Annotated in this window: 56 protein-coding genes and 2 tRNA genes (2 of these 58 cut by a window edge); 29 read left to right on the plus strand and 29 right to left on the minus strand. The window is 64.1% G+C overall.

Translation table 11 applies throughout. From position 1 onward, the window contains the following. Nucleotides 1-1,114, minus strand: partial view of a glycerol kinase GlpK gene (gene glpK / locus U5919_RS00500; RefSeq protein WP_336021577.1) — the 5' portion only. The gene continues 422 nt to the left of window position 1, outside the view; the window shows 1,114 of its 1,536 coding nt (coding positions 1-1,114); its start codon is at nt 1,112-1,114; the stop codon falls past the left edge of the window. A 268-nt stretch (nt 1,115-1,382) separates the two neighbouring features. Here glpK and U5919_RS00505 point away from each other — a divergent pair, with 268 nt between their 5' ends. Further along, nucleotides 1,383-2,813, plus strand: coding sequence for an FAD-dependent oxidoreductase (locus U5919_RS00505; RefSeq protein WP_336021578.1), 1,431 nt, complete (start codon nt 1,383-1,385; stop codon nt 2,811-2,813). Nucleotides 2,814-3,199: 386 nt separating this feature from the next. Here U5919_RS00505 and U5919_RS00510 read toward each other — a convergent pair. The 3 genes from U5919_RS00510 to U5919_RS00520 form a co-directional block, all read right to left on the minus strand. Beyond that, a tRNA-Lys gene (locus U5919_RS00510) sits at nt 3,200-3,273 on the minus strand. 120 nt (nt 3,274-3,393) lie between these two features. After that, nucleotides 3,394-4,131 (minus strand): DUF7119 family protein, encoded by a 738-nt coding sequence (locus U5919_RS00515; RefSeq protein WP_336021579.1) that lies wholly within the window; start codon nt 4,129-4,131, stop codon nt 3,394-3,396. Between the two features lie 234 nt (nt 4,132-4,365). Continuing rightward, on the minus strand, nt 4,366-4,578 hold the full coding sequence (locus tag U5919_RS00520; protein ID WP_336021580.1) for a hypothetical protein: 213 nt from the start codon (nt 4,576-4,578) through the stop codon (nt 4,366-4,368). 343 nt (nt 4,579-4,921) lie between these two features. On the opposite strand from U5919_RS00520, the gene U5919_RS00525 reads away from it, so the two are divergent. From U5919_RS00525 to U5919_RS00540, 4 genes are all read left to right on the plus strand, one after another. Further along, nucleotides 4,922-5,233 carry a DUF8134 family protein gene (locus U5919_RS00525; protein WP_336021581.1) on the plus strand — a complete coding sequence of 104 codons (312 nt, stop codon included), beginning with the start codon at nt 4,922-4,924 and terminating at the stop codon, nt 5,231-5,233. A gap of 89 nt (nt 5,234-5,322) precedes the next feature. Beyond that, nucleotides 5,323-7,071, plus strand: a complete 1,749-nt coding sequence (locus U5919_RS00530; RefSeq protein WP_336021582.1) for a nitrite/sulfite reductase — start codon at nt 5,323-5,325, stop codon at nt 7,069-7,071. 77 nt (nt 7,072-7,148) lie between these two features. After that, nucleotides 7,149-7,457 carry a DUF6360 family protein gene (locus U5919_RS00535; RefSeq protein WP_336021583.1) on the plus strand — a complete coding sequence of 103 codons (309 nt, stop codon included), beginning with the start codon at nt 7,149-7,151 and terminating at the stop codon, nt 7,455-7,457. Between the two features lie 116 nt (nt 7,458-7,573). Continuing rightward, the gene (locus tag U5919_RS00540; RefSeq protein ID WP_336021584.1) at nt 7,574-8,167 is read left to right on the plus strand and encodes a winged helix-turn-helix transcriptional regulator; all 594 of its coding nucleotides are present in this window, start codon (nt 7,574-7,576) and stop codon (nt 8,165-8,167) included. A gap of 251 nt (nt 8,168-8,418) precedes the next feature. Here U5919_RS00540 and U5919_RS00545 read toward each other — a convergent pair. Continuing rightward, a tRNA-Gly gene (locus U5919_RS00545) sits at nt 8,419-8,489 on the minus strand. A 103-nt stretch (nt 8,490-8,592) separates the two neighbouring features. Further along, nucleotides 8,593-9,156: a response regulator gene (locus U5919_RS00550; protein WP_336021585.1), complete on the minus strand. Its 564-nt coding sequence runs from the start codon at nt 9,154-9,156 to the stop codon at nt 8,593-8,595. A 120-nt stretch (nt 9,157-9,276) separates the two neighbouring features. On the opposite strand from U5919_RS00550, the gene U5919_RS00555 reads away from it, so the two are divergent. Next, the gene (locus U5919_RS00555) at nt 9,277-10,131 is read left to right on the plus strand and encodes a DUF7504 family protein (RefSeq protein ID WP_336021586.1); all 855 of its coding nucleotides are present in this window, start codon (nt 9,277-9,279) and stop codon (nt 10,129-10,131) included. On the opposite strand, the gene U5919_RS00560 is transcribed toward U5919_RS00555, so the two are convergent. Further along, on the minus strand, nt 10,128-11,489 hold the full coding sequence (locus tag U5919_RS00560; RefSeq protein ID WP_336021587.1) for a hypothetical protein: 1,362 nt from the start codon (nt 11,487-11,489) through the stop codon (nt 10,128-10,130). The two genes, U5919_RS00555 and U5919_RS00560, sit on opposite strands and share 4 nt — an antisense overlap. A 131-nt stretch (nt 11,490-11,620) precedes the next feature. Between U5919_RS00560 and U5919_RS00565 the strand changes: the two genes are divergently transcribed. Then, entirely contained in the window at nt 11,621-12,643 is a 1,023-nt protein-coding gene (locus U5919_RS00565) for a DUF5305 family protein (RefSeq protein WP_336021588.1), read from the plus strand. A 131-nt stretch (nt 12,644-12,774) separates the two neighbouring features. On the opposite strand, the gene U5919_RS00570 is transcribed toward U5919_RS00565, so the two are convergent. The 3 genes from U5919_RS00570 to U5919_RS00580 all read right to left on the minus strand — a co-directional run bounded on the left by U5919_RS00570 (nt 12,775) and on the right by U5919_RS00580 (nt 15,085). Continuing rightward, nucleotides 12,775-13,347 (minus strand): DUF7344 domain-containing protein, encoded by a 573-nt coding sequence (locus tag U5919_RS00570; RefSeq protein WP_336021589.1) that lies wholly within the window; start codon nt 13,345-13,347, stop codon nt 12,775-12,777. Between the two features lie 88 nt (nt 13,348-13,435). Further along, nucleotides 13,436-14,107 (minus strand): hypothetical protein, encoded by a 672-nt coding sequence (locus tag U5919_RS00575; protein ID WP_336021590.1) that lies wholly within the window; start codon nt 14,105-14,107, stop codon nt 13,436-13,438. A 336-nt stretch (nt 14,108-14,443) separates the two neighbouring features. After that, a complete protein-coding gene (locus U5919_RS00580) occupies nt 14,444-15,085 on the minus strand; it encodes a hypothetical protein (RefSeq protein ID WP_336021591.1) in 642 nt (213 codons plus the stop codon). A 206-nt stretch (nt 15,086-15,291) separates the two neighbouring features. Here U5919_RS00580 and U5919_RS00585 point away from each other — a divergent pair, with 206 nt between their 5' ends. Then, entirely contained in the window at nt 15,292-16,455 is a 1,164-nt protein-coding gene (locus U5919_RS00585; protein ID WP_336021592.1) for a signal peptidase I, read from the plus strand. A 13-nt stretch (nt 16,456-16,468) separates the two neighbouring features. Here U5919_RS00585 and U5919_RS00590 read toward each other — a convergent pair whose 3' ends face one another. From U5919_RS00590 to U5919_RS00600, 3 genes are all read right to left on the minus strand, one after another. Then, nucleotides 16,469-17,899 carry a hypothetical protein gene (locus tag U5919_RS00590; RefSeq protein WP_336021593.1) on the minus strand — a complete coding sequence of 477 codons (1,431 nt, stop codon included), beginning with the start codon at nt 17,897-17,899 and terminating at the stop codon, nt 16,469-16,471. Nucleotides 17,900-17,977: 78 nt separating this feature from the next. After that, nucleotides 17,978-18,775, minus strand: coding sequence for a 3-methyl-2-oxobutanoate hydroxymethyltransferase (gene panB / locus U5919_RS00595; RefSeq protein WP_336021594.1), 798 nt, complete (start codon nt 18,773-18,775; stop codon nt 17,978-17,980). Continuing rightward, a complete protein-coding gene (locus tag U5919_RS00600; RefSeq protein ID WP_336021595.1) occupies nt 18,772-19,740 on the minus strand; it encodes a ketopantoate reductase family protein in 969 nt (322 codons plus the stop codon). Before U5919_RS00600 ends, panB begins: the two co-directional genes overlap by 4 nt. A gap of 154 nt (nt 19,741-19,894) precedes the next feature. Between U5919_RS00600 and U5919_RS00605 the strand changes: the two genes are divergently transcribed. The 3 genes from U5919_RS00605 to U5919_RS00615 all read left to right on the plus strand — a co-directional run bounded on the left by U5919_RS00605 (nt 19,895) and on the right by U5919_RS00615 (nt 22,143). Beyond that, the gene (locus U5919_RS00605; protein WP_336021596.1) at nt 19,895-20,728 is read left to right on the plus strand and encodes an NAD+ synthase; all 834 of its coding nucleotides are present in this window, start codon (nt 19,895-19,897) and stop codon (nt 20,726-20,728) included. Between the two features lie 60 nt (nt 20,729-20,788). Further along, complete coding sequence (locus U5919_RS00610; RefSeq protein ID WP_336021597.1) at nt 20,789-21,781, plus strand: hypothetical protein; 993 nt, start codon at nt 20,789-20,791, stop codon at nt 21,779-21,781. Nucleotides 21,782-21,894: 113 nt separating this feature from the next. After that, nucleotides 21,895-22,143, plus strand: coding sequence for a DUF7533 family protein (locus U5919_RS00615; protein ID WP_336021598.1), 249 nt, complete (start codon nt 21,895-21,897; stop codon nt 22,141-22,143). A gap of 26 nt (nt 22,144-22,169) precedes the next feature. On the opposite strand, the gene U5919_RS00620 is transcribed toward U5919_RS00615, so the two are convergent. The 5 genes from U5919_RS00620 to U5919_RS00640 form a co-directional block, all read right to left on the minus strand. Continuing rightward, on the minus strand, nt 22,170-23,411 hold the full coding sequence (locus tag U5919_RS00620; RefSeq protein WP_336021599.1) for a M24 family metallopeptidase: 1,242 nt from the start codon (nt 23,409-23,411) through the stop codon (nt 22,170-22,172). Between the two features lie 3 nt (nt 23,412-23,414). Beyond that, the gene (locus tag U5919_RS00625) at nt 23,415-25,271 is read right to left on the minus strand and encodes a UvrD-helicase domain-containing protein (RefSeq protein WP_336021600.1); all 1,857 of its coding nucleotides are present in this window, start codon (nt 25,269-25,271) and stop codon (nt 23,415-23,417) included. Between the two features lie 73 nt (nt 25,272-25,344). Continuing rightward, the gene (locus U5919_RS00630; RefSeq protein WP_197052345.1) at nt 25,345-25,527 is read right to left on the minus strand and encodes an HVO_0416 family zinc finger protein; all 183 of its coding nucleotides are present in this window, start codon (nt 25,525-25,527) and stop codon (nt 25,345-25,347) included. An 86-nt stretch (nt 25,528-25,613) separates the two neighbouring features. Next, nucleotides 25,614-27,164, minus strand: coding sequence for a carboxypeptidase M32 (locus tag U5919_RS00635; RefSeq protein ID WP_336021601.1), 1,551 nt, complete (start codon nt 27,162-27,164; stop codon nt 25,614-25,616). 411 nt (nt 27,165-27,575) lie between these two features. Then, nucleotides 27,576-28,754, minus strand: a complete 1,179-nt coding sequence (locus U5919_RS00640; RefSeq protein ID WP_336021602.1) for a M20 family metallopeptidase — start codon at nt 28,752-28,754, stop codon at nt 27,576-27,578. A 135-nt stretch (nt 28,755-28,889) separates the two neighbouring features. On the opposite strand from U5919_RS00640, the gene U5919_RS00645 reads away from it, so the two are divergent. After that, nucleotides 28,890-29,906: a zinc-dependent alcohol dehydrogenase family protein gene (locus U5919_RS00645; RefSeq protein WP_336021603.1), complete on the plus strand. Its 1,017-nt coding sequence runs from the start codon at nt 28,890-28,892 to the stop codon at nt 29,904-29,906. 61 nt (nt 29,907-29,967) lie between these two features. On the opposite strand, the gene pdxT is transcribed toward U5919_RS00645, so the two are convergent. After that, nucleotides 29,968-30,564, minus strand: coding sequence for a pyridoxal 5'-phosphate synthase glutaminase subunit PdxT (pdxT, locus tag U5919_RS00650; protein ID WP_336021604.1), 597 nt, complete (start codon nt 30,562-30,564; stop codon nt 29,968-29,970). A 101-nt stretch (nt 30,565-30,665) separates the two neighbouring features. Next, the gene (locus U5919_RS00655; protein ID WP_049985347.1) at nt 30,666-30,830 is read right to left on the minus strand and encodes a preprotein translocase subunit Sec61beta; all 165 of its coding nucleotides are present in this window, start codon (nt 30,828-30,830) and stop codon (nt 30,666-30,668) included. Between the two features lie 179 nt (nt 30,831-31,009). On the opposite strand from U5919_RS00655, the gene U5919_RS00660 reads away from it, so the two are divergent. From U5919_RS00660 to U5919_RS00670, 3 genes are all read left to right on the plus strand, one after another. Beyond that, nucleotides 31,010-33,658, plus strand: a complete 2,649-nt coding sequence (locus U5919_RS00660; protein ID WP_336021605.1) for a heavy metal translocating P-type ATPase — start codon at nt 31,010-31,012, stop codon at nt 33,656-33,658. A gap of 54 nt (nt 33,659-33,712) precedes the next feature. Further along, the gene (gene trxA / locus U5919_RS00665) at nt 33,713-33,991 is read left to right on the plus strand and encodes a thioredoxin (RefSeq protein WP_336021606.1); all 279 of its coding nucleotides are present in this window, start codon (nt 33,713-33,715) and stop codon (nt 33,989-33,991) included. A 115-nt stretch (nt 33,992-34,106) separates the two neighbouring features. Further along, nucleotides 34,107-34,256, plus strand: coding sequence for a 50S ribosomal protein L40e (locus U5919_RS00670; protein WP_336021607.1), 150 nt, complete (start codon nt 34,107-34,109; stop codon nt 34,254-34,256). Between the two features lie 17 nt (nt 34,257-34,273). Here the strand turns inward: U5919_RS00670 and U5919_RS00675 are convergent, their stop codons facing one another. Both U5919_RS00675 and U5919_RS00680 read right to left on the minus strand, forming a co-directional pair. After that, nucleotides 34,274-34,906: an MBL fold metallo-hydrolase gene (locus U5919_RS00675; protein ID WP_336021608.1), complete on the minus strand. Its 633-nt coding sequence runs from the start codon at nt 34,904-34,906 to the stop codon at nt 34,274-34,276. Between the two features lie 80 nt (nt 34,907-34,986). Beyond that, entirely contained in the window at nt 34,987-35,640 is a 654-nt protein-coding gene (locus U5919_RS00680) for a hypothetical protein (RefSeq protein ID WP_336021609.1), read from the minus strand. 436 nt (nt 35,641-36,076) lie between these two features. Here U5919_RS00680 and U5919_RS00685 point away from each other — a divergent pair, with 436 nt between their 5' ends. The 8 genes from U5919_RS00685 (at nt 36,077) to hsp14 (ending at nt 40,918) form a co-directional block, all read left to right on the plus strand. Further along, complete coding sequence (locus U5919_RS00685) at nt 36,077-36,493, plus strand: helix-turn-helix domain-containing protein (protein WP_336021610.1); 417 nt, start codon at nt 36,077-36,079, stop codon at nt 36,491-36,493. Then, nucleotides 36,493-36,864 carry a DUF7521 family protein gene (locus tag U5919_RS00690; protein ID WP_336021611.1) on the plus strand — a complete coding sequence of 124 codons (372 nt, stop codon included), beginning with the start codon at nt 36,493-36,495 and terminating at the stop codon, nt 36,862-36,864. Before U5919_RS00685 ends, U5919_RS00690 begins: the two co-directional genes overlap by 1 nt. Nucleotides 36,865-37,164: 300 nt before the next feature. After that, a complete protein-coding gene (locus U5919_RS00695) occupies nt 37,165-37,347 on the plus strand; it encodes a DUF5786 family protein (RefSeq protein ID WP_049986321.1) in 183 nt (60 codons plus the stop codon). 34 nt (nt 37,348-37,381) lie between these two features. Further along, a complete protein-coding gene (locus tag U5919_RS00700) occupies nt 37,382-37,996 on the plus strand; it encodes an endonuclease dU (protein WP_336021612.1) in 615 nt (204 codons plus the stop codon). A gap of 24 nt (nt 37,997-38,020) precedes the next feature. Continuing rightward, the gene (locus tag U5919_RS00705) at nt 38,021-38,656 is read left to right on the plus strand and encodes a uracil-DNA glycosylase (protein ID WP_425604185.1); all 636 of its coding nucleotides are present in this window, start codon (nt 38,021-38,023) and stop codon (nt 38,654-38,656) included. A gap of 113 nt (nt 38,657-38,769) precedes the next feature. Beyond that, complete coding sequence (gene hisH / locus U5919_RS00710) at nt 38,770-39,414, plus strand: imidazole glycerol phosphate synthase subunit HisH (protein ID WP_336021613.1); 645 nt, start codon at nt 38,770-38,772, stop codon at nt 39,412-39,414. 114 nt (nt 39,415-39,528) lie between these two features. After that, nucleotides 39,529-40,335, plus strand: coding sequence for a prephenate dehydratase (gene pheA / locus U5919_RS00715; protein WP_336021614.1), 807 nt, complete (start codon nt 39,529-39,531; stop codon nt 40,333-40,335). A gap of 145 nt (nt 40,336-40,480) precedes the next feature. Further along, a complete protein-coding gene (hsp14, locus tag U5919_RS00720) occupies nt 40,481-40,918 on the plus strand; it encodes an archaeal heat shock protein Hsp14 (RefSeq protein WP_336021615.1) in 438 nt (145 codons plus the stop codon). A gap of 120 nt (nt 40,919-41,038) precedes the next feature. Here hsp14 and U5919_RS00725 read toward each other — a convergent pair whose 3' ends face one another. Beyond that, complete coding sequence (locus tag U5919_RS00725) at nt 41,039-41,449, minus strand: UPF0146 family protein (RefSeq protein WP_336021616.1); 411 nt, start codon at nt 41,447-41,449, stop codon at nt 41,039-41,041. Between the two features lie 39 nt (nt 41,450-41,488). On the opposite strand from U5919_RS00725, the gene U5919_RS00730 reads away from it, so the two are divergent. Both U5919_RS00730 and U5919_RS00735 read left to right on the plus strand, forming a co-directional pair. Next, nucleotides 41,489-42,010 carry an archaemetzincin family Zn-dependent metalloprotease gene (locus U5919_RS00730; protein ID WP_336021617.1) on the plus strand — a complete coding sequence of 174 codons (522 nt, stop codon included), beginning with the start codon at nt 41,489-41,491 and terminating at the stop codon, nt 42,008-42,010. A 291-nt stretch (nt 42,011-42,301) separates the two neighbouring features. Continuing rightward, complete coding sequence (locus U5919_RS00735; RefSeq protein ID WP_336021618.1) at nt 42,302-43,675, plus strand: nickel pincer cofactor-dependent isomerase, group 22; 1,374 nt, start codon at nt 42,302-42,304, stop codon at nt 43,673-43,675. Nucleotides 43,676-43,773: 98 nt separating this feature from the next. On the opposite strand, the gene U5919_RS00740 is transcribed toward U5919_RS00735, so the two are convergent. From U5919_RS00740 to U5919_RS00755, 4 genes are all read right to left on the minus strand, one after another. Beyond that, the gene (locus U5919_RS00740; RefSeq protein WP_336021619.1) at nt 43,774-44,496 is read right to left on the minus strand and encodes a fumarylacetoacetate hydrolase family protein; all 723 of its coding nucleotides are present in this window, start codon (nt 44,494-44,496) and stop codon (nt 43,774-43,776) included. A gap of 609 nt (nt 44,497-45,105) precedes the next feature. Then, on the minus strand, nt 45,106-46,188 hold the full coding sequence (locus U5919_RS00745) for an amidohydrolase family protein (protein ID WP_336021620.1): 1,083 nt from the start codon (nt 46,186-46,188) through the stop codon (nt 45,106-45,108). Between the two features lie 195 nt (nt 46,189-46,383). Then, nucleotides 46,384-47,949 (minus strand): class I adenylate-forming enzyme family protein, encoded by a 1,566-nt coding sequence (locus U5919_RS00750; protein WP_336021621.1) that lies wholly within the window; start codon nt 47,947-47,949, stop codon nt 46,384-46,386. Between the two features lie 190 nt (nt 47,950-48,139). Further along, nucleotides 48,140-49,216: an amidohydrolase family protein gene (locus tag U5919_RS00755; RefSeq protein ID WP_336021622.1), complete on the minus strand. Its 1,077-nt coding sequence runs from the start codon at nt 49,214-49,216 to the stop codon at nt 48,140-48,142. A gap of 111 nt (nt 49,217-49,327) precedes the next feature. On the opposite strand from U5919_RS00755, the gene U5919_RS00760 reads away from it, so the two are divergent. The 3 genes from U5919_RS00760 (at nt 49,328) to U5919_RS00770 (ending at nt 52,488) form a co-directional block, all read left to right on the plus strand. Beyond that, nucleotides 49,328-50,461: an ABC transporter ATP-binding protein gene (locus U5919_RS00760; RefSeq protein ID WP_336021623.1), complete on the plus strand. Its 1,134-nt coding sequence runs from the start codon at nt 49,328-49,330 to the stop codon at nt 50,459-50,461. Nucleotides 50,462-50,668: 207 nt separating this feature from the next. Next, nucleotides 50,669-51,616 (plus strand): carbohydrate ABC transporter permease, encoded by a 948-nt coding sequence (locus U5919_RS00765; RefSeq protein ID WP_336021624.1) that lies wholly within the window; start codon nt 50,669-50,671, stop codon nt 51,614-51,616. Further along, on the plus strand, nt 51,613-52,488 hold the full coding sequence (locus tag U5919_RS00770) for a carbohydrate ABC transporter permease (RefSeq protein ID WP_336021625.1): 876 nt from the start codon (nt 51,613-51,615) through the stop codon (nt 52,486-52,488). The genes U5919_RS00765 and U5919_RS00770 overlap by 4 nt, the downstream gene beginning before the upstream one ends. Before the next feature lie 278 nt (nt 52,489-52,766). Here the strand turns inward: U5919_RS00770 and U5919_RS00775 are convergent, their stop codons facing one another. Continuing rightward, nucleotides 52,767-54,242: an ABC transporter substrate-binding protein gene (locus U5919_RS00775; RefSeq protein WP_336021626.1), complete on the minus strand. Its 1,476-nt coding sequence runs from the start codon at nt 54,240-54,242 to the stop codon at nt 52,767-52,769. Nucleotides 54,243-54,690: 448 nt separating this feature from the next. Here U5919_RS00775 and U5919_RS00780 point away from each other — a divergent pair, with 448 nt between their 5' ends. Continuing rightward, nucleotides 54,691-55,464: an IclR family transcriptional regulator gene (locus tag U5919_RS00780; RefSeq protein ID WP_336021627.1), complete on the plus strand. Its 774-nt coding sequence runs from the start codon at nt 54,691-54,693 to the stop codon at nt 55,462-55,464. Nucleotides 55,465-55,981: 517 nt separating this feature from the next. Here the strand turns inward: U5919_RS00780 and U5919_RS00785 are convergent. Continuing rightward, nucleotides 55,982-56,151, minus strand: partial view of a TRAP transporter permease gene (locus U5919_RS00785; RefSeq protein WP_336021628.1) — the final stretch only. It continues 1,867 nt past the right edge of the window; only the last 170 of its 2,037 coding nucleotides appear in the window; its start codon lies beyond the right edge, outside the window; its stop codon occupies nt 55,982-55,984.

Here is a 56,151-nt window from a genome sequence, read left to right on the forward strand (position 1 = left end):
GGGCGCGCTGGTCCCAGTGCGGCGCGCCGAGCCCGGTGAAGGCGGGCACGACGTAGACGCCGTCGGTCGAGTCGACCGAGCGCGCGAGCGCCTCGCTCTCGGCGGGGTTGTCGATCAGCGTCAGGTCCTCGAGCCACTCGATGGCCGCGCCGGTGATGAAGATCGAGCCCTCCAAGGCGTACTGGGCGGGCTCGCCGGAGCGCTGGAAGCCGACCGTCGTGAGCAGCCCGTTCTCGGATGTGACGGCGTCGCTGCCGGTGTTCATCAGCATAAACGAGCCCGTCCCGTAGGTGTTCTTCGCGTCGCCGGCGTCGAAGCAGGTCTGGCCGAACAGCGCCGCCTGCTGGTCGCCGAGCGCGCCCGCGACGGGGACGGACGCGCCGAGGAACCCCTCGGGATCGGTCGCGCCGTAGTGGTCGTCGTCGGAGGAGGGACGGACCTCCGGGAGCATCGCCGCGGGGACGTCGAACTCGTCGAGGAGTTCGTCGTCCCACGCCAACTCGTGGATGTCGAACAGCATCGTCCGCGAGGCGTTCGTGACGTCGGTGACGTGCTCGCCGGTCAGCTTGTAGATCAGCCACGAGTCGATCGTCCCGAAGCAGAGCTCGCCCGCTTCCGCGCGGTCGCGGACGTCCTCGGGACGCATCCGCTGGAGTTTGATGGGATCGGCGTTGTCGAGGAGCCACTCGACTTTCGTCGCCGAGAAGTACGCGTCGGGTTCGAGGCCGGTCCGCTCGCGGATCCACTCGTCTTTGCCCTCTCGCTCTAGCGCCTCGATCCGGTCGGTCGTCCGGCGGTCCTGCCAGACGATGGCGTCGTACACCGGCGTCCCCGACTCGCGGTCCCAGACGACGGTCGTCTCGCGCTGGTTGGTGATCCCGATCGCCGCCAACTGGGAGGCGTCGATGCCGGCCTCGTCGAGCGCGCGCTCGATGACGACGGTGGTGTTCTCCCAGATCTGCTCGGGGTCGTGTTCGACCCATCCCGGTTCGGGATACCGCTGTTCGTGCGTCTCGTAGGCGTTCGCGACGGGCTGGCCGCCGTGGTCGAAGACGATGAACCGCGTTCCGGTCGTTCCCTGATCGATCGCGCCGACGTACGTGCGTTCGTTCATACTCGTGTATCTGGTGTCTGTTGCGTTCTGTCGTCCGTTCGATTCGTTGTCCGCGCCGCCGGAAGTCGTCGGGGGCGGTGTTGACCCGGCGTCCTGATTCGCGAGTTGTCGATACACTTCTGGCGCGAGGGGTGCTAAAACCCGGCGTTGTCGCCGCGGACCACGGTGTCGATTCGAGGCCCCGATACCGGTCTGAGAATCCGCTTCGTTCGTTCGCGCGACGTCGTCCGGCGAAAGCTATCTACCGTCGGCGACGGCAGATAGTGGTATGTCCGATCCCTTCGTCGTTGTCGGCGGTGACGCCGCCGGACTCTCGGCGGCGAGCAAGTGCCTGCGTACCGATCCCGATCGCGAGGTCGTCGTCTTCGAGAAGGGCACGTGGGTCTCCTACGCCCACTGCGGGACGCCCTATTTCGTGAAAGGGGAGGTCGACCGGCTCTCGGATCTGTTGTCGCTCTCGCCCGCCGAGGCCGAGGAGCGCGGCATCGATCTCCGCCGCGGTCACGAGGTGCGTGCGGTCGACACCGACGCGCGGACGGTCACCGTCGAGGCCGACGACGCGACGTTCGAGCACCCCTACGGCAACCTGCTCGTCGCCACCGGCGCGCACGCCGTCTCCGACCCGATCGAGGGCGCGACGCTCGACGGCGTCTTCACCCTCCACGGGCTCGATCACGCCGCCGCGATCCGCGCGTATCTCACGCCCCCGGAGGACTTCGACGTCGACGACCTCGGCGGCGGCGACGCCCTCGACGAGGCGGTCGTCGAACGCTACGGGACGATGACGCCGCCGAAGACCGTCGCGGTCGTCGGCGCGGGCTACGTCGGTGTCGAGATGGTCGAGGCGTTCGAGGCGTGGGGGGTCGACGTTCACCTGTTTCAGCGCTCCGAGCGGCCGGTTCCGGGGTTCGGCGAGGCCGTCGGCGACGCGGTCACAGAGCACCTCCGCGAGTCGGGCGTCACGCTGCACTTCGGCGAGGAAGTACGCCGGCTCGACGGCGACGGCGGGCACGTCGATCGGGTCGTCTGTGAGAGCGGCTCCGAACTCGCGGTCGACGCCGCACTCGTCGGGATCGGCATCGAACCCAACACCGACCTGTTGGACGGCACGCCGGTCGAGATCGGCGAGTCGGGTGCCGTCGCCACCGACGCGCACGGCCGGACCTCGGTCGAGGGCGTCTACGCCGCGGGCGACGTCGCGGAGATGCCGCATATGGTCACTGGCGAGCCGACGTGGGACCCGCTGGGGCTCCCGGCGAACCGCGCCGGCCGGGCCATCGGCGCGACTGTCGGCGGCGACCCCACGCCCGTCGGTTCGGTCGCGGGCACGGCGATGGTGAAGGCGTTCGATCTCGAATGCGGCCGAACCGGGGTTCTAGACCACGAACGCGCCCGTGAGGCCGGCTTCGATCCCGTCTCCGAGACGATCACCGCCGGCTCTCGGTCGGGCTACTACCCCGGCGCGGCCGAGACGACCGTCACGCTCGTCGCCGATCGCGACACCGGGCGGCTCCTCGGCGGCAGCGTCGTCGGCACCGACCGCGCGGCGGTCCGTATCGACACGGTCGCGACGGCGCTCGGTGGCCAGATGACCGTGGGGGAACTCGAACGACAGGACCTCGGCTATGCCCCGCCGTTCAGCCCGGTTTGGGATCCCGTCCTCGTGGCCGCGAAGGTGCTGAACGGGTCGCTGTCGTAGCTGTTCGTGGCATCGGCTCCCGACCCAACCACGAGGCGCGTGCTGGCGGGGGCTCCGTCGCCCGCCGCACGCACGCGAGGGGCGACGAGCGAGCGTCGCGAGCGAGGAGTCGGCTGGGGAGGACGCGGCGGTGCGGCGCTGTCGGGTGGGATCGCAAGGGGCCGGGCGCTTGCAGGGGTCATCTCGGCCCTAGAATACTCCACGTTGAGTCGTTCAACGGCGACACAGCCGCGCGGCTCCTCACTTTGTTCGGAGACGGCTTACGAGTCGGACGCGATTTGAACGCACGGTCGGACGTGCTCGCTTCGCTGCGCCCGACCTCCCTGCGATTCAAACCCCGCCGGTTGCGATACTCGCCGCTCGCGAATGTGCTCGCGGCGAGAAGACGGGCCGGACGCGATTTGAACGCGCGACCGTCTGGTTAAAAGCCAGACGCTCTGCCGGACTGAGCTACCGGCCCGCACCGAGGGGTAACTGGTCGTCGGTGATAAGCGTTTACTCTCGGATCCCGCCGCGGTCGGTGGGTCGAGGAGACGCACCCGAGCGGGGGAAGACCGACACCCGAGGTGAGAACCGCGACTCACTCCGGCGCGGTCGATTCGTCGGCGAAGTACCGTTCGAGAGCGTCGGACATCATCTCGCCGGGATCGCGGTTTTCGATCGACGCGCGGCGTCTGAGTTCGCGGTAAGTGTCCAAAGGAAGCGACAGTTCGATCCGCCCGAGTTCGACCCCCCGAGCCCGGAGGGCGTCGGCGGCGCTCGTCTCACCGTCGACCTCGCTGGCGATTCGCCGGACCTGCCGGACCGTGAGGTCGGCGTCGACGACCGCCCACGCGAGGTCGAAGCGGTCGACGCCGGAGACGCGAGCGATGTGCTTTGCGGCCGTCGGCGCGATGTCGCCGCGGGCGACGTGCCGTCGGATCGCCTGCGGGAGGTCATGCACGCGCGCCCACTTGCGGACGAAGGAAACGCTCACGTCGCCGCCGGCTCGCTCGACCGCCTCTTTGTAGGAGCCGACGCCCCTGACGAGCGCTGCACAGGCGGCCGCACCGCGGAGCATATACACGTTGTCGGCGGCACCGGCGGTGTTCTCCGAGAACGCCCGAACCGTCTCGGCCGCTTCGGCGACGCTCTCGGGGTCGTCGGGGTCGAACCCGACGGCCTCCTTCGCGCGCTCGCCGGTGACTGCCGGATCCGCGCGGACGACCGGCTCTCCGACCGGCTCTTCGCGGTCCGCGGGAAGTCGCCGCCCGCGGCGTGGGGGGCGGCCGCCGTCCGGCTCGGGTCGCTCGGCGCGGTCACCGGCGTCATCAGTCATCGTCGAATCCACGTAGTGAGGCCGCAAGTAAAAGCCTCTCCCCCGGTCGAGTCGCGTGACTGACACGGACGGTGTGTGCCGCTTCCGGAGTTCGCTGGGTCACCGGCGAGGCTCCGGTACACAGTTATAGTAGCGTTTGCAACTGATTGCTCATCAGATCGAACGCAGTCGTACGATCGAGTGAGTAAAGACTTGCAAACGCTACTATACGTCCGACCGTACGGCGGGTCCCGATCACTCTTCGCGACTGTCTGAGAGGTGCTCCCAGATCTCGGTGCAGCCCGCCCCGTCTGCGAGGTCGTCGAGGTGGCTGTAGTCGTCAGCCTCCGCTTCGTCGGCAGTTTCGGCCGCTTCGTCCGCCGTTCGGGCTGCTTCCTCCTCGGGGTCGTGTTCCATTGTCAGCGTCATCGTTGCTCCGCTACCGTCTGCGTTCGTTCGCTCGTCCATTCGTCCTCGGTCCCTTTCGGTGACTCGTACAGTTCCGGAGCGGCATCCGCTGGGGCGTGCTGCCGCTGCTCGACAGTCCGTTCACTCGGTCGTAAACGGAGACACTGCCGGCGGTGGTCTGTCATCAGACCACCCTATGAACCCTTCCTGTATAAGGGCCGCTTCCGGAGTAAATCGGACCACTACTCCCGGATACCGGAAGTCGCTTCCGGATTCTGTGACACCGAGATTTCGTCGAAATCGGGGGACAGAGGCGTGATTGACACTCTGAGACTCGTCGCCGACATCGTCGCGGTTTGTGACCGCCGTCAATGATGAGGTGATCCAGCCCCTATTCCCTTGTGTGACGACACGACTTCGCATCCTCGACGACGGCGCGTGGCTCTCCGTCGACGACTCCCGTCGAGTGAGCGTAAGTGAGCTCTGGCGACTCGACGAGCCGGATTTCTGCGAATGCGACCTCGCGGATATGGTGGTTGAAAACTTCCTCGAAACGGGTGTCGACGGCCGGACCGTTCAGGTTCGAGTCTACGGCCAGTGCATCGTCTGCGGGACGAAGTCGACGACCGACTGGGTTCCCGTCGGCCGCGTCGTGAACGGCGAATTCGTCGATATCGACCGTGAGGGCGTACTCACGTCGACCGGCGACGAATAAGCGGCAATATTTTCTTATTAACGGGAGCAGCGGGAAGGGTTGACGACACGGCACCTTCTTTGAAGGTGGAGGTATTGTACCCGATAAGGATGCCAACGGACGTCGAAAACTGGAAGTCAGAGGTCTACGGTAACGAGATACGAGAACACCTGTTCAGGTTCGCCGAGGAGGGGTTCGAAACCATCCCGGACGACGAGCGCGACGCGTGGTTCGAGCGCTTCAAGTGGTGGGGGCTGTACCACCAGCGGAACGGCCAAGAGGGCTACTTTATGATGCGGATCGGGACGCCGAACGGGATGCTCGAACCCGGGCAACTGCGCGCCGTCGGCGAGATCGCCGACGAATACGCGAGAGGTCCGGGGACGAACCCGATCTTCGGCGACGCATACGCTGACTACTCCACCCGACAGGCGATCCAACTGCACTGGATCGAGCTCTCGGACGTGCCGGACATCTTCGAGAAGCTCGAATCAAACGGTCTGTCGACTCAGCAGGCGTGTGGCGACTCGTGGCGGAACATCGTCGGCAACCCCGTCGCCGGGAAGGACGCGCAGGAAGTCATCGACGCGTGGCCGGTCATCCGCGAACTCAACGAGACGTTCAAGGGCGACGAGGACCACTCGAACCTCCCGCGGAAGTGGAAGGTCTCGGTCACGGGATCGGCCGACGGCTCCGGGCAGGGCGACATCAACGACCTCGCCTTCGAGCCCGCATATAAGGAGATCGACGGCGAGGACGTCGTCGGCTTCAACGTCCGCGTCGGCGGCGGCCTCGCGCGCAACGAGCCGCGATTCGCCCGCGACATCGACGTGTGGGTTCCTCCGGAGAACGTCTCCGACGTCGCCGGCGGGATCTCCGCGCTCTTCCGCGAAAACGGTGACCGCGAGGACCGCTACAACGCCCGCATCAAGTTCCTCGTCGACGAGTGGGGCGCAGAGAAGTTCCGCGACACGCTGCAGGAGGAGTTCGTCGACTTCGAGCTCCACACCGCCGGTCGCGACGTCCGCGAGGAGTACACGTACAACACCGGCGGGGGCGAGCGCAACGACCTCGTCGGCGTCCACGAACAGAAAGACGGGAAGTACTTCGTCGGCCTGAACGTCCTCGTCGGCCGGATGGGCGTCGACGACGTCTACGAGCTGGCTGACCTCGCCGACGAGTACGGCTCCGGCGAGGTTCGGCTCTCCCAGCGCCAGAACGTCATCGTCACCGACATTCCGGAGTCCGACCTCGACGACTTCCTCGCCGAGGACCTGCTCGAACACTACTCGCCCGACCCGTCGCCGTTCATGCGCGGCTCGATCGCCTGTACCGGCACGGAGTTCTGTTCGCTCTCGATCGTCGAGACGAAGAACCGACAGGTGCGCTTCGCGCGCTGGCTGAAGGAGAACGTCGAGCTTCCGGAGGGCGTCGACGAGTTCCACATTCACCTGTCCGGCTGTACCGCGTCGTGCGCGCAGCCGCAGATCGCCGACGTGAGTCTGCGCGGAATGAAAACGAGAAAGGACGGCGAGGCGGTCGAGGCGCTCGACATCGGCCTCGGTGGCGGCCTCGGCGCGGAGCCGCAGTTCGCCCGCTGGGTCACCCAACGCGTCCCGGTCGACGAGGTGCCCGGCGCGATCTCGAACCTGATCGAGAACTTCGCCACAGAGCGCGAGGAGGGCGAGTCCTTCCGCGCGTTCATCGAGCGCTACGACGACGAGGAACTCGACGCGTTCGTCGAACCCGAGGAGACCGACTACGAGGACCCGATGATGCACAACACGAAGATGACGTGGTACCCCTACGCCGAGGACGACTCGATGGACGCCGCGCCGCCGACTCCTGCGGACGACTGAGCGGGACGTCGGCGGAGCGGCCGAGCCCGACCCGCGTAAGCGGTACCGACTTCCCGTTCCGCCTCTTCTCTCCGGATATGCCGAACCGACTGCTCAGGGTGAACGCCTACACGACGCTCGACCTCGTCGACGCCGCGGCACGCGGCCACGACTTCGAAGACGAGGCCGTCGCGGTGTTGAACGTCACCTCGCCCCGAGAGAACCCAGATCACGTGAAACTCCAGTTGGAACTCGATAACAGCCACCTCGAATCGGTGCCGCCGCACGCCGACGAAGTGACGCTCTCGGCGGCGGAGGCCCGAACGATCGCGTCGGCACTGGAATCGCACGCCGCTAAGGTCGAGGCCGCGAACGACTCCACCTCCGCCGGAGACGGGGACGACTAACACGTAGTCGGAGCGACGCGATTCACGCTTTGGTAATCACCACGTAGATCTGCATTCGCTTTCGAATCGAAACCGGCGGGGGCAACCGAAAAGGCGGTCGAGCCCGAACGACGCGTATGTCCACGCTCGACGAGACCGACATCCGGATCCTCGAACTGTTGGTGGAGGACGGCCGTCGCTCTTACAGCGACCTCGCCGACGCGGTCGACCTCTCGCCGCCGGCCGTCTCCGATCGCATCGAGCGACTCCGCGAATCCGGCGTCATCCGGCGTTTCACCGTCGACCTCGACCGCTCACAGCTGCGCGCGGGCGTGCCGGTGCTCGTGACGCTCGAACCGTCGATCGACTCGATCGAGGAACTCCGCGACGACGTCGTGAGCGCGGACGCCGTCGAGCACGTCTTCGTCACTGCCGAGGGCGATGTCGTCTTTCACGCTCGCCTCCGCGCGAACGCCGTGCGCGAGCACCTCGACCGACTCGTCGACCTCTCGCGCGTCGACGACTACGAGGTGACGATCGTCGGCGACGTCGAGTGGTCGCCCGCGGTCGGCGGCACGGAGTTCGCCCTATCGTGTGCGGAGTGCGGCAACACCGTCACCAGCGAGGGGCGGAGCGAGCGCATCGGCGGCGAGCGATACCACTTCTGCTGTCCGTCGTGTCTCGCCCGGTTCCGCGAGCGATACGAGCGGTTCGAGACCGACGTGGAGTGAGGCAGGCGACCGAACCCCGTACCCGTCACTGCGCGTGACCGCTGTGGGCGACTCGATCACCCCGTTGAGAAGAAAATGCGCCAGCCGGGAGTCCCGTGAGCCGTGCGAACGCGACGTCGGCTGGCAAACGACTGGAAGGAGTGCGCCAGCCGGGAATTGAACCACGGTCGCTCTGCTCGTTTCACTCGCGACGCTCCCTGATTCAATTCCCACGGTGACGCATTCGCTCGTCACCTGCGTTCCTCGCAGAATGCGCCAGCCGGGAATTGAACCCGGGCTAGTGGCTTGGGAAGCCACTGTCCTACCACTGGACCACTGGCGCGCAGACGACCGGACGCCGTCGTACACTCGAAACAGAGCCGCAGCCCGGACTTAAGGATGACGGAACATCGCACCGCGTCGCCGTCGTCGTGAACGGGTTCGGCTTACGCGTCCAGTCGGTAGAACAGCGCCTCGAAGTCCTCGCCGTCGAGTTCAGACAGGTGCGCCTCGGACTCTTTTCGAAGCGTCTCGATCTCCGACTCCAACCGTTGATACCGCTCGTCGGCTTCGAGTTCGAACTGCGGCTTTTTCGCCATTAGCGCCTCCCGCTTCGAGAGCTTCGCGAAGAACGTCTGCAGCGTGTCGGTGTACTCCGATCGTCGGAGGAGCCGATCGACGACGTTTTTGAGCCCCGTCTCACCGACGGGCTTCGTGAGGTACGCGTCGAATCCCAACTCCAGAATGTCGAAGTCGGGGTCGACGGCGGTGATCATCGCCACGCTGCACTCGGGGTCCCGCTCGCGGATCCGTTCGAGCACCTCGTCGCCTGACATCCCCGGCATCCGTCGATCCAAGAGCGCGACGTCGGCCGGCTGATCGAACCGTTCGAGCGCGGTCGCGCCGTTATGAGCCGTCTCGACGGCGTACTCGTCGTCCAACCACGACGCGTACAACTCCGCGAGGTCGGGCTCGTCGTCGACGATCAAGACGTGAGGCAGAGCGCTCATACTGTCGAGGTATTCGAGGATCCATTTATTCGTAGAAGTGATAAGTCTACTCCCTTTGACTCTCTGTGGCTCGAAGGCGCTCGTATCAAGATTTATTATGCGAGTCTAACAGTATCCCCTATGCAACACGACGAGGGCGAGTCGTCAGCGGAGGACGACGCGCCGTCCTCGTCACTCGGTGATCTCGCCGATCGACTCGGCGACTCCGCCGACGAGGAGTCCTCGGACTCTGAGAACTCGAAGTCGCTGTCGGAACTCACCGAATCGATCGAAAAGCGCGATAGCGCGCCGTCCACCGATTCGATCGACGACGGCGACTTGGGCCGGTGGGACTTCGTCGCCCGAGACGACGACGGCGACGCGGCCGCGCTCGACCCGAAAACCGAAGCCCTGCTCGAGTTCGCTGACGGGGCGTCAAATATCCTGCTCAGTGGCCCCGGTGAGTGTCCCGCAGAGCAAAACCTCTGTTCGCGCCTGATGGAGTCGGGCACGGACGCGCCCGCGAACCTCCTCGCTATCACCGTCTCCGAGACGCCGAGCCAGCGGCTGTCCGCCCTCGAAAATTACCTCGAAGGGCCGGTCGGAGAGACGGCCGTCGTCGACGTTCGCAACTACAACCGCGAGACGACCTACGAGGAGTACGACGGTCCCGTCGAGGTCCGCACCGTCTCGAACCCGCAAGATCTCCGGCGGATCGGCATCGTCACCAGTAAGATCCTCACCGAATGGGACGAGCTGTCGGGTCCGACGACGATGTGTCTCCACTCGCTGTCGGATTTGCTTGACTTCAACGAGGACCACCAGCGGGTGTTCCGGTTCCTCCACGTCCTTCGCGGGCGGGTCCAATCGGCCGGGGTGCGGGCGCACTACCACTTCGACCCCGAACGGCACGAGGGGCAGACCGTCCGAACGTTCCAGTCGCTCTTCGAGACGGTTCTCGCGTTCGACGAGGACGGCTCCGTCGCGCTCGATTAACTGCGCTCGTTGCGTTCGAGTTCCGAGAGGTCGCCGAACGGCGAGTCCGACTGTGAGGAACCGGCGTTCTCCCCGTCGTCACCGTCGCCGAGGTCCTCCGAGTCGAACTCGAACGGCGACGCGGATTCCCGTTCGTCGGTCGCGCCCCGGTCAGCCGCCGATTCTGCGCTCACACCGTGTCCGAACTGTTCGTCGTCTCCGGGGTCCGATCCGTCGGTGTCCGAGAGTGAATCTTCGACGGGGATCCCGCCTCCCTGCCCGCTTTGTCCCCCGGCGTTCGATCGCGGCGACTGGCGCTGACGCGAGACGCGCTCCGGCGGATCGTCCGGCGAGTCGGCTGGTGAGTGCGCCGGGACTTCGGCGGAACGGGGACTGTCCGGGGTGTTTCCATCGCGGGTCTCGCTGTCCGTCGTGACGATAGCATCGGACAGAAATAGCCATTTTTTCCGCTTTTCGACGCCCGATACTGAGTTCTCGCAGTGCGGACAGTACGGTCGCGAGAGCAAGTCGAGATCGATCGTGGCCTCGCACGATTCGCATATCCCCTCGTGAACGCCGAGCGCCGCGGCGTCGCGCTTGACCGACTGCAGCGCGTCGCGTTCCCACCGGAGGTTCGAGAGCGCCTCTCGAGAGCGATTCTCCGCGCTCGCGATGTCCGTTTCTAACTCGTCGGTCTGTGAGACGAGGTACTTGAGAATCGTTTCGAGATTCTCGAACTCGGCGTCGATCCACGATCTGAGCTGCTCCTGCTCGGACGCGAGTTCGGACTGCTCGGACGCGACCTGTTGGTGTTTCCGGTCGACGACCGATTCGAGCGAATCGACTCGCGTTCGCAGCGATTCGTACTGCTCAGTGAGGGATTCCCGCGTGGTCTCGGCAGTTGTCGTCACCTCGTCGAGTTCGGCTTCGATTTCCGCCAGCCGAGTCGCGACCGCCTCCGTCACGTCGCCGAGGGACTGACCGCGCTCGGTCTCCGCTTCGACCTCCGCTTGCAGGTCGTCGACGCGCTCTTTGAGCGACTCGAACTGCGATTCGAGGTCACCGTCAGGGCGCTCTTCCGTGCTGGTGTCCGCTCTCCGATCCTCGTGGCGGGCTTTCTTCTCGCGTCGTATCGCATCCGCGTCGAACTCGGCCGGTTTCTCCGCCCCGCTGACCGTCTCGTCCTCGAAGGGGTGGTTTCTGCCTCCGGAATCGTCGAGCAACTGGGTCAGCTCGTTGAGCGTCCAGTACGACGAGACCAAGCGCTCGAACAGTTCCTCCCGAGAGATGCCCTGACTCGCGGCGTGCTGGTCTAGCCACTCCTCGAAAGAGGTCGCCGTCGGAGTGCTATCTCCAGCGTCGGGGAAGTCGTCGGACATCTCAGTGGGTACAGCTACGTGACGTTTGATTGGCGAGGACAAAAGTTTTGTTGCAGTTGCGAGCATATGCGACGTGATGGTTGCCGCTTGGCGGTGTTTGACCACTGTTTGGTTTGGAGACTCTGCTACCGATGGCGTTTGAACACCGCGTGAAGCTGTTTATCAGCGAAAACCACCGCCTTATCGTCGCTGCGCTCGTTCTGGTGGGTGTCCTCTGTCTGGTCGGCGCGGGGTACGTCTTCAGCACGCCGACGACCCAGACGATCACCGAGGAGACCGATCGACAGACCTTCGAGACGCGCGCGGACCCCAGCGCGCTCGTCACCCGTCAGACGGCACTGTACGAACAGGGCGAGCGGTTGGACAACCGTTCGGTGTACTTTCTCTCCGCGTCGCCGTCGATGACCTTCGACGTCGAGACGACGGTCCCGGCCGACGTTCCGGTTCGGTTGAACCATCGACTCGAACTGGAGATCCGCGGGGTACGGGACGGTCAAGAGTTCTACCGCTCGACGGAGACGCTTCTGGAAGCGAACGAAACGGTCACTGACGGGCAGTTCACCGCCTCGGAGACAGTGAACGTCTCCGCGCTTCGCGGCGAGCTTCAGACGCTTCGAGCCTCGACGGAGGGTGTCGGCGAGTTCGAGATTCGGCTGTCGCAGACCGTGCAGTATGAAACCGAATCGTACGAAGGAACCTTGGTATCGACGGTCCCGTTCGTCATCGACGGCCGGTCGTACTACCTCGAGGAGACGGTCGAAGCCGAGCAGGTCGAGTCGATGTCGGTCCAACGACAGGTCACGGAGCCGCCGAACCCGCTCGAATACGGCGGATTCGCGCTCGTCGGCCTCCTCCTGCTCGGCGTCGCGGTGCTCGCGCGCGACCTCGACGACCGGATCGACACAGAGGAACTGCGCACCCGGATCGTCCACGACCGACACGACGAGTGGATCTCCCGCGGCGAGTTCCCGACGAACTCCCAGAAGCAGTACATCTCGATTCTGACGCTCGAAGACCTCGTCGACGTCGCGATCGACACCAACCGCCGGGTGATTCACGACCCGCAGATCGACGCTTACGCCGTGATCGACTCCTCGGAGATCTACTACTACGCGATCGAAGAGGTCGCCGCCGACGAGTGGCTGGACATCTGATAGGGATTATCGTAACTGTCCATAGATCCTCGCCACGTGGGGTGGCGAGACTTCTATGAGGATTTACGATAATCCCTATGACTGTCCGCTCTCCCCGCTCTCTCCCCCATTTCCGTATGCCGACCGTCTCGTCAGGGCGGCCGCTCGAAGCTCTCGAATCGGTAGCGGTGATTGGTCACGGCGTGGTACGCCGCGGAGCCGAGAAACGCCAGCACGATCAGCGTCGGATACACGAGAAGCGGGACCGTCTCAGTCGGCAGCACGTCCAGCCAGAGTCCGCCCATCACGACCGCCGAAATCACCGAGAGGCCGAGGTAGTACACACCCCACGGGATCGAGTTCTCGGGGACGATGTCGAGGTAGATGTCGAGCGCTTTGATCTGCTCTGTGAGTTCGACCTCGCCGCCCTCGTAGTCGACGACGCCCGCGCGGTCGAGCCGCGGGAGGTGCGTCTGCTGGAGCGACGTGTAGACGGTCTTGCGCTCGGCGGAGGTGAGTTCGGCGATCGATTTGTCCTGCTCCCACGCGGCCACCTGTTCGGCCAGATCCGAGAGCGCGACGGGGTCCTCGTGTTGCTTGCAGAAGTGCATCGCGTAGCGGCGGCGGTGGTTGCTCATCAGATCGAAGATCTCGTCGCGGTCTAACTCCCCGTCCGCGTCCGTCTCGTCTTCGAGCGAGCGTTCCTGACCGACCTGCGTCCCCATTCGTTGGTGAGGGGTAGACCGGACAGTACATAAAATTGAAGTGTTTGTCGGCGGCTGGCTACGCGGCGTTGAAGAGTTTGGATGTCGATTACGATGAGCTCTCGTCGCCGGACTCACTCGTCTCGGCGACGATCACGATATTCTCGATATCGCCGATGTTCGAGTCACCGGTTGTATCGAACAGGAAGCCGACTTCGACGCTGTCGCCATTTCCGAGGGTATCGCCATCTCCATCTGCTCCGAAGTCGTCGTCATCAGCGGTGAGGACGTTATTATCAGTGTCGTCGTCGAAATCACTGTCTAACGGATCTTCACCGTCTCCGTTGACGAGGTCGGATCCGTGACCCGTCACGTACACGCTGAGGACCTCTACGGTATCATCATCATCAGAATCCACGAGATTTCCACCATCATCCTCTGGTCGGAACGTGAGCTCCGTCACCTCAACGTCGTCATCGTCCGAATTATTGGTTATTCGAAGGATCCCGTCGAAGGCGGTGAGCGCCTCGTTGTTGACGTTATCTCCGAAATCGAATTCGATTTCTTCTCCCTCTGCCCCCGTTGTCGAATTGTTGCTAACCACGCTGTCCGCTACGGCACCTCCTCCCATTTCGAGCTGTAGGTCGGCACCGCTGTCGTCAGTCGTCGAGACGGTGAACGATCGCTCAGCAGACACAGTACTAAACGCGCCCGTTCCGAGAGCGGCACCGGTACCGGCGATGAGCGTTCCGAATCCAGCGAGTAGGTTGCGTCGTTTCATTGGTAGTGTGCGGTGTTCCGCGTCGAATCGACGGATGGCCCCTACCCCCTTTGTATTCGGGTGCTTGAATCGGACGACTGCGAGAGCCGGCTACTGAACGGTTACCTTGTAGTTGAGTTTCCTTTGACTTAATGACGGATTAATTGTTGATTAGTTAGTTGAGCTGGGGAATTTCGGAATCCGTCTCGACCCGAAACGAGGGGGGGGAGAGACAGCTATGCGTGTTCGACGTCAGTGAAGACTTGGCAAACGCTACTCTCGCTGTTGTCGAGAGGAAAGATGAGGGCGTCGGTGACGACGTCGTCGGTTGACGCGCGAAATCCCGTCAGCTGTCGACTACAGCGCGTTCGTGTCGGCGACGACCTGCAGCTCGCTGAGCAGATCGTCGTTGATGTCGCTGCCGGCGCTGTCGATGCCGGTGGTGTCGATTTCGATTTCCACGCGTGCCGAACTACCGGAGGTGATCTCGACGGCGTTGCCCTCGGAGACGATCGACGTGTCTCCGTCGAGGTCTCTGAACGTGAAGTCGATCGTGCCGGAGCTGCCGACGGTGTTTTCGATCGTTCCGCTGTTGATCGAGATGTTGTTGTCGTCCTCGTCGGCGTCGACGTAGAAGCCGACGTCCTCGGTGCCGTTGTTCGTCACGCTGAACAGCGGCGAGATGGTCGTCACGGCGTCGACGTTGAGACCGCTTGCGCTGCTCACATTGCCTTCCCCGCTTCCGTCGAGGAGAATTTCGAGCGCGCCGTCGGTGGGAATGTTCGCGTACCCCGGATCGCCGGCGTCTACGTCGCTTCCGTCGATGGTGACGGTGCCGTCGACTTGAAACGCGAGGAAGGCGTCGCTGTCACCCGTGACGCTGACGTCGACGGTTCGCTCCGCTGTGACGGTCGTGAATGCGCCTGTACCGATCGCCGCCCCGACGCCCGTGACGATCGTTCCGAGTCCGAGCAGGACGTTCCGTCTGTTGAGTGCCATTTGTAATGTCCTCCGAGCCGCTTCCGCGATTGTTCGTACCAGATACTATGGGTTACGTCCCCTTTGTATTGACGTGCTTGAAGCGCGCGTTTCAGTTCGCTGCGCGCCGAAAGCCCGACTTTCTCGGCCGATAAACGCGCCACTCGCTATCACGTCAGCTGCTGACACACGAGTCGATATTTGTATCCCCCTCCCCAACACCCGGCGTGGTCAGCGCCAGCGACGCGGTCCAGTGGGTGATCCTGATCGTGGTGCTCCTAGCGGCCGGCTCGCTCGTGTTCGGCCAGCTCTTGGGCCAACCGATCCTGCTCGCGTACGTCGAGACGGGCAGTATGTCGCCGACGATGGAACCCGGCGACGGCTTCGTCGCGATCCCCAGTGCGATCGCCGACCCGCCCGAGGAGGGTGACGTCGTCACGTTCGACGCGCAGGAGTTACAGGGCGGTGGGTTGACGACGCACCGCGTCGTCGGCCGAACCGACGCCGGATACGTCACGCAGGGGGACGCGAACCCGTTCTCCGATCAGGACGGCGAGGAACCCCCCGTACAACGATCGCAGATCGTCGCACACGCGCTGCAGGTGAACGGGGAAGTGGTCGTCATTCCGAACCTCGGAACGGGGGTGCTCGCGATTCAAAGCGTGCTGACCGGTGTGCTCAGCGCTACCGGCAGCCTGCCGGGGATTCGAGCGTTCACGAGCGGTGAGTTCTCCGCGCAGGCGCTCGTCTGGGCCGGCGGTGGCATCATCGTCGTGAGCTTCCTGTTGGACACGTTCGGCAGCAGTCGTGCGACCTCTCAGCGGAGTCGTCGCCGCGGCGACTACATCGAGAACGTCACGGTGGTACTCGTCGTCCTCGCGGTCGTTCTCGTTCCGGCGACGGCGAGTATGGCGCTGTCGTCGGGGACGACCACGTTCGACGTCGTCAGCTCGCAGTCTCCGACAGACGACCCGTTCGTCATCGCGACGGGCGACACCGACTCGATCAACTACAGCGTGTACAACGACGGCTACGTCCCGATGCTCACCGTCGTCGAACCGGGACATCACTCCATCGAGGTGAGCGAGCCCGTCCACTACGTCTCGCCTCGATCGAACACCTCGATGCAGCTATTCGTCACCGCCCCGCCCGAGACCGGCGCGTACGAGCGCTCCGTCTCCCAATCGCGCTATCTCCCGATCCTCCCACGGGGTCTCATCCTCTCGCTACACGGGGTCCACCCGTGGCTCGCGATCGCCGCTATCGACGGAATCCTCCTCGTCGGAACGCTGGCGCTCTCGGTTCTGACGATCGGATTCAGCCCGGTACGACTCCGGTCGACGGCGCGGAACATCTCGCTTCTCGACCGGCTCCGGCGTCGCTTCCGCTGACGAGCGCGTTCTCTCAGCCGCGCTGGACGCTCCCGCGGTCGGGAGTCCCGCTCACCGTGACGCCGCCGGGACTATACGTCAGGGTCGAATCGCGGTCCGCGATCACCGCGCCGCCGACCGAGAGCGTGGCCGACCCGCGGTTCAACTCGACGGTCGCTTGGCCGTTACTCGACGCGAGTCGAGCCGCGTCGAGATCGACGTCGCCCGACGCTTCCAACTCGATGGCGACGTTCGTCGAGAACGCGGCCCCGTCCGCACCGAGGCTGTCGGCGGATTCGACGACGATCTCTCCGTTCGACGACTCGATCGTACCGTCCGACACCCGAATCGCTCCCGACTCCGAGACGACGGTGATCGCCACGTTCGTCGAGATGTCGATGCCGGTCGCGTCGATGCTCCGGCCCGCGAGTTCGATCTCACCGTTCGACGAATCGATCGTCGCGTCGGGGAGGGTGAGCGGCCCCGACTCGCCGACGATCTCGATCGGCAGGTTGGACGTGAACGTCGCTCGCGGTGCGATCACCGAACCGCCTTCGACGACGATCTCACCGTTCTGTGACTCGACTCTCGACTCACCGAGCGTTACTGGGCCGCCGTCGGCGCTGACCGAGATCTCGCGGTTGGACGTGATCGTCGAGTCGTCGGCGGTGATCGTCCCGGCCTCCAGTCCGATCTCGCCGTTCTGCGTGTCGACCGTCGATCCGTGCAACGACAGTTCGCCGGCGGCCATCGCTATGGCCCGATTACTCGCCAGCGTCGTCTCGCCGACCGCGATCGACCGCGCCTCGATGTCGACCTCGCGGTTCCGGAAGTCGATCCGCTCGCCGCCCGACGCGATGACGAGATGGGCGCTGTCGTCGTCGAACTCGGCGAGCTCGTCCGTACTAACCGTGCGTTCACCGCCGTCGTACTCGCCGTTCTGGTTCGCGTCGACGTACGCGACCGCGCCACCCGGCGGGCCGCTCGGCCCGCCCGGACCGCCACCGGGGCAGTCGTAGTCGAAGCTCGTCGACAACGTCGCGTCGCTGACGGTCGTCGTTCCGGACCGCGCCTCGATGACGTTGATGGTGAGCGTCGCGGTCCCCGACCCACCTTCGGGGGGCGCGCACACGACGCGGATCGGGGCCGTTTCGCCGCGTTCTATCGTAACCGTCTCAGTCGGGTCTTCGACGGTCACGGGTTCCGCATCGACGCTCGCCTCGTACTCGACGGTCATCGGCGATCCGAGGTTGTTCACCAGCGCCGCGACGGCGACGCCGTTTCCGGGCTGTGTGACGCCCGTGTCGGTGGAATCGATCGCCACGAACGCCTCGCTGTCGTCTGCGATGGAGATGTCAACCGGACGGTCGCCCGCGATGGTGCTGAAGCTCGCGGTCGGCACGATAGCCAGCATCGCCCCGACGAGGACGAACGCCACCCCCACGTACAACAACGCCCTGTGCATCGGACTCCTGAGAGTTCCTACAGACCGAACTGTCTTGTGTACTTCGACTGTCGAGTAGTCGGCGGCTGCCGTCGTCGTTCAGAGCTCGAGTCCCTCGCTGTGACTGTGCTCCTCGCCGGGGAACTCGCCCGACTCGACGGCGTCGCGATAGCGTTCGATCGCCGTCCGCATCTCGCGTCGCACGTCGCCGAAGGCCTCGGCGAACGGGGGGATCCGATCGGACATCCCCACGGCGTCGTCGACGACGAGTACCTGCCCGTCGGTGTCGGGCCCCGCGCCGATCCCGATCACCGGGATGTCGAGCTCCTCGCCGGCGGCCGCGCCGACCTCTCTGGGCACGTGCTCGATCACCATCGAGAACGCGCCCGCCTCCTCGTGCGCTTTCGCGAGATCGAGCATTTCCGCCGCCCGCTCGGCGGTCGTCCCCTGTCGCGTGTAGCCGCCGACGCCGTGGACGTGCTGCGGGGTGAGCCCGACGTGCGCCATCACCGGAATGCCGAGGTCCGTCATCGCTTCGGTTAACTCGACGGTGTGCGGGCCGGATTCGATCTTCACCGCGTGGCCGCCGGCCTCCTTCAACAGCCGGCCGGCGTTTTCGAGCGTCTGCGCGCGGTCGACACCGTAACTGAGGAAGGGCAGGTCCGTGACGACGAGCGCGTCCTCGACGGCGCCGGCGACAGAGCGCGTCGCCCGCAGCATATCGTCCATCGTCACCGGGAGCGTCGAGTCGTGGCCGAAGACGGCGTTGCCGATGCTGTCGCCGACGAGCACCATCTCGATTCCCGCCTCGTCGGCCAACTCGGCGGTGGGCGCGTCGTAGGCCGTGAGCATCGTCAACGGGCGTTCGGACTCCTGTATGCTCGCAACGGTGGTCATACGCGCTCATCTCCTCCGGGGGCCTTCAATGGCTCCGTTACCGGCTCGGGATCGCCCAACCCGCGCGCTGCTTCCCACGCCCGGATCAACGTCCACAGGGTTCGGTTCGTCGGGACCGAGACGCCGCGAGCGTCGGCCTGCTCGACGACGTAGCCGTTGATGACGTCGACCTCGGTCCGTCGGCCGCGCGCGACGTCGCGGTACATCGACGAGTCGTTCTCGGCGGTCGCCGCCACGACGTTTGCGACGGCGGCGACCGCCTCGTCGTCGCTGAGATCGACGCCGACCGCCCGGGCAGTCCTTGCGACCTCGCGCGCGATCGGTTCGACGAGTTCGACGCCCGGTTCCGCGCCGAGCGCGCCGTTCGGAACGCGGGCCAGCGCCGTCACCGGGTTGATAGCGGCGTTCACCGCGAGCTTTCGCCAGAGTTGCTCGCGGATCCTCTCTCCCGTTTCGACGGTCGCCGGAACGTCGGCAGCCGCGAACGCCGCACCGACTTCCTCGGCGATCTTGTCGGCCTCGTTCGGTTCCCACGGCCCGATCGCGAGGTCGCCGCGGCCGTTCCACTCGACTTCGCCGGGCGCTCTGCGGGCCGCTCCGTAGCTCGTCGTGCCCGCGAGCACCGGACAGTCGAGGTGTCGCGCCAGCGTCTCCTCGTTGCCCATCCCGTTCTGCAGCGAGCACACCGCGCGGAACTCGCCGGTCGCGAGCTCCTCGGCGGCCGTCTCGGTGTCGAACGCCTTCACGGTCACGAGCGCGAGGTCGGCAGAGAGAGCGCTTCCCTCGGTCGTCGCCGCCGGATGCACGGTGAACGCGTCGGTGCCGGTGACGCGCAGTCCCGACTCGCGAACCGCGGTAACGTGCGGGTCCCGCCCGACGAGCGTCACGTCATGTTCGGACGACCGCGCGAGCAACGCGCCGAAGAGGCTCCCGAGACTGCCCGCGCCGAAGACGACGATGTCCATATCGACGCCAAGAGGGCGACCGAGAAAGCGGTTGTGTTGGACGCGCTGTCCGGGTGGGCCTTTCGGCCTCTCCGAGCGCCAAGAAAGTGTACGCACGTCCACCGATCCGGCGAAACGGGTGAGTATTAGTGCTCCGAGTCGGTACTCCTACCCGATGACTACGGAGCAACCGGTCCTCGAAGAGGACGCACCGCTCGATCTCCGGCTCTCGGAGGCGGAACTCGACGCGACGGTCGACCACCTTTCGTCGTTCCTCCGCGACCTCGTCGACGACGCCGGCGCAGCGGGTGCCGTGCTCGGCCTCTCCGGCGGAATCGACAGCACGACGGTCGCGTATCTCGCTGTCGAAGCGTTCGGCGCGGAGAACGTCCGCGGCCTCGTGATGCCGAGCGTCGCGAACGCCGAGGACAATATGAGCGACGCCGAGTGGGTCGCCCAAGAGCTCGAAATGCCGTACGACGTCGTCGAGATTCAGCCCATCGCGGAGAAATTCTTCGACACGTTCCCGGAGGCGGCGGACGACCGGATGGCCGCGGGCAACGTCTACGTCCGGATCCGCGGCGTCCTGAACTACTTCGTCGCCAACCACGAGGGGAAGGTCGTCCTCGGAACCGGCAACCGCTCGGAAGCGCTGACGGGGTATTTCACGAAGTACGGCGATCAGGCGGTCGACTGCAACCCGATCGGGAACCTCTACAAACAGCAGGTCCGACAGCTCGCCGCGCATCTGGGCGCGCCCGAGGAACTGGTGTCGAAGACGCCCTCCGCGGAGATGTGGGCCGGTCAGACCGACGAGGAGGAGATGGGTCTGGGCTACGACGCACTCGACGCGATCCTCGCGCTCCACGTCGACGGGCCGCTGTCGACGGCCGCGACCGTGCGACACCTCGACGTCACCGAGGCGCAGGTCGAACGCGTCGTCGACCTCTACGAGACGAGCGCTCACAAGCGGACGATGCCGCCCGCTCCGGAGCCGCTGCATCTGTAGCGGGACTACGATTGTCCGGGAAAACAAACGATTTTGACAGTTCGGAATGAGACGCGACTGATGCCCTCCATCCCGACCACGCGTCGACAGGTAGTAGCGACTGGTGGAGCGCTGCTGACAGCCACGCTCGGCGGCTGTTCGCAGACGCTCACGAGACGTTCAGAGACGGACTCTCGACAACTCTCCCTCTCGCTGTCCTCGCTCGACGGTCCGCTTCGCGAGCGATACGTCGTCGACCTCACGGAGACCCGCCCGTCGTGGGACGAAGCGGCATTCAACGCGACGCTGAACGGATCTACGTACACGACACAGCATCGTACGCCGTTCCTCGCTCGCGGCGACGACGGGCCGACCTACGCACGCCGGAACGGGACGTACTACCATCTCGACTCACACGTCGTCGGTGAGGAGACGGTCACGCATCCCATTCTCCGGTTGTACGAAGTCGGACGCCCTGAGGACCTCGAAACGGTTCGGGATCACGTTCCCCATTCGTCGCTCCCCGAGTCCGACCAACGAGCGGTGCAGGTCGCCCAGTTCGCCGCTCGGGCGAGGGGGAATGCCGGCGGTGTCCCGTGGGGGCTCGTCGAACGCGACGGCTACGTCTACCGGAACGACGACGCGGTGGCGGCGAGTGAACTCCTCGACGACTCCGGGCCGTCACACGTCGCGTTCCGAGACACTATCTACGAGGTCGCGATCGCGCGAGAGACGTTTCACGAAGCGATTTACGAGGCGGACGTCGACGCCGTCGCCGACTCCGACTCCGAGATCGAGTCGATCCTCCGAGCGGAACTGCTCGATGCGCGCGTGTCCCGCGAGAAACTTCCCGCCGAAGAGCGCGAGATCCTCCGCGAAGCGATGGGAGGGTCGTATCGCGAGTCGCACCCGTACTCGTCCGCGTTTGAATCACTGCTGGAGCAACTCGGCCACTGGGCGTACCTCGACGGGAACATCGAGAAAGACGCCGGCGTCGAGTCGGGCCTCCAGCGTCACTTTCTCTTATACGATGACCGCCACTTCACCTACACGCTCAGCTTCGTCACCGAATAGCCGATGCGCGCCCCCTTAAAGCGGTTACTGCGGAGTCCGGTGCTTCGATCCAACCGGGGGCGCTCACGTCGACCGCGATACTTTTGCCCGCCGGTCGCGGATTACAGGGTACAATGAGTCTCGGTATCTTCGGGACGATCCAACTCGCGGCGACGCTGATCTTCGCCGCGCCCGTCGCGATCTTCGGGCTCACCCGACTCGCTGAGGGCGACACCGTCATCGGCGGCGGCGCGGTCGTCATCGCTGTCGGGATGGTCGCGCTCCCGCACTACCTCACGACGCCGACGGATATCCCGATGAAGGTCGGCGAACGCGTCGTCGGCGCGGTCGTGAAAGAACCCGACGACGACGAGTCGGCGTAGTCTGGACGTCTCCCAAGCTGACGAACCTATTCTCGCGGCGAGAAGGATCGTGATCCGTCGTCGAGTCGCTCGTACCCGTCGTCGGTGACGACGACGAGTTCGCTCAGGCGGACGCTGCCCCGCTCGGAATCAGTCACCGACGGCGTCACCGCCAGTACGACGCCGGATTCGAGGGATGCTCCCGATCTTGAACGAGGGCGCTCGCGGCGAGAGAGGCCGACGCCGTGGACGGTCTCGACCACTTCCGCGTTCGAGTCGTTCCCGCTGCGCGGATCGAACCCGAACGCCGCAAGTTCGGCGGTGGCCTCGCGCCGCACGTCGTCGACGTCGGCCCCGGGTTCGACCTCTCCGAGCGCGGCGTCGATCGCGGCCTCGCTCGCGACGTACGCGCGGCGCTCCCAGCCGCCGTCGCTGTCGACGACGAGGGTTCGAGAGAGATGGCTGTGATAGCCGTGCGGCCCGCGCGGGGCGATGTCGATCACGACAGCCCCGTCTCTGTGGACGACGCCCCCGGCCGCTGCGTGCTCCGCTCCGACTGTAACAACCGTGTTTTCCGCACCGCTGACACCGCAGCGGGCGAGTTCGGCGTTGACCTCCCGGCGCAGGCGTTCAGTCGTGAGCGGCGCTCCCTCCCATAGCAACTCGCCGTTCCCGCCGTTCCCGTCACCGTCGTCGATGTTGCCGAACTCCGTCGTCGCGAGCACGCGTTCGCCGCGCCGGACGGCCCGTTCGGCGGCCCGCTGTACGGCCCGAATTGCGTCGACTTCCGCGCTCGTTTTCGTCGCCCTCGCGTCCGCGACTGCCGTTGTCGATCGCAACTCGTAACCCGCGCGCTCGAGGGACACCGCGGCGTCGTGCGGGATCGTGGGCGGCACGAGGATGACAGTAGACCGCGATTCGCGCTCCTCGCGCCGATCGGCGCGGCCCGACCCGGATTCGCCTTTGGCGAGGACCGCGGCGGCGCGCTCGCCGGGGTGGTCGGTGAGACGGTCGCTCCGGACCTCCCCGTCGAACTGACGCTCCGCGGCGGCGACTGACGCGGCGGGTGGACACAGCACGTCCGCGCCCGCGACCCGGACGTACGCGTACTGATCGCTCGGACTGTCTGGACCGTCAAATCCCGTCAGGTATCGGAGGTCGTCGTCGCACCCGCCGACGGCGACGAACCCAGTCGCGTCTCGCTCGTCGATGACGTCGTCGAGAAACGATCGATCGACAAGAGGCGACCCTACGGCCTCGCACTCGTTGGAGTCGCTTTCGTCGGTCACTGCCTACGCGTCCGGTTCTGGCGGCGGAACCTCACCCTCTTGCGCCTCGTCGAGGAGCGCCTCGATCGACTCGTCGCGAATCTCGTTGTGCAGCAGCACGCTCACCGGGAGCGTCGGCGCGCCGTTGACGAGGTTTTCGAGGATGACGAGCCGCTCTCGCGCCCGCGACATCCCGACGTAGAACACGCGGCGCTCGTTGTCGGTGAGGATGGGAACCGGGTCGGTCGTGGAGGTGAACTCGTCGACGCCGGGAACGTCTTCGTCCTCGACGGACGCGGCCATCTGCTCGACGACCTTCTCGGTCAGGTCGGTCGCGACGAAGACGTGGTCGGCCTCGCGGCCCTTCGCCGAGTGGATCGTTCCGATGCGGACGCGGTTGGGGTCCATCCCGCGGTACTCGCCGTCGACGTACGCCTCGACGGACTTCCGCTGGAACGACGTGACTTTCCGGAGCATATCGCCCGCGTCCTTCGCGTCGGGGGCGAACGGCGCGAATTCAGAGATCACGTCGGGGTCGACCGAGAGATCGGTCAGGTCGTCGACGCCCGCCTCCTCTTGGAGCTCGTCGATGCGGTCGAACAGCCCGTCGCGGTCGTTCGCGCCGAACGCCGAGTCCTGCAGCATATCCGCGAGGCGTCGCGCCTGTAGCCCGTCGATCGGTTCGTCCTTTTCGAGCCCCTCGACGGCACGGACGTACTGGGTCAGTCGGTCGGTCCACATCCGCTGGTCGGTCAGCGCCGAGAACGGCATCCCCAGCGGGAGGAACTCGTCGATGAACTGGAACAGCTGATAGCGCGCCCGGAACAGGATCATTATCGTCTCGTCGTCGTCGCCCTCCTCGATCGTGTAGCGGACGTTCCGCGCGAGGTCGAGCATCGACGGCGACTGAATTCCCTCGACGACGCCGCCCTCCTTCCGCGGGTGGAGGTCCTTCTCCTGCCGTTTGTCGATGTGACGGATCTCTTGGTTGACGACGTTGAGCACCCGCGAGGGGAGCCGATAGGAGTTCGGGAGGACGACGTCCTCGTCGCGCTCGGCGTCGAGCAGCAGATTGGGGTCCGCGCCCTGCCACGCGTAGACGACCTGGTCGTCGTCGCCGGCGATGAGGACGCGCCTCATATGCGGTTTCCACTCCTCGTAGACGCCGTACTGCAGCGTGGTGATGTCCTGGAACTCGTCGATGACGAGGTAGTCGACGTGGGGGACGAGCGAGCGCTGTTTCACGCGTTCGAGCATGTCCGCGAAGCCTACCAGTCCGTGTTCGCCCTTGTACGCGCGCCACGCCCGGATGACCTCCGGTACGTCGACCCGCTCGTCGTCGGAGGGCCACGTCGGCGTGTACTTGTTGCCCTCTTGGGCGTTCGGGTCGATCTCCGGCGGCAGTCGGACCTCTTCGACGTTCCACTGGAAAGGGACGTCGTACCAGTCGGCGACGTCGCGGCGCGTCCGCTGGAGCCACTGGCTCGTCGCGATGATCTTGTTCCCGATCGTCGTCGAGCGGGCGGTTCGGCGGCCCGCACCGCCGTACTCGTCTTCGAACTCGATACCGTAGCCCTCGCAGAAGTCCTTCTTGTCGCTCTCGCCGACGACGTCGTTACGTGAGAGATCGAGCAGTTCGTACGCCTTCGCGTGCATCGTCGCGACGTTGCCCTTCAGCGAGCGCGGCGAGACGTCGAGGCGCTCTGCGAGTCGCTCGCGGACCTCCGCGGCGGCCGCTCGCGTGTACGAGACCACGAGAATGTCGCGGATCGTGACGTCCTCTCGCTCTAAGAGTTCGTCGACCCGATCGAGTAACGCCGTCGTCTTCCCGCTTCCGGGGCCACCGAACAGTCGGGTGACCGTCGCGTCCGAGTCGCTCATTGGACACGTTCACGGGCTTGTGCGTGATAAACTACCTGTTTCGAAAGTCGGGAAAACGAGGGATTTCGTTAGGCTAGGCTCGCGGATCCCATCCGCAGACGCCGCAGTGCGCCGCACCGTCGTCGTGGAGCGCACCACACTCCGGACACTGCTTTTTGTTATACGACCGCTCCCAGTCTACTGTCTCGATGTCGTGACCGCGATCGTCGAGAAACTGGTCGAACAGCGCGTCGTCGGAGCTCGGTGCTGAGGCCATACACGCTATGGTATGTCTTACCATTACTTAGTCCTACTGCCGCACGCAGTGAAGTGGGAACCGACCGAGCCAGCTTTCGACGCCAGCTACGCCGAGTCGAGATCGTAGAGCGCGCCGTACTTCTCGGTCACGTAGTCGACGAACGCGTCGGCGGTGAAGTCCGACCCCGTCGCGCGCTCGACGAGTTCGTTCGTCTCGTAGCGCGCGCCGTGGCGGTGGACGTTCTCGGTGAGCCACTCGTGGAGCGCGTCGAACTCCCCGGCGGCGACCTCGTCGTCCAGCGCCCCCAACTCCGCCTCGGCGGCGGCGTACAACTGGGCGGCCATCGCCGAGCCGAGCGAGTACGTCGGGAAGTAGCCGAAGTTGCCGTGGCTCCAGTGGATGTCCTGCAGACACCCCTCCGAGTCGGTCTCGGGCCGGATCCCGAGGTACTCCTCGTACTTGTCGTTCCACGCCTCGGGGACGTCGTCGACGTCGAGTTCGCCGCGGATCAGCGCCCGCTCGATTTCGAAGCGGATCACGATGTGGAGGTGGTAGGTGAGTTCGTCGGCCTCGACGCGGATGAGGTTGTCCTCGTACACTTGATTGACGGCCTCGTAGGCCGACTCGGGAGTCACGTCCGCCGCCTTCGGGAAGTGCTCTTGTACCGTCGGCAGGAAACCCCGCCAGAACGCCAGCGAGCGCCCGATGTGGTTCTCCCAGAGCCGCGATTGGGACTCGTGGACCGAGAGGTCGCGGTCTTCTCCCAGCGGCGTCCCGTAGGCGTCGTCGGGGAGGCCGTGGGTGTAGGTCGCGTGGCCGAACTCGTGGACGGTCGAAGTCAGCGAGCCGAGCGGGTCCGAGTCGTCGAACCGCGTCGTCACCCGCGCGTCGAACGTCGTCCCCGTCGAGAACGGGTGCGACGCGGTGTCGAGTCGACCGCGCTCCCACGGGTAGCCGAGCGTCGTGAGGACGTCGCGGCAGAGGGCCTCCTGTTCTTCCTCTTCGTAGGTCCCCAGCGAGGTGAACGCGTCGGTCGCGAGGTCGACCTCGGACTCGCGGATCTCCTCGATCATCGGCACGAGCGCCTCGCGAATGGACGCCAGGATGGACTCGGCGCGTTCGAGCGAGAGACACGGCTCGAAGTCCTCGAAGAGCACCTCGTAGGGGTCGCGGTCGGGATCGATGTGCTCGGCGTACTCGCGTTTCAGCTCGACGTGTTTGCGCAGGTACGGCGCGAACGCCTCGAAGTCGTCCTCGGCTTTCGCCTCCTCCCACGCGGGGAGTGCCTCCGAGGCCGTCGTCGAGATCTCCTCGACCAACTCTGACGGAACCGCGACCGCGCGGTCGTATTCGCGGCGGATCTCGCGGACGACGGCCGCCTGCTCGTCGGTCAGCTCTCTCGATTCGAGGTCGTCGAGCGCGTCGCCCACGTCGTCGTCGGTGAGCAGTTCGTGCGCGAGCGACGACAGCGTCGAGAGCTGCTGGGAGCGCGCGGGCGTCCCGCCCTCGGGCATCATCACCTGCTGGTCCCACCGCAGGAGGCCGGTCGCGGTGCGGACGTTCGATATGCGACGGTACTCCTCGAGGAGCGTCTCGTAGGATTCTGGGGCGGTTTCACTCGCCGCTTCTCCCGCTTCGCTCGTTCCTGCTGTCATTACCCTATCGCAGAGCGCGGACGGGTATCAAGCCGACGGCTCTCATCTGGCTTTTTGCTCGGTAGTGACGTGGTCGCGATTGCTCTGTTGTCCTCGGAAGCCCCCGCGCTCTCGGCAGCTGTGGCTCGCTGTCACTGAAAATCGAAGACTTTCAAGATCACGAGAGCGCTCCGCGCTCTCGAACGATGCTCCTCGTCGCTCACTGTGTTCGCTCCTGCGGTGTCTGCTCACGGGCGCTCCGCGCCCGTTCGCACGGGCAGAGGCGGCAAAGCCGCCTCGCGGCTTACGTCGCCTCGTTGCCGAGAGCGCGGCCCCTTCCAGTCCCACCCACGTCGGTTTCTCGGTTCGCAATCGCCCGCCGAACGGGCCGTCGTTTCCGTGCGGGACGCGCGGTATCCGTCGCCCCGCGTCTCACTCCTCGGGCCAGCGCTCCGCGACGTCCTGATAGATCCGTCGACACCGCTCCAGCACGTCGATCGAGACGCTCTCGTGCGCCGTGTGGGCCTCGCCCGGTTCCGAGGCCCCGACGACGACGCAGGTGGTCCCGGCCGCCGAGAGCCACCCGGCGTCGGTCGCGTGCGGCTTCGTCACGTGCTCGGGCGTCGCCGACTGCGCCGCGTCGGCGGCGGCGAGGACGGCGTCGGCGAACCCCTCCTCCCGGCACGCCATCGGCGGGAGGTCCTGATCGACCGTCCACTCGACGCCGTCGACCTCCTCGACCCGCTCCAGCGGCGCGCGCTCGCCGGGGACCGTGCGCTCGTCGACCGTCGCGGTGCAGCGCTCGGGGATGACGTTCCACGCCGACCCGCCCTCGATCTCGGTGACGACGACGCTTCCTCGGACCTCCTCGCCGAGCACGGTCGCTTCCGGCGCGTCGAGGTCGCGGACGACGTCGACGGCGTCGCAGGCGCGGTAGACCGCGTTCTCACCCGCCTCGGGCTCGCTCGCGTGGGCGGCCGTCCCGCGCGCGGTGATCGTCGAGCCCCGTCGGCCCCGATGGGCGATCGCGACGTCCGTCTGGTCGTCGCCCGCGTAGTTCGTCGATCCCTCGCCGACGACCGCGTAGTCCGGCGCGAAGCCGTCGTCGATCGCGGCGCGCGCGCCCACACCACCCTGCTCCTCGCCGACGAACGACGCGAAGACGAGTTCGCCCGCGGGGTCGGCGTCGCGGAAGGCCAGCATCGCCGCCGCGAGCGATCCCTTCATATCGGCCGTGCCGCGGCCGTACAGCCGCCCGTCGCGCTTCTCGACGACGTACTCGGTGCCCGTCGCTTCGGAACCGTCGCCCCGCGACCCGTCGGCGTCGGCCACCTGCGACCCGTCGGGCGCGACGACGTCGTGGTGACCGACCAGCGCCAGCGACGCCGCGCCGTCGCCGCGGCCCGTAGCGGCGGTATCGTCGCGGTCGGTACCGACGCTCACGTCGCGACGGGCGATGACGTTCCCGTGGTCGTCTCGCGTCACCCTCGCGTCGGTCTCCTCGCGCAGCCACGCCTCGACGGCGTCGCCTGCGGCGGTCTCGTCCTCGTAGCTCGGGATCGAGACCAGCCGTCGGGTCAGCGTCTCGACCTCGGTCGCGTTCGCGCTCACACCCGGACTGTGTCCGGCATCGGTTGAAAAGCCTCGGGACCGCAGACCACCAGCCCACCTGCCGCACACCGACGAACCGGCGACGCCCGCTCCCACCCGAGAAGCAAAGTGTCGGCAGGGAGACCGAACGAGCCAATGAGGGCCTACGAAGTCCGAGAGACCGATCCCGACTACGAGGGCGTCGTCCGAGCGGAGCGCGACCGCCCCACCCCCGCGGCCGACGAGGCGTGCGTCCGGATTCGGGCGTGTTCGCTGAACTACCGCGACCTCGCTATCGCGAGCTCCGAGCTGGTGTATCCCGGCGTCGACCTCCCGGTGGTTCCCCTGTCGGACGGGGCCGGCGAGATCGTCGAAGTCGGCGACGACGTCACTGCCGTCGGGGAAGGCGACCGCGTCGCGACGCCGTTCGCGCCCGACTGGCTCGACGGGGAGAGCACGCCGGCGAAGGTCGCGCGCTCGACCGGCGGTAACCTCGACGGCGCGCTGACGGAGTACGCCGCGTTCCCCGCCGAGAGCCTCACGACGCTCCCCGAGCACCTCTCCTACGAACAGGGCGCGACGCTCCCCTGCGCCGGACTGACCGCGTGGCGCGCGCTCGCCGAGGACGGCGATCTCGGCGCGGGCGAGTCGGTGCTCGCGCTCGGGACCGGCGGCGTCTCGACGTTCGCGCTCCAGTTCGCGAAGCTGCACGGCTCGACGGCGGTCGTCACCTCCTCCAGCGACGAGAAACTCGATCGGGCGCGCGAACTCGGGGCCGACGAGACGATCAACTACGAGGAGACGCCCGAGTGGGGCTCCGTCGTCGGCGAGGAGTTGGGCGGCGTCGACCACGTCGTCGAGGTCGGCGGCCCGAACACGCTCGAACAGTCGCTGCAGGCGGCCGCCCACGGCGGCCACGTGCACCTCATCGGCGTCCTCGCCGGCTCTGCGGGCGAGGTCAACCCCTCGCTCATTCTGGGAAAGGCGCTCGACGTCGAGGGCGTCATCGGCGTCGGGAGCGCGGCGATGGCCGACCGGATGACGAAGGCGATCGAAGCGACCGGGATGGAACCCGTCGTCGACCGCGTCTTCGACTTCGACGAGGCGCGCGAGGCGTACCGGTACGCGGAGGCGGGCCGCCACCGAGGCAACGTCGTTGTCAGCGTCGACTGAGACAGCCTTCTCTCAGCATCGACTGAGAGAAACGGAGGTCTTCGGCGTCGACTGCGACGGTTCAGGCCTCGACCGCCAGCTCTTCGAAGAACGCGAGGTCGTGAATCCGGCTGTCGTTCGTCAGCTCGGGGTGGAACGCGGTGCCGACGACCGGGCCGTCGCGGACGGCGACCGGGCGACCGTCCCATTCGGCGAGGACTTCGACGCCCTCGTCGACCTCGTCGATAGCGGGCGCGCGGATGAACACCGCGGGGAACGGCTCGTCGAGGCCGACGACCTCGAGCGGGGCCTCGAAACTGTCGACCTGCCGCCCGAACGCGTTGCGGTCGACGCTCACGTCCAACAGATCGAGGGTGTCGACGCGGTCGTCCTTGGCGTCCCGCGAGGCGACGATCAGTCCCGCGCACGTTGCGAGAGCCGGCTTCCCGGCGGCGACGTGCTCGCGGATCTCCTCGTCGATGCCCTCGCGGGCCAGCAGTCGCGAGATGGCGGTCGACTCGCCGCCGGGGAGCAACAGGACGTCGCACTCGGGGACGCTCCCGGACTGTCTGATCTCGACGACGTCGACGTCCTCGCCGTGTGCTTCGGCCGCTCGTCGGATCGCCGTCGCGTGCTCTGTGACGTCGCCTTGGACGGCGACGACGCCCGCTCGTAACATATCAGTGGGTCGGTGACGAGTCGACAAAAAGCGTCCGTTGTTCGCGGGCGCGGATCGCGGGCCGTCGCGGTGCGTCCGATTCTGCGGACCGTTCGCCCTATTCAGATCGCGACGGCGTTGAGGACGAGCACGCCCACGCCGAAGAGGAGGCCGAACGCGAAGACGGTCTTCGGATCGATGCGAATGGCGTTTCGGTCCTCAGCGTCGAAATAGCGGACGAGTCCCGCACTCGACATCAACCCGCCGCTGTTCTGACCACTGCTCATACCCGTGACTCGTCGCTGACTCGCCTAAACGTTTCGGATCGGTTGCTTCGATGTAGACGGACGAATCGAAACACCGGTATAGATTAATACTGAGTGAGTATATTTTTAATAATTCTAGGCAAACAACCCCCAAAATATAGCAGCCAGTTTAATATAATCAGGTGAACTAGCGTTCGGTAATGACTCCGTCCGAACGGGATTCACGCGGGTCTTCAGGTGATTCCCGCGCGTCCGAGCACGGCGACGTCGCGCAGTTTTCCGTGCCCGATATGGACTGTCCGTCCTGCGCGGGGAAAGTCGAGCGCAGCGTCCGGAAACTCGACGGTATCGACGACGTCGACCCCCGAGTGACGACCGGCACGCTGACCGTCTCCTACGAGAGCGACAGCGCGACCGCTGACGATATCGCCGACCGCGTCGAGAAGGCCGGATACAGCGTCGAAAACGCCGGTGAAACCACTGCGAAGTTCACGGTCCCCGAGATGGACTGCCCGTCCTGTGCCGGCAAGGTCGAGAGCGCGCTCGACGGGCTCGGCGGCGTCTCGACGGTTGACCCGCGACCGACGACCGGCACGGTCGCCGTCACGTACGATCCGAACGCCGTCTCCGAGGCCGAGATCGTCGACGCGATCGAGCGCGCGGGCTACGCGGTGACGGACAGCACCGCCGGGAGCGACGGGGGCGACCACGTCGACAGCGACGACGCGGGAGACGCCCGCGACTCCATCTGGACGAGTCCGCGGGCGATCAAGACGTGGATCAGCGGCGGGTTCGCCGCGCTCGGTCTCCTCTTCGAGTTCCTCCTGACCGGCCAGAACGGCCAGATCGCGAGTGTGCTCGGAAGCGATCTTCTCGTCGCCGACGTCCTGTTCCTGCTCGCGGTCGCCTCCGGTGGGCAGGAGATCCTCAGAAACGGCTACTACTCCGCGCGGAACCGGAACCTCGACATCGACTTCCTGATGTCGACGGCGATCGTCGGCGCGCTCCTCGCGAGTCTGGCCTTCGGGGAAGCCCTCTACTTCGAGGCCGCCACGCTCGCGTTCCTCTTCAGCGTCGCCGAACTCCTCGAGCGATACTCGATGGACCGCGCGCGCAACTCGCTTCGGGAGCTGATGGATCTCTCGCCGAACGAGGCGACCGTCAAACGGGACGGACGCGAGGGGACGGTCCCGGTCGAGGAGGTGGCGATCGGCGACGTTGTCGTCGTCCGCCCGGGCGAGAAGATCCCGATGGACGGGGAAGTCGTCGACGGCGCGAGTGCGGTGAATCAGGCCCCGATCACCGGCGAGAGCGTCCCCGTCGACAAGGTCGACGGCGACGAGGTGTACGCGGGCACTATCAACGAAGAGGGGTACCTCGAGGTGCGGGTCACCTCGGCGGCGGGCGACGACACGCTCTCGCGTATCGTCGAGATGGTCGAGGACGCGCAGGCGAACAAGACCGAGCGCGAGCAGTTCGTCGAGCGGTTCTCCGAATACTACACTCCGGTCGTCGTCGCCTTCGCCGTGCTCGTCACCCTCGGCAGTCCGTTTGTCCTCGGGACGACGTGGCCCACGGCGATCGTCTACGGGCTGACGCTGCTCGTGCTCGCCTGTCCCTGCGCGTTCGTCATCTCGACTCCGGTATCCGTCGTCTCGGGCATCACGAGCGCCGCGAAGAACGGCGTGCTCATCAAGGGCGGCAACCACTTGGAGGCGATGGGCGCGGTCGACGTCGTCGCCTTCGACAAGACCGGGACGCTGACGAAGGGCGAACTCACCGTCACCGACGTCATCCCGCTGCACGGAAACAGCGAGGCCGACGTGCTCCGGTGCGCTCGCGGGTTGGAAGCGCGCAGCGAACACCCCATCGGTGAGGCCATCGTCGCGGAGGCCGAGGAGGCGGGCGTCGACCCCCGCGAGATCGACGACTTCGAGAGCATCACCGGCAAGGGGGTCCGCGCGGACCTCGGCGGGACGACCCACTACGCCGGCAAGCCGGGGCTGTTCGAGGAACTCGGCTTCGACCTCTCGCACGTCCACGCGACGACCGACGGCGGCGTCGTCACCCGAACCGCGCAGACGCTGTGCGAGCGCCACAACTGTCTGGACCTCCTCGAAAACACGGTTCCCGATCTCCAGTCGCAGGGCAAGACCGTCATCCTCGTCGGCACGGAGGACGAACTCGAAGGCGTCATCGGCGTCGCCGACGCGGTCCGCCCAGAGGCGGCGGAGACGATACGCCGCCTGAAGGAACTCGGCGTGGCGCGGACGGTGATGCTCACGGGCGACAACGAGCGGACCGCCCGCGCCATCGCCGAGCGGGTCGGCGTCGACGACTACCGCGCCGAGTTGCTTCCCGACGAGAAGGTCGCCGTGATCGACGACCTCGTCGAGGAGTACGAGGACGGGGCCCACGAGGAGCGGTCGTGGGGTCGCCGGACGGGCTCCGGCGGCGTCGCGATGGTCGGCGACGGTATCAACGACGCGCCGGCGCTCGCGACGGCCACCGTCGGCGTCGCGATGGGCGCGGCGGGGACGGATACGGCCCTCGAAACGGCCGACATCGCGCTGATGGGCGACGATCTGTCGAAGCTCCCGTACCTCTACGAACTCGCGGGCGACGCGAACGGCGTGATCCGACAGAACATCTGGGCGAGCCTCGGGGTCAAGGCCGGCCTCGCGCTCGCCGTCCCGTTCGGCTACGTCCCCATCTGGCTGGCCGTGCTCGCCGGCGACGCGGGGATGACCGTCGGCGTGACCGCGAACGCGATGCGGCTCTCGCAGGTCGCGCCCGCGGATCTCGGCTCCGGTTCCGATGCCGCTTCAGGGTCGGAGGCGGGTCGCTAATCCCCGCGGTGGAAACGCTTATGCGACGCCCCGCGCTACGTCGCTACGCACACGATGACCGTTCGAGTACTCGATTTCTACGCCGATTGGTGCGGCCCGTGCAAGAAGCAGGACCCGATTCTGGAGGAGCTCGAAGCCGAATACGGCGACATCGAGTTCGAGAAGATCGACGTCGACGAGGAACAGGACGTCGCGAATCAGTATCAGGTCCGTTCGCTCCCGACGATCGTGATCGAGCGCGACGGAGAGATCGTCGACCGATTCGTCGGGTTCACCCAGCGCGAGGACATCGAGTCGGCGCTCGAAGGCGCTGCACAGCCGGCCGGCGCGTAGTCGGTTTTCTCTTGCGTGGGGTCGGCCCACGCGATCGCGGCTCCCGTCGACGACGCGTTCGTCCGGAGTCGACCGTCTCGCAAGCGTTATACTTCCGCGTCCGGAAGCCACCCGTATGGCTAAGAACGAAGCTGCGGTCGACCGGATTCTGGACAAGCAGATCTGTATGCGCTGCAACGCCCGTAACCCGAAGCGCGCGGCCGCCTGTCGCAAGTGCGGCTACAAGAAGCTTCGACCCAAGTCGAAGGAACGCCGCGCGGCATAGGCTGAGAACCGCTCTCCTCACTCGTCGGGGTATTTCGGCTCGCGGCGCTCGGCCCGTTCGAGCGCCCGCTCGATCACGTCTCGTACGGATTCTCTCTCTCCCTCGGGATCGGCACGATACACGTCGCCGTGTCCGGCGTACAACGCTTCTACCGTGTCCGAGAGCCGATCGAGCAGCGTCTCTAGGCTCTCGATGAGTCGTTCGCGGGACTGGCCGGGCAGGTCGGTGCGGCCGAAGCTCCCGTCGTCGAACGCGCCGTCGTTGTAGACGACGACATCGCCGCTGAAGACGCGTTTCTCGCCGACGAACGCGACGTGATCGTCGGCGTGGCCGGGCGTGTAGACGATCTCGTAGGCCTCTCCGCAGAGGTCGACCTCTTGGCCGTCTTCGAGACTAGCGGTCCGACGCGGGTGATCGTCGTAGGCGTAGAGGTCGGCGTCGAAGCGATCGAGCACCGCGTCGAGTTCGCCCACGTGATCACGATGTTGGTGAGTGAGATAGACCGCGGAAAGGTCGTCGACGCGCTCGGCGATCACGTCCTCGACGCCCTGCATCGTCCCCGCGTCGACGAGAACCGGATCTGGTCCGTCGAGCAGGTACGCGTTGCAGGTGAACTCCGTCGTGCCCTCGGTAACGGTGTGGATCTCCATATTCGGATGTTCTCCGCCCGGTGACGAAAAAGTCTCGGCTATTCACGCATCGGTCGTCCGCTGAATTGTGCTTTCTCGACTTACTGGGTGAAATCTGGATGGTGTCGGAGGCGCTCCGGAAGTTCTCCTCGGGCTGAACTGTCGGCTGCGATCGCTTCTCGACGTTCCTGCCACTGTTCGTGGCGAACCATAATCCACACCGGAATCGCGTCTAGGTCTAACAGCTTCGCAATCGCCAATCTGTTCCGTCCGTCGAAAAAGAGGAGGTCTCCATCCCGACCGATACAGACTGCGATCTCATCGAAGACGGAGCACGAAATCGCCCTCGGTTGTTCGCTCTCAGCGTATCCGTCGGGTTTCAGACGTGCTAGTTGGTCACGCGTGAGGTACCCGTGGACTCGAATCGATTCGTAGAGTTCGTCGACCCGCTCACAACGTTTCTCGAACGCCGCTTTGCTCGTGCAACCCCACATAACGACGCCCTCTTCGATGAATTCGACAACGCGATCGAAGAAGTCCGTTTCGGACCAAGCGACTCCGTGGTCGAAATGCGCCTCAAACGCCCGATAAATCTCTGTTTCCTCGAAGCGCATCACACACCGGTCCCAATCTCCGCCGTGAACTGTGCCCGCGTACTTGAACTTCGAGTCGGGAAACTCCGTGGCTTCGTAGGTCTGAGAGGGATACCCGTTCTGTTCGACGAGGAACTCGATCCGGTCGGGATCGACGCTCACGACCTCGAACGGTGATACGTCGGTATAGCGGGCGTACCGCAGGGAGTCTTTGAAACAGACGAGACTCGCATAGGTGCGGCGATACGCCTGCCATCCTTTGAGAACAGGGGTGCGGAGCGACGGATACTGATCAACGACATTCCGTCCAACTGAACGGATGAACGCTTCGGTCTGTGATATGTAGTGTTTCATTTTACGATTGGATCGCGTGGCGGGTTGCGAGGACAGTGCGTGTCGACCGGAGCTGGTGGGAACTATCCCTATCGATGCAACGCCTTCGATGGGTTTGAACAGCGTCCTCAGTTACAATTGCTGAAACTGCGATCGTTTGGGGTCGTTTCACCGACTGCCCGTTCGGTCTGGATACTCCGTCTTACCGAACCGAGAGCAGAGAACGTGCCGTATAACAATGGTGTTGATGTCGGTACAGGCGCGTATGACGGGCCCCGACTGGGAGACTGGAAATCTCCTCGACGTTCTCGGAGATCCACTCTGTCGGCAGACCCTTGTGATCGCCTACGACTCGCAGATCTCGGCGACGACACTGGCCAATCGGTTGGACGTGTCTCCGCCGACCGTGTACCGACGTGTCAACAGCCTCGTCGAACACGAACTGATTCACGAGCATCGCCGAATCGACGCCGACGGTAACCACTACCGACTGTTCGAAGCTTCACTGGATCACCTTGAAGTCACCCTGACGAAGGATGGGTACGAAGTCAGTATCCGTCATCGGAAAGACCTCGCTGATCGGTTCGACGAGTTCTGGACCGCGTTCGCATCCTCGGGGCCTCGGAGTCGCACCGAACGATCGACGGAGCCTGATTCGGGGACCGACCCCTCGTCATCATAATGAACATGTCTTGGACAAATCTCTTCGTCCTCGCAAACATCCTCCAGTTTGCGTTCGGGGTTTCGATCACGGGTATCAGCTACTGGGCGTATCGTTCGAACGGCAGGAAGGCCTCATTTCGAAATTCGACCGTGGGATTTCTGCTCATCACGGTCGGTGGAGTTCTCGCACCCATCTACGAACTCGGGATCAAATCCGACTACACGATCACTGCTGTAGAACTGCTCAAACTACAGATCATCGAAGGAACGGTGATCGGAATCGGACTCGCGTTTCTTCTCATTTCCGTATACAGTCACAGCGCTGGGACCGATCACTATCGATCTGTTCAACTCGACGTCTCTGACGGTGGACGAGAGTACGAGCGCTGACAGTCGGCTGTTGCATCAGACGGCGAGCTTTTATATCCTATCGAGCGGCCAGCCTCCCCGTGATCTGACCACAGTCCGGCGTCGGGCAGCGGTTGTTCGGCACGTCGACGCGGGGACGCTGACGACGCTACGCGGAAGTCGTCGCAAGCGGGTGCCGACTGTTCGCCCCACTCATTGCCTCGAGCGACTGCGATGGATCTGCCCTCTCCGACACGTGAGGGATCTATCCCCTGCTGTGTCCGATATATCCGGCAAATCCTGCGTGTGTTTTTTGTCGGTCTATCCCCTAACACACGTTGTATGGGATTTGGGAGCTACGACGAGTCCGAACAGGAGAACCAGGACTACGACACCGATCTCGACGACGGCGACGGGGTCGCAACCTCCCAAGCGGAGCATCGGGGGGACGTCGAATTCGAGATTGGGGCCTCGAACGACGAACTCCTCGATCGGCTCAAAGACATCAAAGACGAGGAGGAGTGACGACCGCGGCGACGTCCGGAGGCGTGATCCACCGGTGAAGCCCGGGACGCGGGCGCTCGGAATCGCCGAATCGACCGACGAGCGGAGCGGCCGCTGTGTTCTCTGCGGTGCCGTCGTCCGCGCCGACCGCGTCGTCGACGGCGTCGCCTTCGCGACGGCGACCGTCGGCGGCCTCGACGCCACCGACGCCGTCCGAACGCTGTTCGATCGCTTGGGACGGGAAGACGTGCAGTACCTCCTGATCTCCGGCGTCGCCCCCGCGTGGTTCAACCTCCTCGACCTCGATCGGATCGCCGAAGCGACGGAGCGGCCGGTCCTTTCGGTCTCCTTCGAGGAGAGTCCGGGACTCGAGCCTGCGCTCCGTGAGCAGTTCGACGGCGACGCGCTCGATGCCCGACTCGCGGTCTACGAACGGCTGCCGCCGCGTCGGCGACTCCGCGTGAACGACGAGACGGTGTTCGTCCGGAGCCTCGGCGTCGGGGACGCGTCCGAGGAGACCGCCCGCGTTGTTCGCGCCTACACGCCCGCTGGTGGCCGTCCCGAGCCACTCCGCGTCGCGCGCCTCGCTGCGCGCGCCGCTCGGCAGTGGCGTTCAGGGGGACTCGATAGCGACGTCTCCGCCTCGAACGACGCGGACCGTCACGGGTAAGTCGCTTCCGCGCACCCATCCGGTATGACTGACGAGGAGACCGACGCGATCGCGAACGACGCCGGCGGCGCGATGGAGGGTCTCGACGTCCGTTCCTGCCAGCGCTGTCCCGAACTCGTGGAGTCGCGCTCGCGGATCGTCAACGGCGTCGGTCCCGCCGAGGCCGACCTCGTCTTCCTCGGCGAGGCACCCGGCGCGAACGAGGACGAGCAGGGCGAGCCGTTCGTGGGTCGATCGGGGAGCATCCTCGACGACGCGCTCCGGGATGCGGGACTCGCCCGTGCCGACGTCCGGATCACGAACTGCGTCCGCTGCCGGCCGCCGGAAAACCGCGATCCGACGCGTGAGGAACTCGCGAACTGCAAGGGCTATCTCGAACGCGAGTTCGCACTCGTCGATCCGGAACTCGTCGTGACGCTCGGAAAGGTCCCCTCCGAGCACCTGCTGGACCGTTCGGTCGCCGTCACGAAGGAGGCCGGCGACGTCGTCGACGTCCGCCTCGGCGAGCGTTCCTACCGTGCCGTGGTCTCGGTTCACCCCGCGGCGACGCTGTACGACGGCAGCCAGCGGGAGACGTTCTTCGAGACCATCGCGCACGCCGCCGACCTCGCGGGTGTCGGCGAGAGCGACGGCGGACAGGCGAACCTCGGGGATTTCTGAGAGACAGGCAGCTTCGGCCGTCGTCGGATCGTCACACGAGCGCTCGATTCTCCGTGCTGTGCTCCTTTGGGAGTGTCGGAAACGATTTTACCCGCCACCGCGAAGCGACAGCTATGAGCGTTCAGACGGTAGCGGATGTCGTCCTCGTGGACTACGGCCTCGGCAATCTCCGCAGCGCCCAGCGGGGACTCGAACGCGCCGGCGCGTCGGTCTCGGTGACCGACAACCCGGCCGACTTCGAGGCGGCGGACGGGATCGTCCTCCCCGGTGTCGGCGCGTTCAGCGAGGGAATGGAGAACGCCGGACCGTTCCGCGAACCGCTTTCGGCGGCCGCAGAGCGGGGCCAGCCGATCTTCGGGATCTGCCTCGGAATGCAGATGCTGCTCACGACGAGCGAGGAGGCCGACCACGCCGGACAGGGACAGGTCGAGGGACTCGACTTCGTCCCCGGGACGAACCTCAGGTTCGCTCAGGGGCAGAAAGTTCCCCATATGGGTTGGAACGAACTGAACGTCGAGCGCGATCACCCGATCGTCGAGGGAGTTGATGGGGAGTACGCCTACTTCGTCCACTCGTACTACGCCGACCCCGACGACCCCGACGCGGTGGTCGCGACCACCGACTACGAGGTGACGTTCCCGGCGGTGATCGCCAACGAAGCGGGCAACGTCTTCGGGACACAGTTCCACCCCGAGAAGTCCGGTGAAACCGGTCTGCGGATCCTCCGGAATTTTGTCGAGTACTGCGCTGACCGGTAACGTCGCGCTGAGCGCCCGCGCCGCTGACGACCGTTTTCCGTCGACGCCTCCACCCGGTTTCTCACTGTCGACATCCCCGACGGGCTTTTAGGATCCCGTAGAGTAGACCGGCCTATGCAGGTAGTCACGTTGGGTCCCGAAGGAACGTACTCCCACCGCGCCGCCCGCGCCGTCGACGAGGACGTCGTGTTCCGCGAGTCGGTCTCGGGAATCGTCGACGCGGTCGACAGCGGGGCGTACGAGCGCGGCGTCGTCCCCATCGAAAACAGCATCGAGGGGAGCGTCACGGAGACGCTTGACGCCATCGCGAACGCCGACATCGCCGTCATCCAAGAGATCGTCACGCCGATCCGACACGCGCTCCTCGCGCAGTCGGCGAACTTCGATACGGTCGCCTCCCACTCCCAAGCGCTCGCACAGTGTCGCTCCTACCTCGAACGCGAGTATCCCGACGCCGAGTTAGAGCCCGTCACGAGCACCGCACGCGGCGTCGAGTACGCCCGTGAGGACCCGACGGTCGCCGGAATCGGTCATCCGGACAACGCCGGCGACGACCTCACGGTCATCGCCGAAGACATCCAAGACCGCTCCTCGAACGCGACGCGCTTTCTGGTCATCGCACCCGCCGAGGAGCGCGCCGACGGCGGCGGCAAGTCGACGATCGTCGTCTACCCGAACGCGAACTACCCCGGACTCCTGCTCGAACTGCTCGAAGCGTTCGCCGAGCGCGACATCAACCTCTCGCGGATCGAATCGCGGCCGAGCGGTAACCGCCTCGGCGATTACCTCTTCCACATCGACTTCGATGCGGGCTTCTACGAAGACCGCGCCCAAGAGGCGCTCGAAGACATCGAGGAGATCGCCGAGAACGGCTGGGTGAAGCGGCTCGGATCCTACGACAAACGGCACGTGCTCTACTGAACGCTATCCGCTGTTTGAATTGAACGCTACGCGCTGTCTCGATTGCTGATATTCTCACTCTGAACGACGTATCCGTGCGATCTGCAATCACAGCTCCTATCTGCTTTATTATCTCACGGGACGTATCTTTCCGTCGGTGAATTCAATGATGAGACGTACCCCCAGTTTCGACGACTTCGAGTTTGACGACCTCTTCGGTCGGATGTCCCGACAGTTCGAGGAGATGAGCCGACAGTTCGAGGGCGGCCGATTCGGCCGCGAGACGGCGATCGACCTCCGCGAAGATTCGGAATCGTTCGTGGCGGTCGTCGACCTCCCGGGCTTCGAGAAGCGCGATATCGACCTCTCGGTGACGGACGATATGCTGACGATCGAGGCCTCCCGGTCTGAATCCGCCGACGAGGAGAGCGAACACTACGTCCACCGCGAGCGCCGGTCCGACTCGGTCCACCGCTCGATCCGCCTCCCGGCGGCCGTCCGCGCCGACGACGCGTCGGCGACGTACAACAACGGCGTTCTCTCCGTGACGCTGCCGAAGCTACACGTCGAGGACGAGGCGTCCCACCACATCGACGTCGAGTGACCGAGGTCTTCCGTTGTACTCGGTTTCTGTCTGTCTGCTAATTCGATCTCTGGCTCTTTGTTAATTCGCGCTCTACACTCTCTCTTCTGCACTTCACTTCCACTCCCGCTCTCTGGCACTTCACTTACGTTCGCGAGCGACGTACAGCGTCTCGCCTTCTGGGAGCGATTCCGTCGAACAGGGCACGGCGGGCGAGTCGTAGCCGAGCGTGGTAAACAGGAAGTCGGCGTCGACGGCGGTCGCGACCGCCAGCGCCGGGCGGTGGAGCTCCGGCGGGAGGTTCAGTCCGTACACGAGCTCCGCGTGGTAGTGTGCCCCGGGGTCTTCACGCGCCGCGGCGTCGACGACGTCGTCGCGGACGAACGATACTGCGGGCGGGACGTCGAACTCGGTCACGTCGACGGCGGTGACCGACACACCCCGTTCGGCGAGGCCGACCGCGACCTCCGGGCGGCGGCCGATCCCGATTTCGACCGCCGCTCCGTACGTCGAAAACCGGGAGACTACGGCGGTATCACGCGGCGTATTCACGGCGGGGTATTTATTAATCCGCCGCGCTTAAGCCCTTCTATGCTCGTCGACATCGTGCCGATCGGGGACCTCTCCGCGCGAGTCAAGCGCGAGGCGTCGGCCGCGCTCAGAGGGGTCTACGACTGCGACGTCACGGTCCAAGAGGAACAGTCGATCCCCGACGGCGCGTTCGACCGCAGCCGGAATCAGTACCGTGCCGAGCAGTTCATCGAACTCGCTAGTCGGGTCGGCACGGGGGAGAAAAACATCGGAATTACCTCCCAAGACCTCTACTACCGGCGGCGGAACTACGTATTCGGCCTCGCCTACCTGAACGGCAACGGCTCCGTGATTTCGACGCATCGACTCCAGACCTCCTCGGACGGCGGCATTACGACGAAGCCCCAATCGGAGGTGTTCGCCGACCGCGTGCGCAAGGAGGTCGTCCACGAAATCGGCCACACCCTCGGTCTCGAACACTGCGACAACAGCAAGTGCGTGATGTCTTTCTCTCCGACGGTCCGCGAAGTCGACGTCAAAGAGGAGAACCTCTGCGGGACGTGTAGCCAACTGTTGTACTGAGTCACTGACTACTCACTCGAACTGGTATTATTCACTAACTATCTCTGATTAAACTATCTATAGCTTGCCGAAACCTATTATCACGGTACTATTGCGTACTCTACGATGCTTCCCGATTTCAAATTCGTTTAATATATTCTAAAACACTATTATGTTTATTTTAGATTTTTATATTGCTACGATGGTAGCGTGCGTGTTCGTTTTGCGGTCTGCGCCCACTGATTGACCGGTTGACACCTCGTGGGAACCGGAGTGTGGCACGTTTATTATCGAACGAGAACAGGGACCCGTATGGACCAAACCGATGTCGTCAGTGCGCTTTCCGTTCGGGAGGAGACGATCCTCGAGGCGTGCGGCGACCCGCCGCTCCCCGAGATGGGCGTGATCGAGCAGGTGTGGGAGACGGACTCGATTTCCGACGACGACGTTCGAAAGCGGGCGGCCGAAGCCGCCGCGGCGCTGCCGCTCGATTCAGTGCCGAAGGGCGGCGAAATAGCGCTCGGCGTCGGCAGCCGAGGTATTGCGAACCTCCCGACGATCGTCGCCGGCGTCGTCGACGCCGTCTCCGAGGCCGGCTACGAGCCGTTCGTCTTCCCCGCGATGGGAAGTCACGGCGGCGCGACCGGCGAGGGCCAACGCGAGATGCTCGAAGAACTCGGCGTGACCGAGGAGGCGATCGGCTGTGAGATCCGCTCCAGTATGGAGGTCGTCGAGGTCGGCCGGACGCCCGAGCGCGACGTCCCCGTCGTCGCCGACGCCAACGCGGCCGCGGCCGACGGGATCGTCCCGATCAACCGAATCAAGCCGCACACCGATTTCGACGGCGTCGTCGAGAGCGGCCTCTCGAAGATGCTCGTCATCGGGATGGGCAAGCAGCGTGGCGCGAAGATCGCCCACGACTGGGCGGTCGATTGGTCGCTTCGGGAGATGATCCCCGAGATAACGGAACAACTGCTCGCGGAGCTCCCGGTCGTCGGCGGCGTCGCCATCGTCGAGGACCAGCACGACGACACGTCGATCCTCGAGGGCGTCCCGCCGAGCGGCTTTCTGGATCGCGAGGCCGAACTGCTCGAAACGGCCTACGAGATAATGCCCAAGATCCCCTTCGAGGAGGTCGACGTCGTCGTCTTCGACCGACAGGGCAAGGACATCAGCGGGCAGGGAATGGACACGAACGTCATCGGACGGCGACCGTTCGCGATCAACGAACCGGAGCCCGAGCGCCCGCGGATCAAGCGGATCTACGTGCGCGGGCTCACCGAGACGACCCACGGCAACGCGATGGGCGTCGGCTCCGCGGACGTGATCCACGAGGACATCGTCGCCGAACTCGACGCGCCGACGACGCTGATCAACGCGCTCACTGCGAGCACGATCCGCGGCGTCCGCCTCCCGCCGGTCGTCGAGACCGACCGGGCCGGGCTGGTCGCCGCGCTCTCGACGATCGGCGTGGTCGACACCGACACCGTCCGCGTCCTGCGCGCCTCCGACACGATGCGCCTCCATCGGCTCGTCGCGTCGAAAGCCCTCGTCGAGGAGGCCCGCTCCCGCGACGATTTGCGGGTCGTCACAGAGCCCTCGCCGATCGAGTTCGAAGACGGCGCGTTCGTCGACGCGTCGGCGTACGGCGACGCGCACGATAGTCGGAACACGGCGCACGAATAGGCGGACGTCGGGTTGCGCCATCGAGCGGCAGCGACGAGTCGCGAGCGGAGGTGGGTCGCAGCCGTCGGCGACTTCTCGAATTCCTTTTCGCCGCCGGATTACACCGTCTCGCCGATGACGGCGTTTCGAAGAGTGCCGACGCCCTCGTAGGTGATCTCGATCTCGTCGCCCGGTTCGATCGTTCCCGGATTAGCCGGGCTGCCGAAGGCGATCACGTCGCCCGGACGGAACGTGAACCGCCGTGAGAGGTACGAAACCACCTCGTAGGGATCGAACAGCATCAACTCGGTGTTGGCGTCTTGACGCACCTCGCCGTTGATCTCGGTTCGGATGTCGAGGTCGTAGGGCGTGACGTCCGTCTCGATCCACGGGCCGAGCGGTCCGGAGGTGTCGAAGGCCTTCCGCGCGGTTCGGCCCTGCTGGTCGAGCGCGTCGACGTCGTTCAGGACCGTGTATCCGCGGATGACATCCGGGACATCCTCGGGAGCGACGTCGCGACACCGCTCGTCGACGACGGCCGCGAGTTCTCCGGCGTACGTCAGCTCCTCGGTCCACGAGGGGTACCGAATCGGCTGTTCGGGGCCGACGAGCGAGGATTGGGGCTTGATGAAGAAATCCGGTTCCTCGGGGCGGTCGTAGTCCATCTGATCGAGCGTTTCCGCGTAGTTGCGGCCGACGCAGTACAGCGCCGAGGGCGTACACGGGTACGTGAGCGCTCCGTCGCGACCGACGGTGTACGTTCCGTCGTCGGCGACGACGGTGCCGTCCTCGTACCGCCCACTGACGGGGCCTTCTGGAGTCTGGATTCGCGCGATTCGCATACGCGGAGTGCGCGTCCGATTTGTAAAACGGCAGCGAAACCCGACCCGACGTGAGCCGAACGCCCGAGTGCGTACAACCCCCTCGATCGTGGCGCTAGCTCCCTATCGCGAGTGACGCTACCTATTCAGATATTTACTTAGACGGGTATATGATAGGAAACTTGAGAAGATATCGGAATCGGCTACTTACTCTGACACATTATTCGTCGATAAACCGCCGCTATATGCCGATTCAACCGAATTCTTTCGTCGCGACCCGCGGGAGCTTTTCATCGGTAATTCGATATTCTATCAAACGTTTAAATTTCGACAACTCCTGATTTATAGATACTATTCGTCGAGGTCGCTCGGAGTCAGGTCGGAATCGGCGTGCCGGACGACAGCGACCACTTTCTCGCCGTACCCCTCGTCTCCAACTAGTCACCGCCGAGTGCGCTACGCCGGGGTAAGCGTTGAGCCGCTCTTCGACTGGGGCAAGATACACGCTCTTTCCCCCGACGCCGCCGGCGAATGCTTCGCTGTGCGGGTCGTTCTCCGCGGCGATGCTCAGAAGTTCCCGAACGACGGTAGTTCGGTACTCGAAGACCTGTACGTAAAGCGAGAGTAGGCTCAGACGTCCACGTAGTGTTGGAACATCCGGTCGTCTTCGACCTCGATGTCGAAGAGGCGAACGGCGTTGCCGCCGAGGATTAAGTTCAGTTCCTCCTGCGGGAGATCTCGCTCCATCGCGAACTTCTCCAACTGGCGCAGGCTCGGCCCCCAGTAGTCGGACTGATGCGCCGGGAGCCCGCGGTCTGAGATCTGCTCCCAGTAGTACGGCGGGTCCTCGTTCGGCTGGCTGTGCTCGACCATAGACGCGCCCCAGTCGGTGCCCCAGAGCAGTTGGTCGATGCCGATGTTGGGGTCGTTCAGCGGCTTCTTCATCAGGTCGGCCCAGTAGAGACCGATTTCGAGGTAGACGTCGTCGAAGGAGGCCGCGACTTGGCAGCACTTGTCCACGTACTCTTCTCGCCAGCCGGCCTGCATTCCGCCGTGATCGAAGATGATCGGCACTTCGGGGTACTCGGCTTTCATCTGGCTCGCGAGCGTCGGGTCGCTCCAGTCGGGGAACAGATTGAACAGTCCGTGCGCGCCGCCGTATCCCGACACGTAGCCGGTGTGCCAGCGAACGGGGACGCCGTGGTCGGCGGCGACGTCAAAGACGTGGCGCATGTCCTTCTTCCGCTGCTTCCACTCGACCGGTTCCGTTCGGGTGGGATCGCCGCGGATGCCCTCGCCGGTCATGCGGAAGCCGTCCTGGGAGAGCCAGTAATCAAGTTCCTCGGCGGCGGCCTCCCAAGACCACTCTTCCTCACCGCGCAGCGCCTTCTTCTTCGTCTGGACGGGCGCGGCGGCCGCGATGAACTTGTCGGGGTTCTCGTCGATGATGTCCTTGTTGATCTCGTTGGTCATCCCGAAACTCGGAAGCAACACGCACATGTCGACGCCGTAGGTGTCCATGTCCCGCAGCACCCGATCGGAGTTGTCGTACACGATGACGTCGTCGTCGCCGTTGGACTCCTCGGCCGGGACGGCCATCTTCATTTTGTCCGGAAGCGTCTCGTACTGGGACTCGTCACCGTGGTCTTGGATTCGCACCGCGTGACGCTGCCCGTGGCAGTGGGTCTCGACGATAAATCGCCCTAACTTCATACGGTTGTTGTCTCGATAGAAATACAATAAACGTTTGGGTAAAACCGGGGACGACGCGGAAACGGAGACGTCGACGATTGACGGACAGTCGATTGCGGACAGTCGATTACCGACGAGCGACTGCGGACGGCTTTCGGGGCTGGAAACCGCTCCGTTCGGTTTCCGGTCAGACCGCTCGGTTTCTGGTCAGGCCGCTCAGTTTCCAGTCAGTTCGGTCCGGAGACTCATCCGGTCGAGTTTGTCACTCGACGTTCGGGGCAGCCGTTCGTCTTCGAAGAAGTACTCTCGGGGTCGTTCGAATCGAGAGAGTTTCTCGCTCTCCAGACACCACTCGTCGAGGTCATCGTCGGTCAGGTCCGGATCCGAGCGGTTGACGACGGCGGTCACTTTCTCGCCGTACTCCTCGTCGTCGAGACCGACGACGGCGGATTCGACGATCCCGGGGTGGGCGTTGAGCCGCTCTTCGATGGGCGTCGGAAAGACCTTGAGCCCCTTCGAGATGATCATGTTGTCGTCCCGGCCTTCGATGTAGAGGTATCCGTCCTCGTCCTTGTACCCGAGGTCCCCGGAGTACCACCAGCCGTTCTCGAAGGCCTCTTCTGTCTTCTCGCTGTTCCCCCACGCCCAGACCGCCGAATCGCCGCTCTTGACGATGACCTCCCCGACCTCGCGGGGATCGCAGACGTCTTCGGGGCTGCCACCGCGCTCGACAACCCGTATCTGGATCCCGAGGAGCGGTTTCCCGACGCTCTCGATCCGCTCGCCCTCGATTTCCGTCACGTCGATGTTCGTCCCGCTCGTTTCGGTGGCCGCGTACGCCTGCGAGATCGACGGACAGATGCGTTCCCTGAGGTTTTCGAGCGTCGTCGCATCGAGCGTCTCGCCCGCGGATTCGATGTTTCTGAGGCTCCCGAGGTCGTACTCGTCGAGGCGGTCGAGCCGGAGGATCTCGCGCCACATCGTCGGGACGAGAATCGCGTTCGTGATCGACCGCTCTTGGATGCACTCGACGAACCGCTCGGGGTCCCACTCGGGGAGGAAGTACGAGGTGCCGTTCGACAGCAGCGTCGGCAGCGTCGTCGAGTACCACGCCGCGAACGAGGGCGAGAACACGTTCGGGACTCTGGTCCGGCGGGAGGTCTGTTTCTTGTGCGCGAGCTTCATCGCGCGGAGGATCAACCCTCGGTTCGTGTTACACCATCCCTTCGGCTCGCCGGTCGTTCCGGAGGTCCAGATCACCGCCGCGATATCGTCGGAGCCGACGCGGACGTCCGGCTCCTCCGCCGACGTCTCGGCCGTCAGCGACGCGATCGACTGCTCGTAGTCGGTCTGCGGCTCCCCCGTCGTCACGACGGCCTGCAGATCCGTCGAGAGCTGATCGTAGACGTGCTCCTCGACGAACGACGAGCGGTCTTCGTCGAGCACGAGGACGCGCGGACGGAGCGAATCGATACACGAGCGAGTCGTCTCGGGGGACTCTCGAACGTGGAGGTTCGAGACGACACAACCTGCCTTCAGCGCACCGTTCCACAGCGTCATATGCGAGACGCTCCCTTCACAGAGGAAGGCGATCCGATCGCCTTGGCCGACGTGCTTTCGAAACCCGTTTGCGGCCCGATTACTCTGTTCGTCGAACTCGGCCCACGTCACCTCTCGCCCGTCGACGCCCTCGCCGTAGGCGACCCGGTTCGGGTTATTTTCGACGGCGATACTCGACAGTTCTCGGACAGTGGGTAGTTCCGTGTTCGGTGATGGTTGCATTATCTTCGAATGTCTTCGGTTGTGAGGCGTTCACGCGGGGATTCACCGGAACTCATCCGGCAGCGTATCGGGGTTCGTGTCTTGTGGCCACGGCGCGTCGGATTTCGTGGCCGTCGTGGGCGTGGACGGTTCAAAGCGGGCCGTTCGCACGACCCCGCGAGACGGGGACCGCTCGTCGAACGCTCGCTCATCAGATATCGACGTAGTGCTGGAACATCCGGTCGTCTTCGACCTCGATGTCGAAGAGGCGAACGGCGTTGCCGCCGAGGATTAAGTTCAGTTCCTCTTGCGGGAGGTCCTGCTCCATCGCGAACTTCCGAAGTTGTCGGAGTCCGGCACCCCAGTAGTCGGGCTGGTGTGCGGGCAGCCCTCGGCTCCCGATCTGCTCCCAGAAGGTCGGCGGGTCCTCGTTCGGCTGGCTCTTCTGCACCATCGAAGCCCCCCAGTCGTTACCCCAGAGCAGTTGGTCGATGCCGATGTTGGGGTCGTTCAGCGGCTTCTTCATCAGGTCGGCCCAGTAGAGACCGATCTCCATATACACGTCGTCGAAGGAAGCGGCGACCTGACAGCACTTCTCGACGTAGTCCTCGCGCCAGCCGGCCTGCATTCCGCCGTGATCGAAGATGATCGGCACTTCGGGGTACTCGGCTTTCATCTGGCTCGCGAGCGTCGGGTCGCTCCAGTCGGGATAGAGATTGAACAGGTGATTCCCGCCGTAGCCGGAGGCGTAGCCGGTGTGCCAGCGAACGGGGACGCCGTGGTCGGCGGCGACGTCGAAGACGTGGCGCATGTCCTTCTTTCGCTGCTTCCACTCGATCGGCTCGGTCCTCGTGGGATCGCCGCGGATGCCCTCGCCGGTCATGCAGAAGCCGTCCTGAGAGAGCCAGTAATCGAGTTCTTCGGCGGCGGCCTCCCACGACCACTCCTCCTCGCCGCGCAGCGCCTTCCGCTTCGTCTGTGCGGGGGCGGCGGCCGCGATGAACTTGTCGGGGTTCTCGTCGATGATGTCCTTGTTGATCTCGTTCGTCATCCCGAAGCCCGAGAGGAGCACGCACATGTCGACGCCGTAGGTGTCCATATCCCGCAGCACCCGATCGGAGTTATCGTAGATGACGACGTCCTCGTCGTCGTCGGCCTCGCTCTCGGGCGTGGCCAACTTCATCGCTTTCGCCAGATTCCCGTAGCTGGAATCTCCCTGCTTCTGTATGTTCACCGCGTGACGTTGGGCGTGGCAGTGCGTCTCGACGATAAACCGTCCTAACTTCATCGAACCAAATTCGGAACTCCCAGTATATAATTGTTTTATTAATCTATATGATAGAAAATCCGGGGCACCCATACATTTATTATCTATACTGAGGAATCGCTACGAAAATCTATGACTATTGTGGTCAACTCGTTGCGGAAAGTATACCAAGCGGGATCGACCGAGCACGTCGCTGTCGACGGGATCGACCTCGAAATCGGCTCCGACGAATTCTTCACGCTGGTCGGTCCCTCCGGGTGTGGAAAGTCGACGACGCTGCGCTGTATCGCCGGATTGGAAACGCCGACGAGCGGTGAAATTCTCGTCGAAGACGAAGACGTCACGCACACCGCCCCGAACAACCGCGGTCTCGCGATGATGTTCCAAGACATCGCGCTGTATCCGCACATGAACGTCATCGACAACATCGCGTATCCGCTGAAAGTTCGCGGTGTGGACAAAGAGGAGCGGTACGAGCGGGCCCGCGACGTCGCAGATCTGATGCAGATCCCCGAGCTTCTTCAGAAATACCCCGGCGAGCTCAGCGGCGGACAGCGACAACGGACGGCGATCGCGCGTACGATCGTTTACGACCCGCGCGCGTTCCTGATGGACGAACCCCTCAGCGACCTCGACGCGCAGCTCAAAGTCGAGATTCGAAAGGAGATCCAACGCGTCCACGACCGCGCGGAGAAACCGACCGTATACGTCACCCACGACCAGTCGGAGGCGCTGTCGATGAGCGATCGGATCGCGGTGATGAACGACGGGCACATTATGGGCATCGGCAGCCCCGACGAGCTGTACGAAGAGCCCGAGAACACCTTCGTCGCGGGATTCATCGGCAATCCGTCGATGAATTTCATTCCGGGAACCATCACGACCGAGTCGGAGGGGTCGGTCTCCGTGTCTATGCACGACGATTCGTTGGAGCTGGAGCTCACCGAGGACGCCCCCGAAACAGACGACGTCGAAATCGGTATCCGCCCCGAGCGCGTCGACGTCGTTTCCGACTCCAAGGCGGGGCGAATCCGCGGCACGCTCGAACTGATCGAACGGGTCGGTGACCGCCGACTCGCGACTGTCGACACCGCAGACGGCGAGATCAGAGCGCTCAACCTCGATTCCGATGATCTCCAGCAGGGCAGTACGGTCTCGGTCGCGTTCGATCCCTCCGACGTGCACCTCTTCGACGACAGTACCGGTGAAGCCCTCTGTCACCCGGTGAACTACTCTTCGACCGTGGAACCGACGAACGCGAACTGAACTCGGGATTCTGACATCCGCTCGACGAGTCCGCCCCCGACAAGTTCTATCGTGTGTTGCGACGTCCACCGACTCGGGGTCAATCGTCTGTTTTTCGGAGTGAGCGGGCCTGTACGGGTGTGACGGGCGGTACAACTGTTTCACACGGCGGCGAAAACCCTCATATTATACAATAAAGTTAAGTGGCGTGTGTTCACATACTGCGGTATGTCCATCAGAGAATCGCTAGTGTCAGGCAGGTTATACGGGTATCGCCGTGGCCTGTTCGAATCGCTCTCGAAGCGGTGGGTCTTCGTCGCATTGACCGTCGTTCCGGCACTCGCGGTGTTCGTCTTCGTCAACCTGTTCCCGATGATGTGGGCCTTCGCGGCCGCGTTCTTCGAGGTCGGTGCGTTCCAGCCGACGTGGGAGTGGACCGGACTCGAGAACTTCAGACTCGTGTTGAACGACAGTCGGTTCTGGGACAGCCTGCGGCTGTCGATCGTCTTCGCCGTCGGATCGGTCACGCTGCAGGTGATCGCGGGGACCGCTCTCGCCCTCCTGCTCAACCGGTCGTTTAGTTTTAAACGCGTCGTCCGAGCGATCGCGCTTCTCCCCTACATCGTCCCGACGGCCGTCCTCAGCTTCGTTGCGCTGTGGATGGGTAACGCCCGGTACGGAATCATCAACCAGCTGTTGGTCCAAGTGGGACTCATTCAGGAACCTCTCGCGTGGTACGGCTCGCTCGACTTGGCGATGCCCTCAGTTATCGTCACGAGCAGTTGGAAGTTCACGATCTTCGTGACGATCATCGTTCTCGCCCGGCTCCAGAGTATCCCGCCGAGTATCTACGAAGCGGCGACGGTGTCCGGTGCCTCGAAGCTCGATCGGTTCGTCGACATCACGCTCCCGAACCTGAAGGGGGTCCTGTTTATCGTCGTCCTGTTACGCGGCGTGTGGATGTTCAACAAGTACGACATCATATACATCCTGACTAACGGCGGGCCGCAGAACCAGACGATGATCGCATCGATCTACGCCTACCGGACCGCGTTCTCCGACTTCAATCTCGGGCGGGCCGCCGCGGTTTCGACGCTCCTGTTTATGCTGTTGATCGGGGCCGCAATCGTGTACTTCCACTACTTCGAGCCGTCTCAGGAGGTGCGTGTCGAATGAGCGGAAGCACGCCGAACACGCCGATGGAGTTCTGGTACAACCTCCCGTACGAGAGTCGACAGAACGTGTACAACTGGATGTTGAACCTCGTCCTCGCGATCGGACTCGTCATCGTTCTGTTCCCGATTTACTGGATGCTCGCGACGTCGTTCATCCCTCCGACGGAGCTGTTCTCCGTACCGAACCCGCTCGTTCCGACGAACGTCACGCTCGAGTCGTACACGGCGGTTTTGGACACCGACGTTCTCCTATGGTACCGGAATACGGTCATCTTCGCGGGCGGCGTCGTCACGCTGACGACTGTCGCGGCGACGCTCGGCGGCTACGGTCTGGCCCGACTGGACATTCCGTACAAGAAAACGTTCGCGCGGGTGATCCTCTTCGGCTACATGTTCCCGCCGATCCTGCTATCGATCCCGATGTTCATCTTCTGGCGACAGATCGGGATCATCAACAGCCTCCCGGGTGTCATCCTCGCACAGACCGCCACGACGCTCCCGTTCTCGCTGTGGCTGATGTGGCAGTTCTTCCAGACAGTCCCGTACTCCTACGAGGAGTCCTCGCGGGTGATCGGTTCCTCGCGGTTCCAAGCCTTCTACGAGATCGCGCTTCCGCTGGCGAAGCCGGGGATGATCGCCGTCGCGATCTTCTCCTTCGCTATCGCGTGGGGTGCGTACACGATCCCGTCGATCCTGTTGACGAACAGCTCTAACTGGGTGCTCACGCTGGGACTGTACAGCTTCACGCAGGCGGAGTCCGTCCTCTGGGGGCAGATTATGGCGGCGTCGACGCTGTTGGTCCTGCCGACGTTCTTCTTCGTGTACTACCTCCAGAAGTACATCCTCCGCGGCTTCCAAGCGACGCGGATCTGAGGCCGACTCGGACTCGGCGTTCGAGTTCTGTTCGGGTTCGGATTTCCGTTCTGGTGACACTGTTCGTCGGCACCTACTATCGGCGACCGCTCCGTCGACGACATCGAAGCCGTGCCCGGGCCCGTGGTGACCCGATAGTCTTTCTCGAACGCGATCACGGACGCAACGATCGGTGTACGTACATCACGCGAGCACACCCACCGGAAGGCGAACGGAGAGTGGACGAAGAATAAAGAGCGAGGGGCGAGGGACAAACGGGGAGAACAGTCGCGATTCGGTCAGGCCTGCGCGTCGTCGACGACCTGTTGGAGCTCTTCAGCCCGCTGATCGATCACGTCAGCGGGATCTTCACCGCGGAGGAGGACGTCGGACTCGAGGTTCCAGATCGGTTCGGAGTAGTACGCGCTCGTGTAGGGGTTCGGCGGCTCCGTCGTCCCCCCCTCCATCGTCTTATGAGTGAGCTTCGAGAACGCCTCGTCTTGGTAGACGCTGAACTGTTCGTCCGTCCACCCGGACTGGTAGATGTCGGTCGAGCGGATGCCTTCGAGGTATCGGTCGCTCTGTTTGATCGTGGGCCAGGAAGGGATGTTCTGGACCGGCGAGAGTTCGAGCAGGAGGTCCGTGAGGAACTCTTGGTTCGTCGCGTACTGAATGAACGCCTTGGCGGCTTCCGTGTTGCCTCCTTGATACGCGACGAATCCCTCGGCGCTTCCCTCTGCGGCGTCGTCGCCGCGGCCCGCCGGCATCCCCGGAACGATCTCGATGTCCTGCGCGAAGTCCCGGCCGTTTCTGATGGCCGCGTTCTTCGTTCGGATACCCGCGTACCACGTGCTGGCGACCTGCCCCGACTGGATGATGTTCTGCGTCGTCGCCCAGCCCGAGTCCTCGCCGGCGGGCGACCACTGCTGGCGCTCCGCCAAGTGATTCAGGAGTTCGATCGTCCGCTCTCGGTAGGGCTCCTCGTGGAAGTTGATCTGCACTCGGTCGTCCTGCCACTCCGTGATCGACCCGTCGTTCGTCCACAGCCACGAGAGGAACCGGACCGTCGAGGGGCTTCCGGTCATAATCGGGACGTACGTTCCGCGCACGTCGTTGTCCAACGCGTCGACTTCGCGTGCGTACTCGTTGGCCTTCTCCCACGTGTCGGGGACGACGTCCGAGAGGTCGCTCCGGTACGTGAACGTTGAGATGTTGTGGAAGAACGGGAGCATCCACCGGTTCCCCTCCACCTCGATGATGTTCTGGACGACGTCTGTCGGCTCTCCGAGCGTCTCGATCACTTGGTCGTACGCGTCGTCGAGCGGGGCGAGAACGCCTCGGTTCCGCAGGATCATCGCTTCGCCGAACGACTGGATGCTGACCTCCGGCGGATCCCCGGCTTGGATGAGCTGGACGATCCGATCGAGGCTGCTGACACCGGTCGTGACGAACTCGACCTCCATATTCGCGCCGGTCGCGTCCTCGAAGTCGGACGCGATACCCCGCCAGAGATCCTGAATGTTGTCCACTTGGGCGACCGTGATGAAGTGGATGTCCTCCCCGGACAGGTCGGGGAGGCCGTTCTCGGTGTTCGAGGTCGTCTGCCCTCCTCCACCCCCGTCCGACGATCCACCGTCGTCTCCGCCGCCGTTCGAGTCTGAGTCTCCGCCACTGGAACAGCCTGCCAGTCCGCTCATCCCCACAGCGGCAGAGCCACCGATTGCCTTGAGCGCCCTGCGTCGCGTGACGTTACGTAATTTTTCAACCATCGCCATCTATGATGATATAGAGGAAATATTAATATCTTTCTCTAAATTAGATATATATTCAAATTGTCCCTTACCGCTCAACGGGTCGCAGCAACGGTCGACTGAAGCGGATTCTCGCGTTACGATCGAGTAGCGCCGATCACAGCACACAGCGGGACCGACAGCTTGTGACGCACTGAGTTCGATATTATCCGAAAAGAGACACCGGCTTACGTCTCCTCACTTGTCCGTATCGACCGGTTACAGCGCAGCTACGACAGTAGTTCGTTAGTTCGTATCACAAACCTATCGGAGAATACCGAACACGAACTGCGAGTACCACATACGGGGTTATCTCAGAAAACGCCCTCTATAGAACATATCTATGGAAGATCTAGCCCGTGCTTTGGATGTATATTAATTATAATACTTTGCACAAGAAAACACTAAATATAGGACCGATAATTGTTCGCATATGCCAAGAGAAAACTCGTCGTACCGGATCAAAACGGCGGCCAACGTCTTCGATATTATCCGAGTCATTCACGATAACGAGGGTGCGACACTCACCGATCTCGAGGACGAAATCGAACTGGCTCGCAGCACGATTCACGATTACGTTCAGACGTTAGCCGAGATCGGCTACGTCATCAAAGACGACGGGACGTTCTACACCTCTCTCGCGTTTCTCAGTTTGGGACACAGAGCGAAGCTGATTCAAACCGCGTGGCGGCAGATCAAACCGGCGCTCGAAGAGATCGGCGACGAGACGGGAGAGAACATCTGGTTCGTCGTCGAGGAGAACGGCAAGGCCGTCTACGTGGATAACTACTCGGGCGACCGAGTCCTCTACACGTTCAATACGCCCGGAACGAGAGAACACCTTCACTGCGTGGCCGCGGGCAAGGCCATCTTGGCTCACTTGCCAGAGGACCGCGTCGACGAGATCATCGACAGACACGGCCTTCCGCAGTTCACCGAGAACACGATCACCGATCCCGCCGAACTCAAAGCCGAGTTCGAGACGATCCGCGAACGGGGCGTCGCGTTCAGCAGGGGAGAGCGACGTGACGAGATCCGAGGCGTCGCAACCCCGATCATCGCCGACGGACGCGTCTTGGGTTCGATTACACTCGGTGCGCCGTCGAAACGCCTCTCCGGGCAGTTCTTCACGGAGGAGCTCCCGAATCTTGTCACTGGGGCGGCGAACCGAATCGAGTTTTCCTTTCAACAAACCAATCTGGAGTAGGGTGCTCCGAGATAGTGCGTGAGGCGACCAAAGACGTTACAATACTAGACTTGTAATAGTTATTTCGTGTGTATTTATCGAATACTTCACTGAAAACAAAACCATATGTGTTCTAATAGTATCTAATATTTCGATTACTATCGATTTATCGAACAGTGTTACTACACATAGCTATTAGCGCTTGAACACTGCAATTAGACCCAATCATTGAGTATTAAATCGCTGCTACGTTCTCTGTTTCAAAATCCTCAGTAACATATATAGAATACATCATATATTTAAAAATTATATGTCTAGTCCTCGCAGTCGTGTGGGGTCTGCTGAGCTTCGAATTTCTTCGGGGTCGAGACAATCGAACTGGAAAGTGCCGCACCACTTCTCCGACGATCAGACACGTACGCAGCCACTAACAGTATTCTACCTTGTCACATAACGAGACATTCAGGAACTCGAATTCGATGGACGACGGTGTCGTCGTGATCTCGACCACCGACACCAACGAGGCCCCGAAGGGGCGTTACTCGCTCGGTTCGCCCACCGGGGACGGCTTCGTGAGATACTGCGAATACAAGTGTGAGACGCCGGGAACCGTTTTGAACGCCGTCGAGACGACCAACGCGAGAATGACGGCCCCAAGCAGTACCTGTACGCTGCCGCCGAACAGCCCGAGGTAGGGGCCGAAGAAGC

Origin of the sequence: Halobellus sp. LT62, from assembly GCF_037031285.1 — an archaeon.
Classification (GTDB): domain Archaea; phylum Halobacteriota; class Halobacteria; order Halobacteriales; family Haloferacaceae; genus Haloquadratum; species Haloquadratum salinisoli.

Bases quoted from the DNA above. Each gene is read 5' to 3' on its own strand.
- U5919_RS00550 (WP_336021585.1), bottom strand. From the start codon at position 9,156: ATGAGCGCTCTGCCTCACGTCTTGATCGTCGACGACGAGCCCGACCTC.
- panB (WP_336021594.1), bottom strand. From the start codon at position 18,775: ATGACCACCGTTGCGAGCATACAGGAGTCCGAACGCCCGTTGACGATG.
- U5919_RS00775 (WP_336021626.1), bottom strand. From the start codon at position 54,242: ATGGCGATGGTTGAAAAATTACGTAACGTCACGCGACGCAGGGCGCTC.
- U5919_RS00705 (WP_425604185.1), top strand. From the start codon at position 38,021: ATGACTGACGAGGAGACCGACGCGATCGCGAACGACGCCGGCGGCGCG.
- hisH (WP_336021613.1), top strand. From the start codon at position 38,770: ATGAGCGTTCAGACGGTAGCGGATGTCGTCCTCGTGGACTACGGCCTC.
- U5919_RS00530 (WP_336021582.1), top strand. From the start codon at position 5,323: ATGCCAACGGACGTCGAAAACTGGAAGTCAGAGGTCTACGGTAACGAG.
- U5919_RS00750 (WP_336021621.1), bottom strand. From the start codon at position 47,949: ATGCAACCATCACCGAACACGGAACTACCCACTGTCCGAGAACTGTCG.
- U5919_RS00735 (WP_336021618.1), top strand. From the start codon at position 42,302: ATGGACCAAACCGATGTCGTCAGTGCGCTTTCCGTTCGGGAGGAGACG.
- U5919_RS00515 (WP_336021579.1), bottom strand. From the start codon at position 4,131: ATGACTGATGACGCCGGTGACCGCGCCGAGCGACCCGAGCCGGACGGC.
- U5919_RS00745 (WP_336021620.1), bottom strand. From the start codon at position 46,188: ATGAAGTTAGGGCGATTTATCGTCGAGACCCACTGCCACGGGCAGCGT.
- U5919_RS00635 (WP_336021601.1), bottom strand. From the start codon at position 27,164: ATGACAGCAGGAACGAGCGAAGCGGGAGAAGCGGCGAGTGAAACCGCC.
- hsp14 (WP_336021615.1), top strand. From the start codon at position 40,481: ATGATGAGACGTACCCCCAGTTTCGACGACTTCGAGTTTGACGACCTC.
- U5919_RS00675 (WP_336021608.1), bottom strand. From the start codon at position 34,906: ATGGAGATCCACACCGTTACCGAGGGCACGACGGAGTTCACCTGCAAC.
- U5919_RS00590 (WP_336021593.1), bottom strand. From the start codon at position 17,899: ATGCACAGGGCGTTGTTGTACGTGGGGGTGGCGTTCGTCCTCGTCGGG.
- U5919_RS00575 (WP_336021590.1), bottom strand. From the start codon at position 14,107: ATGAAACGACGCAACCTACTCGCTGGATTCGGAACGCTCATCGCCGGT.
- trxA (WP_336021606.1), top strand. From the start codon at position 33,713: ATGACCGTTCGAGTACTCGATTTCTACGCCGATTGGTGCGGCCCGTGC.
- U5919_RS00645 (WP_336021603.1), top strand. From the start codon at position 28,890: ATGAGGGCCTACGAAGTCCGAGAGACCGATCCCGACTACGAGGGCGTC.
- U5919_RS00685 (WP_336021610.1), top strand. From the start codon at position 36,077: ATGACGGGCCCCGACTGGGAGACTGGAAATCTCCTCGACGTTCTCGGA.
- U5919_RS00570 (WP_336021589.1), bottom strand. From the start codon at position 13,347: ATGGGGACGCAGGTCGGTCAGGAACGCTCGCTCGAAGACGAGACGGAC.
- U5919_RS00520 (WP_336021580.1), bottom strand. From the start codon at position 4,578: ATGGACGAGCGAACGAACGCAGACGGTAGCGGAGCAACGATGACGCTG.
- U5919_RS00755 (WP_336021622.1), bottom strand. From the start codon at position 49,216: ATGAAGTTAGGACGGTTTATCGTCGAGACGCACTGCCACGCCCAACGT.
- pheA (WP_336021614.1), top strand. From the start codon at position 39,529: ATGCAGGTAGTCACGTTGGGTCCCGAAGGAACGTACTCCCACCGCGCC.
- pdxT (WP_336021604.1), bottom strand. From the start codon at position 30,564: ATGTTACGAGCGGGCGTCGTCGCCGTCCAAGGCGACGTCACAGAGCAC.
- U5919_RS00600 (WP_336021595.1), bottom strand. From the start codon at position 19,740: ATGGACATCGTCGTCTTCGGCGCGGGCAGTCTCGGGAGCCTCTTCGGC.
- U5919_RS00535 (WP_336021583.1), top strand. From the start codon at position 7,149: ATGCCGAACCGACTGCTCAGGGTGAACGCCTACACGACGCTCGACCTC.
- U5919_RS00560 (WP_336021587.1), bottom strand. From the start codon at position 11,489: ATGTCCGACGACTTCCCCGACGCTGGAGATAGCACTCCGACGGCGACC.
- U5919_RS00630 (WP_197052345.1), bottom strand. From the start codon at position 25,527: ATGGCCTCAGCACCGAGCTCCGACGACGCGCTGTTCGACCAGTTTCTC.
- U5919_RS00555 (WP_336021586.1), top strand. From the start codon at position 9,277: ATGCAACACGACGAGGGCGAGTCGTCAGCGGAGGACGACGCGCCGTCC.
- U5919_RS00770 (WP_336021625.1), top strand. From the start codon at position 51,613: ATGAGCGGAAGCACGCCGAACACGCCGATGGAGTTCTGGTACAACCTC.
- U5919_RS00505 (WP_336021578.1), top strand. From the start codon at position 1,383: ATGTCCGATCCCTTCGTCGTTGTCGGCGGTGACGCCGCCGGACTCTCG.
- U5919_RS00625 (WP_336021600.1), bottom strand. From the start codon at position 25,271: ATGAGCGACTCGGACGCGACGGTCACCCGACTGTTCGGTGGCCCCGGA.
- U5919_RS00740 (WP_336021619.1), bottom strand. From the start codon at position 44,496: ATGCGAATCGCGCGAATCCAGACTCCAGAAGGCCCCGTCAGTGGGCGG.
- U5919_RS00760 (WP_336021623.1), top strand. From the start codon at position 49,328: ATGACTATTGTGGTCAACTCGTTGCGGAAAGTATACCAAGCGGGATCG.
- U5919_RS00765 (WP_336021624.1), top strand. From the start codon at position 50,669: ATGTCCATCAGAGAATCGCTAGTGTCAGGCAGGTTATACGGGTATCGC.
- U5919_RS00660 (WP_336021605.1), top strand. From the start codon at position 31,010: ATGACTCCGTCCGAACGGGATTCACGCGGGTCTTCAGGTGATTCCCGC.
- U5919_RS00540 (WP_336021584.1), top strand. From the start codon at position 7,574: ATGTCCACGCTCGACGAGACCGACATCCGGATCCTCGAACTGTTGGTG.
- U5919_RS00730 (WP_336021617.1), top strand. From the start codon at position 41,489: ATGCTCGTCGACATCGTGCCGATCGGGGACCTCTCCGCGCGAGTCAAG.
- U5919_RS00580 (WP_336021591.1), bottom strand. From the start codon at position 15,085: ATGGCACTCAACAGACGGAACGTCCTGCTCGGACTCGGAACGATCGTC.
- U5919_RS00565 (WP_336021588.1), top strand. From the start codon at position 11,621: ATGGCGTTTGAACACCGCGTGAAGCTGTTTATCAGCGAAAACCACCGC.
- U5919_RS00610 (WP_336021597.1), top strand. From the start codon at position 20,789: ATGCCCTCCATCCCGACCACGCGTCGACAGGTAGTAGCGACTGGTGGA.
- U5919_RS00780 (WP_336021627.1), top strand. From the start codon at position 54,691: ATGCCAAGAGAAAACTCGTCGTACCGGATCAAAACGGCGGCCAACGTC.
- U5919_RS00670 (WP_336021607.1), top strand. From the start codon at position 34,107: ATGGCTAAGAACGAAGCTGCGGTCGACCGGATTCTGGACAAGCAGATC.
- U5919_RS00655 (WP_049985347.1), bottom strand. From the start codon at position 30,830: ATGAGCAGTGGTCAGAACAGCGGCGGGTTGATGTCGAGTGCGGGACTC.
- U5919_RS00695 (WP_049986321.1), top strand. From the start codon at position 37,165: ATGGGATTTGGGAGCTACGACGAGTCCGAACAGGAGAACCAGGACTAC.
- U5919_RS00615 (WP_336021598.1), top strand. From the start codon at position 21,895: ATGAGTCTCGGTATCTTCGGGACGATCCAACTCGCGGCGACGCTGATC.
- U5919_RS00690 (WP_336021611.1), top strand. From the start codon at position 36,493: ATGAACATGTCTTGGACAAATCTCTTCGTCCTCGCAAACATCCTCCAG.
- U5919_RS00605 (WP_336021596.1), top strand. From the start codon at position 19,895: ATGACTACGGAGCAACCGGTCCTCGAAGAGGACGCACCGCTCGATCTC.